General features: G+C 68.7%; 48 protein-coding genes and 1 pseudogene (1 of these 49 only partly in view). 13 read left to right on the top strand and 36 right to left on the bottom strand.

Annotated features, from left to right (window positions below; translation table 11 throughout):
- Positions 1-18: 18 nt before the first annotated feature.
- Positions 19-693 (bottom strand): FadR/GntR family transcriptional regulator, encoded by a 675-nt coding sequence (locus tag G1H10_RS23490; RefSeq protein ID WP_163742415.1) that lies wholly within the window; start codon positions 691-693, stop codon positions 19-21.
- Positions 694-1,142: 449 nt separating this feature from the next.
- Between G1H10_RS23490 and G1H10_RS23485 the strand changes: the two genes are divergently transcribed.
- The 4 genes from G1H10_RS23485 (at position 1,143) to G1H10_RS23470 (ending at position 6,494) form a co-directional block, all read left to right on the top strand.
- Positions 1,143-3,047 carry a sialidase family protein gene (locus tag G1H10_RS23485; protein WP_163742412.1) on the top strand — a complete coding sequence of 635 codons (1,905 nt, stop codon included), beginning with the start codon at positions 1,143-1,145 and terminating at the stop codon, positions 3,045-3,047.
- Positions 3,048-3,149: 102 nt separating this feature from the next.
- Positions 3,150-4,475: an ABC transporter substrate-binding protein gene (locus G1H10_RS23480; RefSeq protein ID WP_163742409.1), complete on the top strand. Its 1,326-nt coding sequence runs from the start codon at positions 3,150-3,152 to the stop codon at positions 4,473-4,475.
- A gap of 94 nt (positions 4,476-4,569) precedes the next feature.
- A complete protein-coding gene (locus G1H10_RS23475) occupies positions 4,570-5,520 on the top strand; it encodes a carbohydrate ABC transporter permease (RefSeq protein ID WP_163742405.1) in 951 nt (316 codons plus the stop codon).
- A 38-nt stretch (positions 5,521-5,558) separates the two neighbouring features.
- Positions 5,559-6,494: a carbohydrate ABC transporter permease gene (locus tag G1H10_RS23470; protein WP_163742402.1), complete on the top strand. Its 936-nt coding sequence runs from the start codon at positions 5,559-5,561 to the stop codon at positions 6,492-6,494.
- Positions 6,495-6,592: 98 nt separating this feature from the next.
- On the opposite strand, the gene G1H10_RS23465 is transcribed toward G1H10_RS23470, so the two are convergent.
- Positions 6,593-7,585: a type IV toxin-antitoxin system AbiEi family antitoxin domain-containing protein gene (locus tag G1H10_RS23465; RefSeq protein ID WP_216853594.1), complete on the bottom strand. Its 993-nt coding sequence runs from the start codon at positions 7,583-7,585 to the stop codon at positions 6,593-6,595.
- 233 nt (positions 7,586-7,818) lie between these two features.
- Here G1H10_RS23465 and G1H10_RS23460 point away from each other — a divergent pair, with 233 nt between their 5' ends.
- A complete protein-coding gene (locus G1H10_RS23460) occupies positions 7,819-8,304 on the top strand; it encodes an alkaline phosphatase D family protein (protein ID WP_216853593.1) in 486 nt (161 codons plus the stop codon).
- 91 nt (positions 8,305-8,395) lie between these two features.
- Positions 8,396-9,292: a galactose-binding domain-containing protein gene (locus G1H10_RS23455; RefSeq protein ID WP_163742400.1), complete on the top strand. Its 897-nt coding sequence runs from the start codon at positions 8,396-8,398 to the stop codon at positions 9,290-9,292.
- Between the two features lie 85 nt (positions 9,293-9,377).
- Here G1H10_RS23455 and G1H10_RS23450 read toward each other — a convergent pair whose 3' ends face one another.
- The 5 genes from G1H10_RS23450 to G1H10_RS23430 all read right to left on the bottom strand — a co-directional run bounded on the left by G1H10_RS23450 (position 9,378) and on the right by G1H10_RS23430 (position 13,923).
- Entirely contained in the window at positions 9,378-10,328 is a 951-nt protein-coding gene (locus tag G1H10_RS23450) for a sugar kinase (protein WP_163742398.1), read from the bottom strand.
- A 15-nt stretch (positions 10,329-10,343) separates the two neighbouring features.
- Positions 10,344-11,447, bottom strand: a complete 1,104-nt coding sequence (locus G1H10_RS23445) for a sugar kinase (RefSeq protein WP_163742395.1) — start codon at positions 11,445-11,447, stop codon at positions 10,344-10,346.
- An 81-nt stretch (positions 11,448-11,528) separates the two neighbouring features.
- On the bottom strand, positions 11,529-12,179 hold the full coding sequence (gene eda, locus G1H10_RS23440) for a bifunctional 4-hydroxy-2-oxoglutarate aldolase/2-dehydro-3-deoxy-phosphogluconate aldolase (protein WP_163742393.1): 651 nt from the start codon (positions 12,177-12,179) through the stop codon (positions 11,529-11,531).
- Between the two features lie 92 nt (positions 12,180-12,271).
- Positions 12,272-12,940 (bottom strand): bifunctional 4-hydroxy-2-oxoglutarate aldolase/2-dehydro-3-deoxy-phosphogluconate aldolase, encoded by a 669-nt coding sequence (locus G1H10_RS23435; RefSeq protein ID WP_163742390.1) that lies wholly within the window; start codon positions 12,938-12,940, stop codon positions 12,272-12,274.
- A gap of 5 nt (positions 12,941-12,945) precedes the next feature.
- The gene (locus G1H10_RS23430) at positions 12,946-13,923 is read right to left on the bottom strand and encodes an acetylxylan esterase (protein WP_163742387.1); all 978 of its coding nucleotides are present in this window, start codon (positions 13,921-13,923) and stop codon (positions 12,946-12,948) included.
- Between the two features lie 123 nt (positions 13,924-14,046).
- Between G1H10_RS23430 and G1H10_RS23425 the strand changes: the two genes are divergently transcribed.
- Positions 14,047-14,217 (top strand): hypothetical protein, encoded by a 171-nt coding sequence (locus G1H10_RS23425; protein ID WP_163742383.1) that lies wholly within the window; start codon positions 14,047-14,049, stop codon positions 14,215-14,217.
- Between the two features lie 75 nt (positions 14,218-14,292).
- Positions 14,293-17,349, top strand: a complete 3,057-nt coding sequence (locus tag G1H10_RS23420; protein WP_163742380.1) for an alpha-mannosidase — start codon at positions 14,293-14,295, stop codon at positions 17,347-17,349.
- Positions 17,350-17,403: 54 nt separating this feature from the next.
- Here the strand turns inward: G1H10_RS23420 and G1H10_RS23415 are convergent, their stop codons facing one another.
- Together G1H10_RS23415 and G1H10_RS23410 are read right to left on the bottom strand one after the other, a co-directional pair.
- A complete protein-coding gene (locus tag G1H10_RS23415) occupies positions 17,404-17,829 on the bottom strand; it encodes a hypothetical protein (RefSeq protein ID WP_163742378.1) in 426 nt (141 codons plus the stop codon).
- Between the two features lie 228 nt (positions 17,830-18,057).
- Positions 18,058-18,690, bottom strand: coding sequence for a DUF4937 domain-containing protein (locus tag G1H10_RS23410; RefSeq protein ID WP_163742375.1), 633 nt, complete (start codon positions 18,688-18,690; stop codon positions 18,058-18,060).
- Positions 18,691-18,839: 149 nt separating this feature from the next.
- On the opposite strand from G1H10_RS23410, the gene ybaK reads away from it, so the two are divergent.
- Positions 18,840-19,355: a Cys-tRNA(Pro) deacylase gene (ybaK, locus tag G1H10_RS23405; protein ID WP_163742506.1), complete on the top strand. Its 516-nt coding sequence runs from the start codon at positions 18,840-18,842 to the stop codon at positions 19,353-19,355.
- A gap of 71 nt (positions 19,356-19,426) precedes the next feature.
- Here ybaK and G1H10_RS23400 read toward each other — a convergent pair whose 3' ends face one another.
- Complete coding sequence (locus G1H10_RS23400; protein ID WP_163742373.1) at positions 19,427-20,284, bottom strand: class I SAM-dependent methyltransferase; 858 nt, start codon at positions 20,282-20,284, stop codon at positions 19,427-19,429.
- Positions 20,285-20,410: 126 nt separating this feature from the next.
- On the opposite strand from G1H10_RS23400, the gene G1H10_RS33295 reads away from it, so the two are divergent.
- Positions 20,411-20,956, top strand: coding sequence for an ABATE domain-containing protein (locus tag G1H10_RS33295; RefSeq protein WP_312856630.1), 546 nt, complete (start codon positions 20,411-20,413; stop codon positions 20,954-20,956).
- A gap of 32 nt (positions 20,957-20,988) precedes the next feature.
- On the opposite strand, the pseudogene G1H10_RS35130 reads toward G1H10_RS33295, so the two are convergent.
- Together G1H10_RS35130 and G1H10_RS23385 are read right to left on the bottom strand one after the other, a co-directional pair.
- A pseudogene (locus G1H10_RS35130) lies at positions 20,989-21,066 on the bottom strand (DUF2695 domain-containing protein); the annotation flags it as partial.
- A 219-nt stretch (positions 21,067-21,285) separates the two neighbouring features.
- Complete coding sequence (locus G1H10_RS23385; RefSeq protein WP_163742363.1) at positions 21,286-22,314, bottom strand: SDR family NAD(P)-dependent oxidoreductase; 1,029 nt, start codon at positions 22,312-22,314, stop codon at positions 21,286-21,288.
- A 291-nt stretch (positions 22,315-22,605) separates the two neighbouring features.
- Here G1H10_RS23385 and G1H10_RS23380 point away from each other — a divergent pair, with 291 nt between their 5' ends.
- Positions 22,606-23,583, top strand: coding sequence for an ion transporter (locus G1H10_RS23380; protein WP_163742360.1), 978 nt, complete (start codon positions 22,606-22,608; stop codon positions 23,581-23,583).
- Between the two features lie 147 nt (positions 23,584-23,730).
- On the opposite strand, the gene G1H10_RS23375 is transcribed toward G1H10_RS23380, so the two are convergent.
- The 3 genes from G1H10_RS23375 to dnaE are packed head-to-tail and all read right to left on the bottom strand — an operon-like array spanning position 23,731 to position 28,783.
- Positions 23,731-24,657, bottom strand: a complete 927-nt coding sequence (locus G1H10_RS23375) for an SMP-30/gluconolactonase/LRE family protein (protein ID WP_163742358.1) — start codon at positions 24,655-24,657, stop codon at positions 23,731-23,733.
- A 9-nt stretch (positions 24,658-24,666) separates the two neighbouring features.
- The gene (locus tag G1H10_RS23370) at positions 24,667-25,278 is read right to left on the bottom strand and encodes a LapA family protein (RefSeq protein WP_163742355.1); all 612 of its coding nucleotides are present in this window, start codon (positions 25,276-25,278) and stop codon (positions 24,667-24,669) included.
- A 37-nt stretch (positions 25,279-25,315) separates the two neighbouring features.
- A complete protein-coding gene (gene dnaE, locus G1H10_RS23365; protein WP_174264605.1) occupies positions 25,316-28,783 on the bottom strand; it encodes a DNA polymerase III subunit alpha in 3,468 nt (1,155 codons plus the stop codon).
- A 359-nt stretch (positions 28,784-29,142) separates the two neighbouring features.
- On the opposite strand from dnaE, the gene G1H10_RS23360 reads away from it, so the two are divergent.
- On the top strand, positions 29,143-30,525 hold the full coding sequence (locus G1H10_RS23360; protein ID WP_163742349.1) for a bifunctional phosphatase PAP2/diacylglycerol kinase family protein: 1,383 nt from the start codon (positions 29,143-29,145) through the stop codon (positions 30,523-30,525).
- Positions 30,526-30,657: 132 nt separating this feature from the next.
- Here G1H10_RS23360 and G1H10_RS23355 read toward each other — a convergent pair whose 3' ends face one another.
- The 4 genes from G1H10_RS23355 to G1H10_RS23340 all read right to left on the bottom strand — a co-directional run bounded on the left by G1H10_RS23355 (position 30,658) and on the right by G1H10_RS23340 (position 33,401).
- Positions 30,658-31,581: an RluA family pseudouridine synthase gene (locus G1H10_RS23355; protein ID WP_163742346.1), complete on the bottom strand. Its 924-nt coding sequence runs from the start codon at positions 31,579-31,581 to the stop codon at positions 30,658-30,660.
- Positions 31,578-32,351 carry a signal peptidase II gene (gene lspA, locus G1H10_RS23350; RefSeq protein ID WP_163742343.1) on the bottom strand — a complete coding sequence of 258 codons (774 nt, stop codon included), beginning with the start codon at positions 32,349-32,351 and terminating at the stop codon, positions 31,578-31,580. The genes G1H10_RS23355 and lspA overlap by 4 nt, the downstream gene beginning before the upstream one ends.
- Before the next feature lie 103 nt (positions 32,352-32,454).
- A complete protein-coding gene (locus G1H10_RS23345; RefSeq protein WP_163742340.1) occupies positions 32,455-32,904 on the bottom strand; it encodes a TraR/DksA family transcriptional regulator in 450 nt (149 codons plus the stop codon).
- A gap of 233 nt (positions 32,905-33,137) precedes the next feature.
- Positions 33,138-33,401, bottom strand: coding sequence for a DUF167 domain-containing protein (locus G1H10_RS23340; RefSeq protein WP_312856629.1), 264 nt, complete (start codon positions 33,399-33,401; stop codon positions 33,138-33,140).
- A 669-nt stretch (positions 33,402-34,070) separates the two neighbouring features.
- On the opposite strand from G1H10_RS23340, the gene ileS reads away from it, so the two are divergent.
- Positions 34,071-37,292 (top strand): isoleucine--tRNA ligase, encoded by a 3,222-nt coding sequence (gene ileS, locus G1H10_RS23335; RefSeq protein ID WP_163742334.1) that lies wholly within the window; start codon positions 34,071-34,073, stop codon positions 37,290-37,292.
- Between the two features lie 52 nt (positions 37,293-37,344).
- On the opposite strand, the gene G1H10_RS23330 is transcribed toward ileS, so the two are convergent.
- The 17 genes from G1H10_RS23330 to G1H10_RS23250 form a co-directional block, all read right to left on the bottom strand.
- On the bottom strand, positions 37,345-38,172 hold the full coding sequence (locus G1H10_RS23330; RefSeq protein ID WP_163742331.1) for a DUF8017 domain-containing protein: 828 nt from the start codon (positions 38,170-38,172) through the stop codon (positions 37,345-37,347).
- A gap of 264 nt (positions 38,173-38,436) precedes the next feature.
- Entirely contained in the window at positions 38,437-39,354 is a 918-nt protein-coding gene (locus G1H10_RS23325; RefSeq protein ID WP_163742328.1) for a DivIVA domain-containing protein, read from the bottom strand.
- 45 nt (positions 39,355-39,399) lie between these two features.
- Positions 39,400-39,687 (bottom strand): YggT family protein, encoded by a 288-nt coding sequence (locus G1H10_RS23320; RefSeq protein ID WP_163742326.1) that lies wholly within the window; start codon positions 39,685-39,687, stop codon positions 39,400-39,402.
- A gap of 97 nt (positions 39,688-39,784) precedes the next feature.
- A complete protein-coding gene (locus G1H10_RS23315) occupies positions 39,785-40,333 on the bottom strand; it encodes a cell division protein SepF (protein ID WP_163742323.1) in 549 nt (182 codons plus the stop codon).
- 186 nt (positions 40,334-40,519) lie between these two features.
- Positions 40,520-41,311: a peptidoglycan editing factor PgeF gene (gene pgeF, locus G1H10_RS23310; protein WP_163742502.1), complete on the bottom strand. Its 792-nt coding sequence runs from the start codon at positions 41,309-41,311 to the stop codon at positions 40,520-40,522.
- A 141-nt stretch (positions 41,312-41,452) separates the two neighbouring features.
- Complete coding sequence (ftsZ, locus tag G1H10_RS23305; RefSeq protein WP_163742320.1) at positions 41,453-42,730, bottom strand: cell division protein FtsZ; 1,278 nt, start codon at positions 42,728-42,730, stop codon at positions 41,453-41,455.
- A gap of 325 nt (positions 42,731-43,055) precedes the next feature.
- Complete coding sequence (locus G1H10_RS23300) at positions 43,056-43,508, bottom strand: DoxX family protein (RefSeq protein WP_163742317.1); 453 nt, start codon at positions 43,506-43,508, stop codon at positions 43,056-43,058.
- 222 nt (positions 43,509-43,730) lie between these two features.
- The gene (locus G1H10_RS23295; RefSeq protein ID WP_163742315.1) at positions 43,731-44,702 is read right to left on the bottom strand and encodes a PDDEXK-like endonuclease domain-containing protein; all 972 of its coding nucleotides are present in this window, start codon (positions 44,700-44,702) and stop codon (positions 43,731-43,733) included.
- Positions 44,703-45,407: 705 nt separating this feature from the next.
- A complete protein-coding gene (locus tag G1H10_RS23290; RefSeq protein ID WP_163742313.1) occupies positions 45,408-46,163 on the bottom strand; it encodes a cell division protein FtsQ/DivIB in 756 nt (251 codons plus the stop codon).
- Positions 46,160-47,518, bottom strand: coding sequence for a UDP-N-acetylmuramate--L-alanine ligase (gene murC, locus G1H10_RS23285; RefSeq protein ID WP_174264595.1), 1,359 nt, complete (start codon positions 47,516-47,518; stop codon positions 46,160-46,162). Before murC ends, G1H10_RS23290 begins: the two co-directional genes overlap by 4 nt.
- Before the next feature lie 81 nt (positions 47,519-47,599).
- On the bottom strand, positions 47,600-48,688 hold the full coding sequence (murG, locus tag G1H10_RS23280; RefSeq protein WP_163742308.1) for an undecaprenyldiphospho-muramoylpentapeptide beta-N-acetylglucosaminyltransferase: 1,089 nt from the start codon (positions 48,686-48,688) through the stop codon (positions 47,600-47,602).
- Positions 48,685-49,920 (bottom strand): putative lipid II flippase FtsW, encoded by a 1,236-nt coding sequence (gene ftsW / locus G1H10_RS23275; RefSeq protein WP_163742306.1) that lies wholly within the window; start codon positions 49,918-49,920, stop codon positions 48,685-48,687. Before ftsW ends, murG begins: the two co-directional genes overlap by 4 nt.
- The gene (gene murD / locus G1H10_RS23270) at positions 49,907-51,358 is read right to left on the bottom strand and encodes a UDP-N-acetylmuramoyl-L-alanine--D-glutamate ligase (protein WP_163742303.1); all 1,452 of its coding nucleotides are present in this window, start codon (positions 51,356-51,358) and stop codon (positions 49,907-49,909) included. Before murD ends, ftsW begins: the two co-directional genes overlap by 14 nt.
- 270 nt (positions 51,359-51,628) lie before the next feature.
- Positions 51,629-52,690, bottom strand: coding sequence for a phospho-N-acetylmuramoyl-pentapeptide-transferase (gene mraY / locus G1H10_RS23265; RefSeq protein ID WP_163742301.1), 1,062 nt, complete (start codon positions 52,688-52,690; stop codon positions 51,629-51,631).
- Positions 52,687-54,114 (bottom strand): UDP-N-acetylmuramoyl-tripeptide--D-alanyl-D-alanine ligase, encoded by a 1,428-nt coding sequence (locus G1H10_RS23260; RefSeq protein ID WP_163742298.1) that lies wholly within the window; start codon positions 54,112-54,114, stop codon positions 52,687-52,689. The genes mraY and G1H10_RS23260 overlap by 4 nt, the downstream gene beginning before the upstream one ends.
- Positions 54,115-54,288: 174 nt before the next feature.
- Complete coding sequence (locus G1H10_RS23255; protein ID WP_163742295.1) at positions 54,289-56,091, bottom strand: Mur ligase family protein; 1,803 nt, start codon at positions 56,089-56,091, stop codon at positions 54,289-54,291.
- A gap of 107 nt (positions 56,092-56,198) precedes the next feature.
- Positions 56,199-57,671: the 3' portion of a penicillin-binding transpeptidase domain-containing protein gene (locus tag G1H10_RS23250; protein WP_163742292.1), read on the bottom strand. 555 nt of this gene lie beyond the right edge of the window; 1,473 of the gene's 2,028 nt are visible here — the last part of the coding sequence; its start codon lies off the right edge, out of view — the gene reads right to left on this strand; the stop codon is at positions 56,199-56,201.

Below are 57,671 nucleotides of genomic sequence, written 5' to 3'. Positions count from 1 at the left end.
CGTCGGCCGTCTTCCGCGTCAGGACCGCACGGATCGCTCGTGTTTCTCCATCCGGTTGCGGATGTCAGTGAAATGCGCGCTCATCGCGGGGACCAGGCGTTCGCCGTTGCGCAGCGCCCGGACGATGTTGCGATGGACGTCCGCGACGTGCAGCGGCACCCCGAGTTCCTCGCCCCGAAGCCGATCGGAGAGCACCCAGAAGATCTCGATCAGGTGCGTGACGAGCTGGTTGCCGAGCGGCTCGAACAGCCGCAGATGGAACTCCTTGTCGATATCGCTGAGCGGTCCGCCGGTCTGCTCCGCCTCCTCCATCCGGTCGACCAGCCGGTCCAGGTCGTCCACGACGTCGGCACCCATCCGCTTCGCCACCGACTCGATGAGCCCCTCCTCCAGCGTCTCGCGGACCACCAGCACCTCGTGCAGCGACGCCCCGTGCACCGCCATCCCGTAGGGCAGCTGGTCGAGGATCGGCTGGAAGGAGAACTCGCTGACATACAGGCCCTTGCCACGCTTGGCCTCGATCACGCCGAGGGTCTGCAGGCTGCGTGTCGCCTCCCGCAGAGAGATGCGGCTGATGCCGAGTTCAGCCGCGAGCGCACCCTCGGACGGCAGCCCGTCGCCGGGCCGCAACCCGTTCTGGTCGATGTACTCACGCAACCGCTGCTGAGCTGCCAGAAACTTGGACTCCTCCACGGCCTCAAGCTAACTGATATCTTACAAGAAGGCAATACCGCTCTCTCGTCACAGCACGTCCCGCAACGCCGGACGTGACGGCCCGCCGCCGTGCACTTCCACGCCACGCGCCCGAGAGAAGTCCGCAATGCCATGCAACAAACGGCTATGAACTGCGTCGATCGCCAGACTGACGACGGCGCCACCGCACCGTCATAGCCTCCACCCGGTGACGCCAGGGCCTACACGCGGGCATTGTCCCCGTCGTGACAGGAAAGTCAAGTCTTGTCGACCTATAAGATATCAGTTAGCTTGTCGCCCAGACGTCAGAAGCTTCTCGAAGTCGCACTGGACCTCATCCAGCAATCACATCAGGTACGGGGATGGCCACAAGGCGCTGTGGCGGCGGACAGGACCGCGCTCGACCGGTCCACGTCCACACGTGACAGCGGCCGGAGAGGAGTCTGACCATGCCACGCCCACACGTCACACCCCGGATCTCGCGGCGCTCGTTTCTCGCCACCACCGCCGGCGCGTGCACATTCGGCAGCGACCTGATCCGCGCCGGGTCGGACACGTCCCGCGTGGCGTCGGCGCTGCGGACCACGTCGGTCTCCCCCGGATTCAGCGAGGAACAGAAGCTCTTCGAGGAGCAGACCCACGGCTACTCGTGTTTCCGCATTCCCGCCGTCGTCCGGACCAACGCCGGCACCCTGCTGGCCTTCGCCGAGGGCCGCGTGAACAACTGCGGCGACGCCGGTGACATCGACCTCGTGATGCGCCGCTCGACGGATGGCGGCCAGACCTGGGGACCGCTCCAGGTCCTGATCGACGGCAACGGTGACACCCGGGGCAACCCCGCACCTGTCGTCGATCGCGCCAGCGGACGGATCTCCCTGCTCAGCACCTACAACCCGGGCGACAACGAGAACATCCGGCTGCCCTACCTGCAGCACAGCGAGGACGACGGGGTGACATGGACCGACCCGGTCCAGATCACCGACCAGGTCAGCAAACCCGAGTGGGAATGGTGGTACGGCACCGGCCCGGTCCACGGCATCCAGCTCGAGCACGGCGCACACGCCGGGCGGCTGGTGGTTCCGTCCTACTACAGCACCGGACCCGGCCAGCCGGGCGGCGTCGTCCTCACCTACAGCGACGACGGCGGGCTCACCTGGCAGCGCGGCGCCATCGCCGAACACCCGGACACCACGCTGCGGCCCGGTGAGAACACCATCGCCGAACTCCCCGACGGCCGCATCATCGACCTCGCCCGCGAAGGCGGCTCGACGCCGGAGCCCGGCAACCGGGCCGTGGCGTTCAGCAGCGACGGCGGCGAGACCTTCGACGCGCCGTTCACCACCGAGCACGAACTCGCGATGCCGATGGTGCAGGGCGCGCTGCTCAGCCTCGACGGCCGGCTCCTCTTCTCCGCCCCCGCCCACCCGGCCGCCCGCGAGGTGATGTCCATCCGCGCGTCCGACGACCACGGCGACACCTGGCAGACCTGGGAGGAGGGCAAGGTCATCTGGTGGGGCCCGGCCGGATACTCGGACCTGGTCCGCATCGACGACCGGCTCACCGGGCTGCTGTATGAGGCGGGCGAGGGATGGGCCTACGAGTCGATCCGCTGGATCAGGTTCGACGACGAGTACCTCCGCTCCCCCAACGGCGAACCGCCCGGTATCCCGGAGCCGCCGGAGCCCGGGCCCACCACCGAGGACGCGTCGCGATTCGGGCACACGGCGTACGTGCGCGGCGGCGCCGTCGTCGGCGACGACGGCCGGCACGGCCGGGCGCTGGAGCTGGACGGAACCGACGACCGGATCGAGATCCCGTTCGCCGACACTCTCGACCTGGACAACCACGACTTCACCTGGTCGATCTGGTTCCGGTACACGGCACCGTCCGGCAACCACGCGCTGATCTGGGCCTACCGGATGGGCAGCAACACCACTCCGCAGGTGTGGCTGCGCGCCGAGCCGGGGAACAACCGGCTGCGGGCGCTGCTCGGCTCCGACCTCGACTGGGGTGCTTCGGTCACGGCCGCCGGCGCCCGCAACGACGGGTCCTGGCACCACGTCGCGCTACGGCGGGACGGTGGCCGGCTGTCGCTGTGCGTGGACGGTGCCGAAGCCGCGGCGCGCGACGTCTCCGAGCACGGGTCGGTCACCATCGGCAGGGAGTTCGGCGCGCACGGGATCCACGTCGGCCAGCGGGTGGACGGCGCCAACCGGTTCCGCGGCTCGATCGACGACGTGCGCATCTACACCCGTGCCCTCTCCGATGACGAAATCGCCCGGCTGGCGGCCGGCGACGCCGTCGGGCGCCACGGTCTCGCCCTGCACCTGCCGCTCGACCGCGTGCGCAGCTGACACACCGGGTGGGGCAGGCCGGTGTGCGGCTCCCGCGTCCCTGAGGACAGCGCCGAACCCACCCTCCTTCTTTCCTGTCAACGATGACGAGGAGTGACACAAGTGAGCAATCTATGGACACCGCGACGGATGAGCCGTCGCTCGTTCCTGGCCACCACCGCGGGCGCCGCCGCAGGTCTCGCCGTCGCCGGTTGCGGCGACGACAGCGAGAGCGGGGCGCAGGCGGACGGCAAGGTGCAGATCCGATTCGCCACCGACTGGACGTCCGGCATCCGCGGCGAAACCATGGAGGCCGCACTCGCCGAGTTCGAGGAGCAGAACCCGGACATCAGCGTCAAGCTGGAGCCCATCGGCGGCGACTACTTCGACAAGCTGCAGGTCCAGTTCTCCGGTGGCACGGTCGCCGACGTCATCCTGTTCGAAGGCGTGCTGGCGGCGGAGTACATCGAGGCCGGACTGATCGCCGACATGTCCGCCACGCTGCAGAAACTCAACGTCGACGAGTCGGTCTGGCGCCCGGACGTGCCCGAGATCTTCAAGCAGGACGGCAAACGCTACGCCGTGCCGTTCCAGCTGACACAGTCGGTCTGGTTCTACAACAAGACCCTGTTCGAGCAGAAGGACGTCCCGCCTCCGGACGCCAGCTGGACCTGGGACGACGTCCTGGAGGCCGCCAAACAGATCACCGAGCCGCCGGACATCTACGGGTTGACGACGGTCTCGGACATGATGAACGCCTGGGGAGCACTCGGCCTGGCCAACAGCGACCAGCACTGGGTCAGCGAGGATCTGACCGAGACGATGTTCGCCGATCCGGGGTGGGCGGAGGCGATCACCTGGGCCATCGAGCTCACGCAGCGCCACCAAGTGGCCCCGCCGCCGTCCACCAGCGAGGCGATGGAGCGCAGCGGCGTGACCAACCCGTTCGCCACCGGCGACTACGGCATGCGGCTGCACAACTCCGGGCAGGTCGGCGAGCATCTGCTCGACATCGGCGACCGGTTCGAGTGGGACCTGATGCCGACGCCGAAGGCACCGAGCGGCCGGATCAACGGGCTCTGGAACGACCAGGGCAACGTCGTCACCAGTCTCGCCGAGGAACGCGGCGTCCACGAGCAGGCGGTCAAGCTGGTGCTGCACCTCTCCGGAGAGAGCGTTCAGCGGCAGATCGCTGAGGATCGCGGCTCCACGCCGACGCTCCAGTCGATCCAGGAGAGCGACTCGTACCTGTCCGCGCCGCCGGAGAACATGCAGGTTGTGCTCGACAACCTCGAGCAATCGACGGGCCCGCTCTACTTCACGCAATTCCTCAACTGGATGCAGGAAGTGCGCAAGCAGTTCGAACGAGGCCTGAACGGAGACCTCAGCCCCGAGGACACCATCACCGCGATGGTGGACGGCGGCAACAAGATCCTGCAAAGCCGCTAGCTCGTCGTCGTCGCACGTCGGCACGTCGACGCACGTCGGCTCGTCGGCGGCCCGCGACGGCACGCATCTGGACAGACCCGAACGGAAGGCAATCATGGCTCTGGCGGTGGATACCGGTAGCGGCAGTGGCACCGGCACCGGCGGCCCACGGCGGGCACCGGTCAAGACACGACTGCGCAGGTGGACCGGCCTGCTCTACATCTCGCCGTGGATCGCGGGTCTGCTCATCTTCACCGCCTACCCGTTCGCGTACTCGTTCTATCTGAGCTTCACGGACTGGAAGGGCATCGGGGCGAAGAACTTCGTCGGCGTGGACAACTACACGTCGATGTTCACCGACGATCCGCTGTTCATGAAGAGCGTGTGGAACACGGCCTACTACACGATCATCAGCGTGCCCGGCGGGATGATCCTGGCGTTCTTCCTCGCGCTCCTGCTCAACCAGCGGGTACGGTTCATGCCGATCTTCCGGGTGGCGTTCTACCTGCCGTCGGTGACGATCGGCGTGGCCACCGCCGTGTTGTGGATTCACATCCTGGGCCCGGACGGCGCGTTCAACGACCTGCTGGGACTGTTCGGCATCCGGGGTCCGAACTGGTTCGCGTCCGAGACGTGGGCGATGCCAGGGCTGATCCTGATGAGCTTCTGGGGCATCGGGCAGAACATGATCATCTACCTCGCGGCGCTGCAGTCGGTCCCGCAGGACCTGTACGACGCGGCGGAGATCGACGGCGCCAACAGCGTGCAGCGGACCCGGCATGTCACGTTCCCGATGATCACGCCGGCGATCTTCCTCACGCTGATCCTGGGGATCATCAACAGCTTCCAGACCTTCACCGTCGCGCTGATCGTGACCAACGGCGGACCGAACGACGCCACCACCTTCGTGCTGCTGCACATCTACAACAACGCCTTCCGGTACTTCCAGCTCGGTTATGCGTCCGCGATGGCGTGGGTGCTGTTCCTGCTCATGCTCGTCTTCACGCTCATCCAGTTCGGGCTGGCCCGTCGCTGGGTGTTCTACCAGGGCGAAGTCACCCGGTAGCGGTCCGGGAACCACTACCCCGCGAAAGGCAACCGCCAATGGCACTTCTCACCAACCAGCGTTCCCGCCGACGCTCCGGCGCGCGTCGCCGATCGGCCCGGCACGATGCCGCCACCGCGGAGCGAGGATCCGGCCGGCCACGCAGGCGGCTGGGGCGGCTCGTCGTCTGGGTGCTGCTCGTCGGGCTGAGCCTGCTGTATGCGTACCCGTTCTTCTGGATGGTCATGACGTCGCTGACCCTGCGGGAGAACATCTTCGCCCAGCAGATCGTCCCGGACCCGGTGGCGTGGGTGAACTATGCGGAGCTGTTCGAGAACTCGCTGATCTGGGACTGGTTGCTGAACTCCGTCATCATCACCGGGACGCAGGTGGTGGTCGGCACCTTCGTCAGCATCCTGATCGCGTACGGGTTCGCACGGTTCGAGTTCCCGGGCCGGCGGGTGCTGTTCATCGTGCTGCTGGCGACGATGATGCTGCCGATCCACATCACGATCGTTCCGCTGTTCGTGATGTTCCGGGACTGGGGCTGGCTGGACACGCTGCTGCCGTTCGTCGTGCCGCCGTTCCTGGGCGAGGCCGCGTTCAGTGGCGGCGCGTTCGGCATCTTCCTGCTCCGGCAGTTCATGATGACGCTGCCGCGGGAGCTCGACGAGGCGGCGAAGCTGGACGGCGCCGGCTCCTGGCGGACGTTGTGGCTGATCCTGGTGCCGCTGTGCAAGCCGGCGATCGCGACCGTCGCCGTCTTCGCGTTCCTGGGCACGTGGAACGACTTCTTCGCGCCGTTCATCCTGTTGACATCGCCGGAGAAGCTCACGATGGCGGTCGGCATGCAGTTCTACAAGACCGACGAGGCGTCCGAGGTGCATCTGCTGATGGGGATGGGTGTGCTGAACATCCTCCCGATCGTGCTGGTGTTCTTCGTCGCGCAGAAGTACTTCGTGCGCGGCATCGCCCTCACCGGCCTGAAAGGCTAACCCCGCCTCACGCCACCTCCCCCCGGCCCCTTCCCGGCCCCGCCCCTTCCCATGATCATGAACACTAACCGTTCACATAGCACGGGTAGTGTTCATGATCATCGGGACCGGGACCGGGACCGGGACGGGGACGGGGTGGGGAGCGGGCAGTCGGGGGAACACGGCGTGGGCGTCCCTCGCCAGCCCTGCCGGCGCAAGAGGTCCACGACCTCCGCTGCGACGTCGCACGGAGTGCCGAACGTCTCGGCATGGCCGTAGCGCAGCGTCCACAACCCGTGCGTGGTGGAGCGGTTGTCGCGACGGCGGTCGCGAAACTGGCCGTCTCCGTCATGGCCCACCCGACCGTCCAGCTCAACGACCACGCCGAACTCCTCGTACAGGACGTCGATCCAGATCACCCGGGTGAACGACCTGCGGCATTGCCGGCTGCCCCGGGGCAGGCCGTGCGCCCGCTCCACCGACCACAGGTACTTCAGCTCCAGCGGGGACTGCGCTCCCTCGGCCACATCCAGCAGCATCGCCTCGAGCATCGGCCGCCATTTGATCTTCTTCCGCCGGCCCAGGGCATCGGCCAGGTGCAGCGGCGTCGTCAGCCGGTTCTGACACGCCTGCGTGACGTAACCGGCGACGGCTCGCGGGCTGTGCGACACGTCGACGAGGTCGAGGACGGTGTCGTCGATCCGCGTGCGCGGCGGATCCTTCGAAGGGTGGCGGGTATCGGGCAGTCGATGCGCGTAGTGCACCACCACGCCGTCGATCTTGCCCCGCACGCGGCGGGTGGCCTCGACCGTCACGTGGATCCGGTCGTCGACGTCGGACAGCAGCCCGTCGAGTTCGGCGGCGGTCTGATGGCTGGCCACCGCACCGTCGCCGGCCCGAAGCAGCGCCGCCCAAATCTGCGCGGCGCGAGTCAGCGGACCGCTGAACACGGCGTACACACCGCGATGGATCCGCTGCCATCGGCCCGCGCGCACCCGGGCCCGTGCCAGCTCCTCCCCGACGCCGTGATCGACGAGCTGCCGCCGCGAGACGAGGCCCATTTGGCGCGCGATCACATCGACAAGCGCGGCGGGCAGTTGGTGATCGTCCACGTACGCGATCCTGATCGATCCCGACCCTCCGGGGGAACCACCCGGCCGCGAATGTGGATAACTCCCCGCCCTGCCCCATGATCATGAACACTTTCCGTGCTATGCGAACGGAAAGTGCTCATGATCATGGGGACGTTTTCCGACTCTTCATTCTTTCGCCCTGTTGATGTTGGTCGTGACTGGTTGCCTATGCCCATGACTCGTCGCCACGCTCACCGCATCTCTCCGTCAGGGTGCTGGCCCACCAGACCGCCATCGCGCAACTCGACGTCCGCGAGGGCTCAGAGACCGTGGTCCCGATGGACACCTGGGACGGCTACACGGCCTCGCGGGAGCGGATTCTGGACGCTGCGCGTGAACGAGGCGTACGCAACCTCGTGAGCATCGCAGGCGACCTGCACCGCAGCGTGGCCTCTGAGCTGCGGCCCGACTACGACGACGATGCTTCGCCGAACGTGGGCACGGAGTTCGTCGGCACGTCCATCTCCTCCGGCCGGGACGGCATGGACCACGACGAGACCGGACGCATACTCCTCGCCGAGAACCCGCACATCAAGTATCACAACTTCCAACGCGGCTACGTTCGTTGCGAGGTCACGCCGCAGCAATGGACCGCGGACTATCGGGTGGCGGACAAGGTCACCGAGCCAGACGGGACGGTCAGCACGCGTGCACGGCTCGTCGTCGAGGACGGCGACCCCACCATCCACACGACCTGAGACCTCGACGATTCCTCAGCCCGCCAACACCTCCCCACCCCCAACACCGCCCGCCCAACTGCCCCTGCACATACTCCTCGGAGGTTGACGTATGCACACCCCTCGTCGCACACCTGTGGTCGCCCTCTCCCTCGTTGCACTGGGCGTACTGGTTGCGGGCGCGGCGACCGGCGCTCCCGCACAACCAGGGTCCGAGGCGGGTCGGAGCGCGCACCAGCCGGTCGAGATCTCGGCCACGCCCAGCCGGCTGGAGATCGTCGGGCTGCCGTGCCTGCCCGGTTCGCTCGATGTCGGTATGACGAACACCGGCGACGACGATCTCTACGCGGACACGACGCTGGATGCCACGACACCGGTCGAGCTCGACCGGCACGTGTTCTCATCGTGGTTGCCGGCCGACGACCCCGATGTGACCGTCACCGCCGAGGTCAACGTGACCACACCACGTGACACCGAGCCTGGCAGGTACAGCATCAACCTCGCCGCGGGCCGATCCCGGCTCACCGTTCCGGTTCGGGTGTTGCCGCTGCCGCCTAAGGGACCCGGCGACAACCTCGCGCTCGGCGAGAGCTCCACGGCTTCGTCGACCCACGGGACCTTTCCCGGCACGTGCGGGGCGGTGGACGGCGTGACCGACTCCGACCTGTGGCCCAGCCGAGAGACCGGCTGGAATGACGGCACGTCCAGGCGCTTCCCGGACACCTACCAGGTGACGCTGGGCGAGCCGGCCGACGTCGGCGAGGTGAAGTTGTACACACTCGACTCCGAACGCTACCCGGCGTCAGCCTACGGGTTGCGCGACTGGGACGTGGAGCTCCTGGTGGACGGTACGTGGCACATGGTCGACGAGGTCCGCGGCAACGTCGACGGCGTCGCGACGTCGACCTTCGAGCCCCAGCTCGCCGAAGCCGTTCGCATCGTCGCCCACGACGCCAACGACCACGCGTACTCACGCATCATCGAGCTCGAGGTCTACAGCTCCCCGTGATCATGAACACTTTCCGTGCTATGCGAACGGAAAGTGTTCATGATCATGGGGAGGCGGCCGGGGCCGGGCGGGCGTCGGGGTGGTGTCAGCGGTGGACGGCGTCGGAGGCGCTCAGCGACTCGAGGTCGGCGCGGGTCGGCAGGCCCTCCCAGTCGCCGAGGGTGGTGCACGCGAACGCGCCGGCGGTGACGGCCGTCCGCAGCCGCTCGTCGGCGGTGGCGCCGGCCATCCACTCGGCCAGAAAACCGGCGACGAACGCGTCCCCGGCCCCGACCGTGTCTACCACCGGCACCGCGACCGCCGGAGTCTTGCGGACCTCGCCGTCGATCACCGAATACGCGCCCTCGGCACCGAGCTTCAGCACCACCTGCGCCGGCCCCATCGCGGCCAGCGCCTCGGCCAGGTCCTGCACCGGGCCGTCGGGCACCACCAGTGACGCCTCTTCCGGCCCGGCGAACACCACGTCGGCCCGGCGCACCAGATGGTCGAGTGCGGCACCGGCGTCCTCGCGGCTCCACAAGCTGGAGCGATAGTTCAGATCGAGCGAGACGAGTGTGTCGTTCTCCCGAGCCATGTCGACCGCCTGCAACACCGCCGACGACGGTCCCGGCCCGAGCGCGGGCGTGACGCCGGTGACATGCAGCACGTCCGCGGCCGCGATGGTGTCCCGGTCGACGTCGAACGCGGTCATCGCCGACGCGGCGCTGCCGGATCGGTAGTAACGGACGTTCGTGCGCAGGGCGTTCGGCCGCTCCTTGACCATCAACCCGGTCGGTCGCGTCGGGTCCACCCGGACGGCTACCTCGACGCGCTCGGCCCGGAGTTCACGTTGGATCAGCTCGCCGAAACCGTCCTCGCCGAGCCGGCTGATCCAGGTCACCCGGGCACCTAGCCGGCTCGCGCCGATCGCCACGTTCGACTCGGCGCCGGCGTGGGACAGCCGCATCTCCTTGTTGTTCGACAGCGGCCCGGCCTGCGCGGCGGAGAACACGGCCATGGTCTCGCCGAGGGTCACCAGGTGTCCGGTTGTGGTCATCGCATCATCTTCGCATCATCGGTCGACGCGCGCGCTGCCACCACCGGCGAGCTTGAGCACCTCCGCCTTGGTCACCATCGTGGTGTCGCCCGGTGTGGTCATCGCCAGCGCGCCGTGCGCGGCGCCGTATTCGACGGCCGTCTGCAGCGGTTGCCCGTCCAGCAGGCCGTAGATCAGGCCGGACGCGAACGAGTCGCCGCCGCCCACCCGGTCCAGGATCTCCAGCCGCTCCCGGTGCGTCGCCTGGACCACGCCGGTCTCCCGGGACCAGGCCAGCGCGCCCCAGTCGTTGATGCTGGCCGAACGCACCGTGCGCAGCGTGGTGCCGATGACCTTGAAGTTCGGGTACTCGGCCGCGGCCTTCTCGATCATCGCCGCGAAGTTGGCGGCCTCCAGCTCGGAGAGGTTCTCGTCGACGCCCTCGACCTCGAACCCGAGGCAGGCGGTGAAGTCCTCCTCGTTGCCGATCATCACGTCGATGTGCTTGGCGATCTCGCGGTTGACCTCGCGCGCCTTGTCCTGCCCGCCGATCGCCTTCCAGAGGCTCGGCCGGTAGTTCAGGTCGTAGGAGACGACGGTGCCGTGCCGTTTCGCCGCGGTGACGGCCTCGATCACCGTCTCGGCCGTGGTCTCGCTGAGCGCGGCGAATATGCCGCCGGTGTGCAGCCAGCGCGCGCCGAGCTCGCCGAAGATGTGGTCCCAGTCGACGTCGCCGGGTTTCATCGCCGCTGCCGCGGTGTGGCCGCGGTCCGACACGCCGACGGCGCCGCGCACGCCGAAACCGCGCTCGGTGAAGTTCAGCCCGTTGCGCACGCCGCGCCCGATCCCGTCGTACGGCACCCACTGGATGAACTGGGTGTCCAGGCCGCCGGTGAGGATGCAGTCCTCGACCAGGCGCCCGACCTCGTTGTCGGCGAGCGCGGTCACCACGGCACCCCGCAGCCCGAACGCCCGGCGCAGGCCGCGGGTGACGTTGTACTCGCCGCCACCCTCCCAGACCCGGAAGTTCCTGGTGGTGCGGATTCGGCCCTCGCCGGGATCCATGCGCAGCATCACCTCGCCGAGGGACACGGCGTCGTAGCGGCACTCGTCGGCGGGCCGGATCGCGAGGTCTGTCATGGAGTCGACTCCTTCATGTCGAGGTCGGACACCCATGATCATGAACACTAACCGTTCGCATAGCACGGTTAGTGTTCATGATCACGGGGAGGGGGAAGGGGACGGGGAGGGGGTGGTGGCGAGTGCGACGGCGTCGGCGGTCAGTTCGGCGATGGCGCCGAAGTCGCCGTCCTTGATGCGGTCACGCGGAACCATCCACGATCCGCCGACCGCCGCGACGGCCGGGATGGCCAGGTACTCCGCAAGGTTCTTCGCGTTCACGCCGCCGGTGGGCACGAACTGCACGTCGCCGAAGGGCGCGGCGAGCGCCTTGACCGCCGCCGCACCTCCGGACGTTCCGGCCGGGAAGAACTTCACCGTGGTGATGCCGAGCTCGAGCGCGGCCTGGATCTCGGTGGCGGTGACGGCACCGGGCAGGGCCAGCACGCCGTGCTCGTGGCAGCGCTCGACCACCGCGCGGCTCAGCCCCGGCGAGACCACGTACGACGCGCCGGCGGCCACCGCCTTGTCGACCTGCTCCGGCGTGAGCACCGTGCCCGCGCCGATCAGCATGTCGCCGCGGTCCGCCATCGCGCGGATGGCCTCCTCGGCGGCCGACGTCCGGAACGTGACCTCGGCTACCGGGAGGCCACCCTCGACGAGGGCACCGGCCAGCTGGTCGGCGTAGGCCGCGTCGTCAAGGACGACGACCGGGACGAGACGTCGAGCGCTCAGGGCCGAAAGAACATCCATCAGTCAGGTCCGTTCAGATAGCTCAAATGTCGTTACCACTACCTGAACACACTAACATCCGGCCCGCCTCCATCTCGCGGACGGCCGGGCGCTCAGGCGGTCGCGGCCCGGGCGGCTCGTACCTCCTCCAGCGCGCGACGCGCCCGGCCGGCCAGCTGCTCCAGATCACCACCGGTCGCGGCATCACCCTGCAGTGGGCTGCCCAGGCCGACACCGATCGCTCCGGCCCGGATCCAGTCGCCGATGGTGTCCAGCCCCACTCCCCCGGTCGGCATCAGCGGGATGTCCGGAAACGGCCCGGCGAGGTACGTGAAGTACGACGTGCCGAGCGTCGCGGCCGGGAAGACCTTCACCGCACTTGCGCCCGCGCGCCACGCCGCCAGGATCTCGGTGGGGCTGAACGCACCCGGATACGACGGGATACCCGCCTCGGCTGCCGCGCGCACCACGTCCAGCTCCGCCGACGGCGACACCACGAACCCGGCCCCGGCGTCCACCACGGCCCGCACGTCGTCGGCCGTGGTCACCGTCCCGGCCCCGACGTCGACCGTGTCCGGCAGCTCGGCCCGGACCGCGGCGATGGCGCCCAGCGCGCCCGGCGAGGTCAGGGTGATCTCCAGGCAGGTCACGCCGGCGTCCACCAAGGTGCGGGCGATGTCGGAGAACCGGTCGGCCGCGCTCGCCCGAAGGATGGCCATCACCCCGGTGTCCCGCAGTTGCGCGCTCGGCGCCACTCGCTGCGACTCATGCACCGCGCTCATCTGGCTCATCCCTCGTTCTTGAACAGGTCGCGCAGCCAGCGCAGCTGCTCGCGGGTCTGGAAGGTCTGGCCGCCCTCGTGCTTGTTATAGGTCCAGACCCGGATCTCCTTCGGGCCGGCGTAGTGGTTGTACGACGCGAACACGGTCGACGGCGGGCACGTCATGTCCATCATCGCGACGCTGTACAGTGCGGGCGCAGTGCCTCGCGGGGCCAGGTTCGTGCCGTCGAAATAGGACAGCGTGCGGAAGACCTGCTCTTCGTGGTCGCGGTGGATGGCGAGGTACTTGACGATCTCTCCGTACGGCATCGTGTCCACGATCTCGGTGGCGCGGCGGAAACCGGTGAGGAACGGCACATCGATCATGGCGCCTGCCAGCCCCGGCACCAGCGCCGCCACCGCCTGAGTGATCCCGCCGCCCTGGCTACCACCGGCGACGACGATCCGCTCCTCGTCCACCAGCGGATGTCCGGCCGCCGCCTCGACGGCACGCACCGCGTCCGTGTACACCCGGCGGTAGTAGTAGTCATCCGGATCGAGCACGCCGCGGGTCATGAACCCGGGCGTCTGCGCGTTCGCGCCGCCCACCGGATCCGGCGTGTCACCGGGGGTGCCGGCCGACCCCTGGCCGCGGGTGTCCATGACGAACGTCGCGTAACCGGCGGCGGCAGTGGCCAGCCAGTCGTGCGGGAAGCCCCGGCCGCCGTTGTAGCCGATGTAATGGACGACGGTCGGCAACGGCTCCGTCGTACCGGCCGGCACCAGGAACCAGCCGGCGATCCGGTGCCCGCCCCAGCCCGAGTACCGCACGTCGAACACGTCCAACAGGCTCAGCGCGGCGTCGTACGGGGTGAACTCGGCGTCCAACGGGTGTTCGCGGGCCTCGGCGAGCGTCCGCTGCCAGAACGCGTCGAAGTCGGGCTGCTCGTCCCGCTCGGGCCGGTACTCACGCAGCTCAGAGAGAGGTTTGTCGAACAGGGGCACGGTCGGACTCCTTCGTTCGCGCGACGTCGTGAGACGACACGCAGCTTAACCGGCCGTCGTCGGCGCCGGCCCACGTGCATCCACGATCCGGCGGATGCCGGGTTCTGTGCTCCAACCGGGCTGGTGCTCGCCACCGCCATTGATGGCACCACCGCAATGACGATGATCGCCGACCGGATCGCGGGCGAGCACCCGTACGGCGCGCCCCGGCACGAGGTGCTGCCGGTCGACATCCGCACCCGCGACGCTTCGCGTGCACACCTACGTCCCGTCACCACCGTGACGCAGAGATGACAGACTCGTATCCGAGTCGGACTCCGACCACCCCCACGCGATAGGCCGCTGGACCATGGAAGGACCTGGGAACGTATGCATGACGACCGCAAGCTGATCGAGGACCGGCTGGATCGAGTGCTGCGGGAGCGGATCCGCCCCGCGATGTATCCGCAGGTCGTCCCGCTGTCGGTGCAGGCTTGGCATGCGCCGGGCGAGCCGGTGGCGCCGTCTGTCGGACTGACCGCCGACTACACGCCGGCGGCGGTGGGCGATCCGTGGGGGCCGGCCTGGGGCACCACGTGGTTCCACTTCACCGGAGAGGTTCCGCAGGACTGGTCCGGTCGTGCCGTCGAGGCCGTCATCGACCTCGGCTTCAACTCAGGCGGACCCGGTTTCACCGCGGAGGGCCTGATCTACACGCGCGACGGTGCGGCGGTGAAGGGTCTGCACCCGCGCAGCCGTTGGATGCGCATCGGTGACGCGGTGCGCGGCGGCGAGCCGGTCGACTTCTACGTCGAGGCCGCCGCCAACCCCGTCATCCGTGGACCGGTGACGATGCTGGGCGACAAGTCCACCGCCGGCGACGAGCCGCTGTACCGGCTCGCGCAGGCGGATCTCGCCGTCTTCGACGCGACCGTCTGGGAGCTCGTGCAGGACCTCGAGGTGCTGTCGCAGCTGATGCACGAGCTGCCCGTGGACCAGCCCCGTCGCTGGGAGATCCTGCACGCCATCAGCCGCGCGCTGGATGCGATCGATCTGCAGGACGTCAACGGTACCGCGTCCGCCGCGCGCGAGGTGCTCGCTCCGGCGCTGGCCGCACCGGCGGCGGCGTCGGCGCACCAAGTGTCCGCGGTCGGGCACGCACACATCGACTCGGCGTGGCTGTGGCCGCTGCGCGAGACCGTGCGCAAGGTCGCCCGGACCGCGTCGAACACGGTGAACCTGATGCAGGATCACCCGGAGTACGTGTTCGCGATGTCCCAGGCGCAGCAGCTGGCGTGGATCAAGGAACACCGCGGCGAGGTCTTCGACCGGGTGAAGGAGAAGATCGCCGACGGCCAGTTCATCCCGGTCGGCGGGATGTGGGTCGAGGCCGACACGAACATGCCCGGATCGGAGGCGATGGCGCGGCAGTTCGTCTACGGCAAGCGGTTCTTCGCCGAGGAGTTCGGGATCGAGACCGAGGAGGTGTGGCTGCCGGATTCGTTCGGCTACTCCGCCGCGCTCCCCCAGCTGGTCCGGCTGTCCCGGTCGCGGTGGTTCCTGACCCAGAAGATCTCCTGGTCACAGTCGAACACGTTCCCGCACCACTCATTCTGGTGGGAGGGGATCGACGGGACACGGGTCTTCACCCACTTCCCGCCGGTGGACACCTACAACAGCGAGTTCTCCGGCGCGGAGATGGCGCACCTCGTGCGCAACTTCCGGGACAAGGGCGCGGCACGGCGCTCGCTGGTCCCGTTCGGATACGGCGACGGCGGCGGCGGTGCGACGCGGGAGATGCTGGCCCGCGCCGCCCGGCTGCGCGACCTCGAAGGGTCGCCGCAGGTGACCATCGAACCGCCGGCGCAGTTCTTCGCCAAGGCGGAGGCCGAGTACGCGAACGCACCGGTCTGGCTGGGTGAGCTCTATCTGGAGTACCACCGCGGCACCTACACCTCGCAGGCGAAGACCAAGCAGGGCAACCGGCGTAGCGAGCACCTGCTGCGCGAAGCCGAACTGTGGGCGGCGACCGCGGCCGTGCGCACCGGCTTCGCGTATCCGCACGAGCAGCTGGACCGGCTCTGGAAGACGGTGCTGCTGCACCAGTTCCACGACATCCTGCCTGGATCCTCCATCGCCTGGGTGCACAAGGAGGCCGCGACCACCTACGCCGCGGTCGCCGACGAGCTGACGAGCATCATCGCCGACGCCCAGCAGGCACTGGCCGGCGACGGCGACCGGCAGATCGTGTTCAACGCGGCACCGCATGCCCGTTCCGGCGTCCCGGCCGGCGGCGCGCGGGTCGCCGCCGACAGTGACGGCGGGGTCAGCGCCGAGTCGGCAGGCGGCGGCTTCGTCCTGGACAACGGGCTGCTCCGCGTCGTCGTCGACAGTCGCGGCCTGGTGACGTCCGTCGTCGAACACGAGACGCAGCGAGAGGCGATCGCCGCGGGGCACGCGGCGAACCTGCTCCAGCTCCACCCGGATCTGCCGATCCAGTACGACGCGTGGGACATCGAGTCGTACTACCGCAACACCGTCACCGATCTGACCGCCGTCGACGACGTGTCCCTGGAGGGCGACGACGAGGCGGCGACCGTCCGCATCACACGCAGCTTCGGCCGATCGACACTGGTCCAGAAGATCACGCTCCGCCCCGGCAGCCGGACCGTCGACTTCAGCATCGACGTGGACTGGCATGAGACCGAGACCCTGCTCAAGGCCGCCTTCCCGCTCGACGTGCGGGCCGACGTCTCGTCGTCGGAGATCCAGTTCGGACACGTCAAGCGGCCCACCCATACGAACACCTCCTGGGAGGCGGCCAAGTTCGAGATCTGCGCGCACCGCTATCTGCATGTGGCTGAACCGGGCTGGGGCGCCGCCGTGGTCAACGACTCGACGTACGGGCACGACGTCACACGCGACGTGCGCGACGACGGCGGGACGACGACGACCGTGCGGCTGTCGCTGCTGCGCGCGCCGCGGTTCCCGGACCCGGACACCGACCAGGGCCAGCACACGCTCGGCTACAGCCTGGTGCCAGGCGCGGAGATCTCGGACGCGGTCCGCGAGGGATACCGGATCAACCTGCCCGAACGGGTGATCACGGGCGCGCGGGACGTCCACCCGCTGATCAGCGTCGACAACGACGACGTCGTGGTGGAGGCGGTCAAGCTCGCCGACGACGGGTCCGGCGACGTCGTTGTGCGGCTGTACGAGTCGGCGGGCGGACGCGCCGTGGCACGACTCACCGCCGGCTTCCCGGCCGTCACGGCCACCACCACCGACCTGCTCGAACGGCCGGACAACGGCGGCGAACTGGATCTCGAGCCTGCGGCGCAGGCCGAAGACGACGCCGACGCCGACGCCGATCGTGTCACGACGGAACTGCACCTACGTCCGTTCCAGATCCTCACCCTTCGCTTGGCCCGGGCAAGGGCAGAGTAACGGCGTCTGATGGTTGACCGGCCGGCCCGAACGCCCACGCCGGCCGGTCAACCATCAACTACGGAAGTCGGCTGTGTCTATGTAGGCGATCAAGGCATCCGGTGGCCGCGGGAACCCCAGCACGACCCAATCGCCGCCGCCCCGGACGGCCACCTGCCACACGGTGTTGCCGTCTCGTGTCCGCAGCGCCGTGCGTCGCGCCTCCGCGCTGTCCGGCCTGTCGCAGATGAGATCGATCGCGTCACAGATGGCGTTCCATGGCTGAGAACGCGCCGGATCGCTCTCCTCCCCGTCAAGCGTTGTGGCCGCTGCCGATGAGTAGAGGGGTTCCAGGGACATGACTCGCTGTCGGCGAGGGCGACCCCGACGCACGCCAGTGCCATCCGGATCGGCAAGGAACCGATCTACGCCGTCCACGGTCTCTCCGCTCATCAGCAGGTCAGCCTGAGCTTTGGTCATGGCCTCGGCGGGTTGCAGCACGATGATTCCTCCGGGTTCCTCGTGTGCGAGGTAACGGTTGTGGCGGGCAAGTCGCCCCAGTGACACGCGCTGCGCGAGTCGATCTCCAGCAGCATCTCCGTCATCGTCATACCGTCACCACATCGCGTGAAAGCGCACGTTACCCACAGCACACCTTTACCTACAAGGTGACATGTGGGCACTACCCACCCGGCTCGGTTTGCGGCGGCGTGCCGGCGTCCCGGCAGTTCAGCGGTTCAATGGTTCAGCGGTTCGAAATGTCCAGTCCGGCACGACCTCGATCACGTCGCCCGTGATCGACGCAAGATCGTCGGCCGCGCCGGACCGCACGCGGAGATCGGGAAAGACCCGCTCCACGTACCTCTGGTGGTCGGCGAGAGTGTGCCACAACGTCAGCACCAGGAATTCGGTGGGCGAGCTCCGGGAGAAGCCGCCACCCAGCATGCCGGGGACGCTTTCCATCCCCGGGTTCCACACCCGCTGCTGCACGTCGACGAAATGCTCGGTCCGCTCGGCGCGCACGAAACAGTGTGCCAACCTGACCGCACCGGCCGCGGTGAGCTGAGTCGGCAACGGGCTGGCGATGTCGAGAACGTGGTAGAACAGATCCGTCTGGACGTCACCGTAAGTGCCGCGCTGGGCGGCGGCGAGCTCATCGTGCGCGCCGGCCATGAACTCGTCATATCGCTGCTGGTCTGTCCAGCAGGCGAGGATATGTGCCCGGTTCTCGCGCGTCCGGCTCCACCCGCCGATCTGGCCGAGGAGACCGATCCGTCCTGCGTGCATACCGCCCCAGGCCCGCTGCCCGAGGTCGAAGCCGACGGAATCGTGCACCTCACAGCTGAACCATTTCACCAACACGTCGACACTCTACGGTGAGCCGAAAGCTCCACGGCGATCCGGGAAGCTCTACGGTGACCCTTCGGGCCGGTCCGCTGCCGAGGAGATGCCTGAACGCACGCGTCGTCGCACGCGGCACGCTTCCGCGGTCCGCCGGGCACGTGGCAGTGATGGTGGAGAATGTCGGCGTGAGCAAGAAGAAGCGATCCGGCAAGGGCACACCCGCGACCGTCATGCTCGATCAGGCCGGGGTCCCCTACACGGTGCACCCGTACGAGCACAACCCGGACGCCGAGTCTTACGGCCTGGAGGCGGCCGAGGTCCTCGGTGTCGCACCGGAGCGCGTGTTCAAGACACTCATGGCCGACGTCGATGGTGAGCTGACCGTCGGCATCGTGCCGGTCTCCGGCACGCTCGACCTCAAAGCGCTCGCCGCGGCGGTCGGTGGCAAACGCGCAGGCATGGCAGACGTGGCCACCGCCGAGCGCGTGACCGGTTACGTCGTCGGCGGAATCAGTCCGCTCGGCCAGCGCAAACGGTCACGGACGGTGCTCGACGACAGCGCCCTCAGCTTCGACACGGTCTACATCTCCGGCGGACGGCGCGGCCTGGACATCGAACTCGCGCCCGACGACCTGGTCAAGCTCACCGACGCCATAACCGCCCCGATCGGCCGGCCGGCCTGAGGGAATTGTGCCGGGGATCGCTGGGGCGTTCACAACAGCGATCCCCGGCAATCATCGTGGCCTCTCGCGAGTCACCGCAGCGCGACGAGGACGTGGTCGTCTCCGACCTGCCAGATCGGGGCAGCAGTCGCGTATCCGGCAGCGGTGAGCATGGCGATGTGGTCCGCTACGGTCAGGCCGTTACCGTCGTGAGTCTGACTGTCCTTGGCGTCCTCGTCTGTGCTCGCCGTCGGATCGTCAGCACTCGTGGTCGCGCGATCGCCGCTGGCAGGCGCACCATTTCGGGCCGCCAACCGCTCGGCACGCTGCCGGACGAGGCCGGCCATCGCGGGGTCAGCGCCGATCGCGTCCCACCACGCATGCCAGTCCTCGTTGTCCAGAACGCCGACGCGTTCGGCTCGGCGATCGCGGACCACCGTCGCCAGCGACTGCAGCCGCTTGTCATCCAAGCCGAGATGGTCGCCGTTGGCGTACACGCCGCCGGGCACCGTAAGGGATGCCAGATCCCGGTACAACTCGGCCAGCGACTCCGTCGGTAGCCAGTGCAGCGCCGTCGTCGACACAGCGGCGTGGATGGTGGCCGGCACGCTCGACCGCCACGACCCTTCGGCCAGATCGGCATCGACCCACTCGATGGCATCGCCATAGTGCGCCCGGCCGAGCCCGAGGAGTAGTGGATCAGCGTCGATGCCGATGATCCGCGCCGCCGGAAGCCGCTCGCGCAGCCGGGCGGAAAGCGACCCTGGTCCACATCCGAGATCGACGATGACCGGCTCGTCGACATCGCGCACCGCGGCCTGAACCACATCGGCGATGACGGCGAACCGCTCTTCGCGATCGGCGATGTAGTGCTCCTGTTGGACGTCCCATCGCCGCATCCACGCGTGCGCCACATCGGCCGACACAGTCGGCGTCACCACGCTGTCCATCGCGTTCTCCGTTACTGTCGATACTCTGTTAGGTAGTGACGACCATAGTGGCGAGAGGATGACCGGTCCTCACCCCGGGCCCACGCGTCAGGCCGCGAATACAGCGGACGGCGCACCGCCGAGGAGGTGTCGGAGCTGTTGCGGCCGCGCCGGAACGGACCGCGCCCCGTCGTTGCGGAACCGGACGTCGAGCAGCTGCGCGAGTACGCGATGCGCCTCTACCGCGTCTTCGCCGACGTCGATGCCGGACGGCTCGACGAAGCCTGCGAACGGACCAACACGCTGCTGCGCGAGACACACGCGGCCCCGGTCCTAGCCCGGCACGACGGCGAGCCATGGCACCTGCACTTCCACGCGATGGACGCCAGCTGGGCCCGCAGCTGGGCCGCGTCGATGGCTACCGCACTCGCCGTCGTCCTCGGCAATCCGATGTGCGATCGGCTCGGCATCTGCACAGCCTCGGCATGCGACCGTGTCTTCGTTTCACGCCGGAGCTGTGCGGTGCCTCATCTGCCCGACGGCAGGCGGACACACCGCAGAGCACGACGTCAGGGCGGGCCCAGCGCGCAGGGCTTCGTACACCCCCGGCGCGATACGCCGGCACACGGCTGGAGCTTCGTCGTCTGCGGGTACCGCGGATACACGTTGAAAATGACCTCGCAGTCGCAGTGACCGCCACGGTATGCCAGCTTCCTCGCCAGCGCCTGAGCACGCGGTGCCCGCAGATCCCTCCAATACTTCGCCCAGCGCAGAGTTCCGTCGCACCCGAACTCATGAAGCATCCGAAGGACGTAACAGCGCAGACATTCCCGCTCACCCGGCTCGGTCAAGGCGCGGGACAAGTCCGCCAGCTCTGCCTCGATATCAGTAACGATGGAGTCGTTCATGCGTTACTCCTTCTGCTTGTCTCCGGTAGTACATCTGTTCTACCTGACAGCGCCGACAGAGTCGGCTTCGTCCTGCTTGACCCGTGATCGTCCCAGGTGAACGACGCATCGTCGTCAGATCGGCTCGCCGGTCGAGATCCGCCCGGCCTGCCGCGCGGTGATGTGTCCCGCGTCCCGCAGCCAGCTGACGGCATCGAGGAAGGTCTCACCTAGCAGCCTGGGCTCGATACCGAATTCCTCCCGGGCACGCGAGTCATCGATCCGCGTGTCGTACCACGTGACCAGCACGCCCTCGTACTCGGCCGGCACGTGAAACGGCAGTATCCGCTGCACGGAGGACGCCAGCCAGGTCGGCGCCAGCAGCGCCGCCGCCGGCAACAGGACGTGCGGCAACCGACGCCCGGTCACGGTCCGCAGCATGTCGAACATGCGCCGGCCATCCACATGGTGTCCGGGCACGGCGTACCGGCGCGGCCCACGGCCGGGTACGACGACGGCCGAGAGGACGCGCGCCACGTCTCGCACGTCGCAGACGTGATAACCACCGCGAGGATACAGCGGGTACAGACCCCGCAGAACGTCGCGAAGGCGGCGCATCTGATCACTCAGGTGCGGATCCGACGGCCCGAGCACACCGCCGGGCTGGACGAGCACCACCGGCAGCCCGGATGCCTGCAGATCCCGCGCGATCCGGTCACCGGCCACCTTCGAACGCGTGTAGACGCCGCGCGCACTCGACAACGGCGCGTCCGGCCCCACGGTCGCGTGCCAGCTGAGCACCGTCAGCGTGCTCGACACGTGGACGATCGGGTCACAGCCCCGCTCGGCCGCCGCTCGCAGCACCACCTCGGTCCCGCGTACCTTGACGTCTTTGGTCGCCCGATACGCCCGGGCGTCCAAGTCATAGACGTTCGCCGCGTTCACGACGGCGTCACAGCCGGCGACGGCGCGCTCCACCGACGCGCGATCGGTGACGTCTCCCACCACATGACCGACCGCGCCGTTCACTCCGAGAGGTTCGAGCGCCGGCGCGATGCGGTCCGGTGATCGAACCAGCAGCCTGACGTCATACCCCTGTTCGACGAGAGCCGCCACAGCATGCGAACCAACGAATCCGGTCCCACCAGTGACCAGTATGCGCATTGTGCCCCCCGAGACAATGCCGATGTGCGGCGATGATACGCCCACGTCAGCAGGTATGGGAAGGCGCACGATGTCGCAGGCGACGGACGTGAGGCTCTACGGACGAGGCGAGGCTCGCGTCGACGACGGGTCAGGACACGGCCGCGATCCGAAGTCTGCCCAGGACAGAGCCGCCGCCCAGCGTGTGCCGGCAATCGGGAGGCGGCACGTGAAGATTGTGCGACATGCAACAATATGCGCGCTGATGTCCGCTTGTAGGCGCTGACCGCCGCCGCACGTGAGGAAACGTCCATGACCGATCGGGCGACCGATGTACTCGACCGCCCACCGAGCCGCCCGTCTCCGCAGCGCACGCTCCGCGACCGTGCCGTCGTCGTGGCCGAATCCGCCGCCTTTCAGCGGGCGATCATCTCTCTGATCATCGTCAACGCCGTGCTCTTGGGCGTCGAGACCTACGAGTCCGTCACCGATCGCTGGGGCTTCATCCTCACGCCCGTCAACCGCGGCATCGTCGGGATCTTCGTGGTCGAGATCGTGCTGCGCATCTATGCCCATCGGACGGCCTTCTTCCGCTCCGCCTGGGGATGGTTCGACCTGCTCGTCGTCCTCGTCGCGCTCGTGCCCGCGTCCGGCAACGCGGCCGTCCTCCGGGTGCTGCGCGTCTTGCGCGTGCTTCGCCTGCTGTCGACCGTGCGGTCGATGCGCCGGGTGATCGGGGCGCTGATCGCCGCCATCCCCGGCATCTCGTCCATCGCCGCGCTGCTCGGCATTCTCTACTATGTCGGCATCGTCATGTCCACGAACATGTTCGGCGATCTCGCGCCCGAGCACTTCGGCAATCTGGGCCAATCGGCCACGTCGATGTTCCGGATCATGATCGGCGACGGCGGCCTCGGTGACATCGTCGAACCGATCGGGCGCCAGGAACCGGCCGCGTGGCTGTTCTTCCTCGGCTTCGTGGTGGTGGCGACGTTCGTCGTACTCAACCTGTTCATCGCGGTGACGGTGGAGGCCCTGGACCGGCAGAAAGACCAGGACGACGAGCAACCCGGTGGAGCCCCGCCAGAACGCTCCGGTCCAACCGAGGTCACCCTTCGACCGGACTCCACAGCACCTCGGTTCAGCTCACCGCCGGACCGTGAGGACCAGCTGCTCGAGGCGATCCGTAGCCTGCAGCGCCAAGTCGCATCCCTCGAGCACCGCCTGACTCGAAGCACCACCACCCCTGACCCATCTGATGATCACGGCGCGCCCGGGCCACCGAGTTAGCCGGGTGCCTGTGGATGGCACGCTCAAGGACGGCATTTGCGTCCGTTTTGTGTCGCTTTGTGGAGGCGTTCAACGTGCCACGCCCGGCGGCGCGGACCGTCTCCGGGTTGCGCGACTCCCCTGCATGGCGCGGCCGACGGTTGGTGATTATGGCCGTTGGGCGCCGGCGCGGTTCAGGTAGATCGCATAGAGCGACGTGGTCGCGGTGATGAACAGCCGGTTGCGCTTCGCGCCGCCGAACGTACAGTTCGACACGGTCTCCGGCACCAGGATCTTGCCCAGCAGGGTGCCGTCGGGGGCGAGGCAATGCACGCCGTCTCCGGCGCTACACCACAGATAGTCCTCGTCGTCGACGGCGAGCCCGTCCGGATTGCCGGGGGCGACCTCGGCGACGACCCGTCCGGCGGCCAGCTCGCGCCCGTCGCGCACGTCATACGCCCGGATGTGCCGGGGCCCCTGCGGATCGTGCGAGCGTCCGCTGTCCGTCACATACAGCACCGACTCGTCCACCGAGAACGCCAACCCGTTCGGCTTGACCATGTCGTCCACCACCACGTCCAGCGCGCCGGTCGCCGGATCCAGCCGGTAGACGCAGCAGCCGTCGAGCTCGGACGGCGCCTTGTGCCCCTCGTAATCGCTGAGGATGCCGTACGGCGGGTCGGTGAACCACACGCTGCCATCGGACTTGACCACCACGTCGTTGGGCGAGTTCAGCCGTCGTCCCCCGATCCGCTCCGCCAGCACCGTGATGCTGCCGTCCAGCTCGGTCCGGGTCACCGACCGGGTGCCGTGCTGGCAGCTGACCAGCCGCCCTTCCCGGTCACGGGTGTGCCCGTTGGCGTACTCCGACGGCTGCCGGTAGACGGTGGTGACGCCGCCGTCTCCCGGGCCGCCGACGTCGACCCAGCGCAGCATGCGATCGTTCGGGATGTCGCTGAACAGCAGCTGACGTGCGTCGGCGAAGTAGACCGGCCCCTCCGCCCAGCGCGCTCCCGTCCACAGCCGCTCCAGCGACGCGTTTCCCAGAACGAACTGTGAGAACAACGCGTCGACGACCTCGACCCCGTCCGCCACTTGTACTCCCTACTGCCGGGCCGAACCGCCGTTCCACACCCACGGCGTCCGATCATCGCGGAACAACGACATGATGGTCACCACCACGACCGCCACCACCGGCCAGGCGAACAGGGCCGCGGGCGCTTCCAATCTCAGCGGAATGGCCACCTCGGTGCCCGGCGGTCCGCTTGCCGCCGACGGGCCGAGCACGCTCCCGGCCGCCAACGCCAGCAGGGATCCGCCCAGTCCGCCCACGGCCAACGCCACCAGCACGGTCACCGGCCGCCGCCGGTGCCGCACACCGAAGAACGAGCCCAGGACTAGGCCGATCAGGACGCCCAGGCCGAAGAAGATCGCAATCTGATCGAACAGCTGACGCGCCTGCTCGATCGGGGCCACGACGTTTCCGCCCTCCACCACCTGCCCGATCAGATCCGGCGCGAGCAGATACCACACGGCGCCCATGGTCACGCCGAGGACAAGGCAGGTGACGCCGATCTCGATGCTCACCCGCGCCGGGCTCGGCGCCGGGCGACGGCCGCGCGTCCTGGCCGTAGCGGACGGAGCGGCCGTCAGCTCGGCGTGTGCATCGGCCGGAGCACCGGACCAGGATGGATCCCCGCTCACGACGCCGGCCACGGATCGATGGTTAGTTCCTCTTCGCTCATCTGCACTATCAGACCACACACGTCGGGCCGAGCAGCGCCTTGAGGTCTCCCATCAGGGCCGACGACGGCGTCACGCGCAGCCCGTCGGCGAGCCGCATGACCGTGACCTTCTCCGAGCCTGTGAGCTTCAGGTGCACCTCGGTCGCACCGGGATGGGTCACCAGCACGTCCTTCAGCCGCTCCACGACCGGCGGCGTGCACCGGGCGACCGGCATCGTGACCACGAGCGGGCCGGTGGGCGCTTCGGAGATGTCCGGCATGGTCAGCTCGCTGGCCATGAACTGCGGCGACTCGTCCCGCCAGTCGAGTCTCCCCTTCACCAGCACGATCTCGTCCTCCACCAGCTGTGTCGCGTACAGCTGGTAGGTGGCCGGGAAGAACAGGCACTCGATGGCGCCTTCCAGATCCTCGACGGTGGCGATCGCCCAGGTATCGCCGCGCTTGGTGACCTTGCGCTGGATCCCCGTGATCAACCCGCCGATGGTGAGGCTGGTCCCGCTCGGCACCTCGTTCTCGTCGGTCAACGCCGAGATCGGCCGGTCCACCGAGGCGGTCAGGACGTGCTCCAGCCCCAGCAGCGGGTGGTCGGAGACATACAGGCCGAGCATCTCGCGCTCATAGCCGAGCTTGATCTTCTTGTCCCACTCGGCCAGCTCGGGCACGCTGATCTCCAGGCCCGCGCTCTCCTCGCTGCCGGCGCCGCCGAACAGGTCGAACTGACCGATCGCCTCGTTGCGTTTGACGGTGATGACCGCGTCGACGGTGTCGTCGACGATGGCCGCGAGCGCCCGTCGTGCGTATCCCATGGAGTCGAACGCGCCGGCCTTGACCAGGGATTCCACCACCCGCTTGTTGCACACGGGGACCGGAACCTTGTTCATGAAGTCGGCGAAGCTCTCGTACCGGCCCTCGCTCTTGCGGGCGGACACGATCCCGTCGACGACGTTGCCGCCGACGTTGCGGATGGCGGCCAGGCCGAACCTGATATCGGTGCCGACCGGGGTGAAGTCACCCTCGGACTCGTTCACATCCGGCGGGAACACCTTGATCCCCATCCGCCGGCATTCGGACAGGTACAGCGCGGTCTTGTCCTTGTCACCGCGGACCGACGTCAGCAGCGCGGCCATGTACTCGGCCGGATAGTTCGCCTTGAGGAAGGCCGTCCAGTACGCGATGACGCCGTACGCGGCACTGTGCGCCTTGTTGAACGCGTAGTCGGAGAACGGGACCAGGATGTCCCACAGCGTCTTGATGGCCGCCTCGGAGAACCCGTTCGCCTTCATCCCCTCGGAGAAGCCGACGAACTCGGCGTCGAGGACCTCGCGCTTCTTCTTGCCCATGGCGCGCCGGAGCAGATCCGCTTTACCGAGCGTGTACCCGGCCAGCTTCTGCGCGATCGCCATGACCTGCTCCTGATAGACGATCAGGCCGTAGGTCGTGCCCAGGATGTCTTCGAGCGGCTCGGCCAGCTCCGGATGGATCGGGGTGATCTCCTGCTGGCCGGTCTTGCGCAGCGCATAGTTGATATGTGAGTTCGCACCCATCGGCCCCGGCCGGTACAGGGCGATGACGGCGGAGATGTCCTCGAAGGTGTCGGGCCGCATCATCCGCAGCAGCGCCCGCATCGGGCCGCCGTCGAGCTGGAACACACCCAACGTGTCACCGCGCGCCAGCAGCTCGTAGGCTGCCGGGTCGTCGAGCTCCAGCTCGTCGAGGTCGATCGGGTCCTTGCCGTTGCGCACGATGTTCTTCAGCGCATCGTCGAGGATGGTGAGGTTCCGCAGCCCCAGGAAGTCCATCTTGACCAGGCCGAGCGTCTCGCAGGTCGGGTAGTCGAACTGCGTGATGATCGCGCCGTCCTGCTCGCGCTTCATGATGGGGATGGTGTCCAGCAGCCGCTCCGAGGACATGATCACCCCGGCGGCGTGCACGCCCCACTGGCGCTTCAGGTTCTCCAGGCCCTTCGCCGTGTCCACGACGTTGCGGACGTCGGCGTCGGACTCGTAGAGCTGGCGGAACTCGCCGGCCTCGTTGTAACGCGGATGCTCCGGGTCGAAGATCCCGGACAGCGGGATGTCCTTGCCCATGACCGCCGGCGGCATCGCCTTGGTGATCCGCTCCCCCATCGAGAACGGGAACCCCAGCACCCGGGAGGCGTCCTTGACCGCCTGCTTGGCCTTGATGGTGCCGTAGGTGACGATCTGCGCCACGTACTCGCTGCCGTACTTCTCGGTGACGTAGCGGATGGTGTCGCCGCGGCCACGCTCGTCGAAGTCGACGTCGAAGTCGGGCATGGAGGCGCGTTCTGGGTTGAGGAACCGCTCGAAGAACAGCCCGTGCTTGAGCGGATCGAGGTCGGTGATGCCCATCGCGTACGCGGTCATCGAGCCGGCGCCTGATCCACGGCCCGGCCCCACCCGGACCCCGTTGCGCTTCGACCAGTTGATGAAGTCGGCGACGATCAGGTAGTAGCCGGCGTATCCCTTGCCGGTCACCACCTCGGTCTCGTACTCGGCCTGCTTGCGCACGTCGTCCGGAATACCTTCCGGGTAGCGACGATGCAGGCCGCGCTCCACCTCCTTGACGAACCAGGAGGTCTCGTCCTCGCCCTCGGGCACCGGGAAATGCGGCATGAACCGGCCGGCCTGCTCGACGAAGCTGATCTCGCAGCGCTCGGCGATCTCGAGGGTGTTGTCGCAGGCGTCCGGCAGCTCGGACCACAGCTCCCGCATCTCCTGCGGGGTCTTGAGATAGAACTGGTCGGCGTCGAACTTGAACCGCTTCGGATCGGCCAGCGTCGAGCCGGACTGCACGCACAGCAGCACCTCGTGCGCCTTGCTGTCTGCCTTGTGCGTGTAGTGCAGGTCGTTGGTAGCCAGCAGCGGCAGGGAGAGATCCTTGGCCAGACGGAGCAGATCCTCGCGGACCCGGTTCTCGATGGACAGCCCATGGTCCATGAGCTCGACGTAGAAGTTCTCCTTGCCGAAGATGTCGCGGAACTCCGCCGCGGACGCCCGAGCGTCGTCGTACTTGCCGAGCCGCAGCAGCGTCTGCACCTCACCGCTGGGACAGCCCGTGGTGGCGATCAGTCCGGTGGCGTAACGCTCCAGCAGCTCCCGGTCCATCCGGGGCTTGAAGTAGAAGCCTTCGATGGATGCCAGCGACGCGAGCCGGAACAGATTGTGCATCCCGGTGTTGTTCTCCGCGAGCAGCGTCATGTGCGTGTACGCACCACTACCGGAGACGTCGTCGCCGCCGCCGTCGCCCCACCGCACACGTGTCTTGTCGAACCGGCTGGTCTTCGGCGTCAGGTAGCCCTCCATGCCGACGATGGGCTTGACGCCGTGCTTCTTCGCCTTGCTGTAGAACTCGTAGGCGCCGAACACGTTGCCGTGGTCGGTGGTGGCGACGGCAGGCATACCCTGCTGGGCGGCCTCGCTGAACAGATCGTCCAGGCGCGCGGCGCCGTCGAGCATCGAGTACTCGGTGTGCACGTGAAGGTGGACGAAGCTCCCGTCGGATCCAGCACTCGACACGACTAAACCAGACCTCCTAGAGCAGCGTCGCAGGTGAACTCACCCGGTCCCCCAGCGCAACCAGAACGACCACGTCAGCCCGGCCCGATGAGGGAACAGACCTCACTCTATGTGCCGCCCCTGACAACATGTCGGCGCCCCGCCGAGCGACCCCCGATCCATCTCCCCCCACCCATCTTCCGGTCCTAAATGATCATGTGAAGTGGGTCTTCTCGTGCCGTACCATGCCTGCAGACATGGGGGTGCACGAGAAACCCACTTCACATGATCATTTAGGGCAGGCGGTTAGCGTGGTGGCGGTGGATATCGACTCGGGGTTGCGGCGGCTGAGCCAGTCGGCCAACAAAGGGCGGCTCTGGCTGGGGATCGCCGCCGCAGGCGCGTTCATGTCCAAGCCGACGCGGCGCGCCGTCTTCCGCGGATTGGGCGCCCTCGCGGTCAGCAGCGCCGCCGTCAACGTCGCACTCAAGCCGCTGTTCCAGCGCGAGCGACCGGTGCTCGAACGCACCGCCGTCGTCCGGCAGCTGACCCACCAGCCATGGACGGCTTCCTTCCCGAGCGGGCACGCCGCATCGGCGGCGGCGTTCGCCACCGGCGTCGCTCTGGAGCGGCCACGGCTCGCCATCGTCATCGGTCCGCTCGCCGCCGCGGTCGCCTACTCGCGTGTCCACGTCGGAGTGCACCACCCGAGCGACGTCCTCGCCGGCGCCGCGCTCGGCGCCGGCATCGCGGTCGCCAGCCAGCGGTGGTGGCCGGTCCGCCCGCAGGCGCCCGCCCGGATCCGGCACCGCGTCGACGCTCCCGCGCTGCCCGAGGGCCACGGATTGGTGATCGCGGTCAACCCGGCGTCCGGCATGAACTCAGACCCCGTGGGCCAGGTTCGAAGACTCCTACCGGCCGCCACCATCGTCGAACTCGATCCCGATTCGGATCTCACCGAGCAACTGTCGAGTACGGTCGCCCGGACCGACACCAGGGCCGTCGGCGCAGCCGGCGGGGACGGGACGGTGGCCTCCGTCGCCGCTTTCGCCCGCGACCGAGGTCTCCCGCTAGCCGTGTTCCCCACCGGAACGCTCAACCACTTCGCGCGAGACGTCGGGATCGACACGCTGGACGATGCTCGCCGGGCCGTGGAGTCCGGCGAGGCCGTCGCCGTCGACGTCGCCCGGGCCAACGGCGTGACGTTCCTCAACACCGCGAGCATCGGCGGCTACCCCGAGATGGTGCAGCGGCGCCAGCAGTTGGAGGGTCGGTTCGGCAAATGGCTGGCGATGGCCATCGCCACCGGACAGGTCCTGCGCAGCCACCGGCCGGTACGGCTGCACTTGAACGGCGTCCCCACCGAGGTCTGGATGCTCTTCGTCGGCAACGGCCGCTACCTGCCGCGCGGCACCTTCCCGGCTTGGCGACCGCGGCTCGACGACGGCGAGCTGGACGTCCAGTACCTCAAGGTCGGCCCGTTCTCCCGGACCCGGGCCACCGCGGCCATCCTCGCCGGGACCGCACCGCACAGCCGCGTGCACCGGGCGACGACGGCGACGTCGCTCACCGTGATCGCGGAATCCGGATCGTTCGAGATCGCCTGCGACGGCGAAACCGTCGGCTCATACGACCGCTGCGAGTTCCGGAAGCTCGTGGGACCTCTCATCGTCTACCGCCCATACGACGTCGAAAGCACATGAACCCCACCATCTCGCACGGCCTAAATGATCATGTGAAGTGGGTTTTCTCGTGCACCAACAGGTCTGCAGGCATGGTAGTGCTGGAGAAAACCCACTTCACATGATCATTTAGGGCCGGGGGGTGGGTGAGCTTCAGGAGGCGAGGTGGTCCAGCGCGGACTGCAGGTCTTCCGGATACGGTGTCTCGAACTCGACCCACTCCCCGGTGCCGGGATGCTCGAACCCGAGGCGCGTCGCGTGCAGCCACTGCCGCGTCAGGCCGAGCCGCGTCGCCAGCGTCGGGTCCGCGCCGTAGGTCAAGTCGCCGACGCACGGATGGCGCAGCGCACTCATGTGCACCCGGATCTGGTGCGTGCGCCCGGTCTCCAGATGGATCTCCAGCAGGCTGGCCGCGGGAAACGCCTCCAGCGTCTCGTAGTGCGTGACACTCGGCTTGCCGTCGGCGGTCACCGCCCACTTGTAATCGTGGTGCGGATGCCGGCCGATCGGCGCGTCCACGGTGCCGCGCGACGGGTCTGGATGTCCTTGCACCAGCGCGTGGTACACCTTGTCGACCGTACGCTCGCGGAACTGCCGCTTCAGCGAGGTGTACGCGGGCTCGGACTTGGCCACCACCATCAGCCCGCTGGTGCCGACATCGAGCCGGTGGACGACGCCCTGCCGCTCGGCCGCGCCGCTGGTGGAGACCCGGAACCCGGCGCCCGCGAGTCCGCCGACGACGGTCGGCCCGGTCCATCCCGGGCTCGGGTGTGCCGCCACGCCCACGGGCTTGTCCACCACCACGACGTCGTCATCGTCGTGGACGACCCGCATCCCCGCCACCTCTTCAGGGACCACCTCGACCGGTGCCGCCGGTGCCGGCATCTCGATCTCGAGCCAGCCTCCCGCACGCACCCGCGCCGATTTGGGTTCCGCGACGCCGTCGACCAGGACCAGACCGCTCTCCACGAGATCGGCGGCCTTGCTACGAGAGAAGCCGAGCAGACGGGCGATGGCCGCGTCGAGCCGCTCCCCCTCCAGTCCGTCCGGCACGGGCAGCACGCGCCGGTCGCTCACCGTTGTCCTGTCCCGGTCTCGTTGTCGGTGTCCGGACCGGCCTCAGCGCTGGTGTCCGGACCGTCGTCGGCGTTCGTGTTCGATCCGTCGTCGGCGTTCGCGTCCGATCCGTCGTCGGCGTTCGCCTCCGGACCGTCGTCCGCGCTCGCGTCCGGGCCGTCATCTGTTTCCGGACCGCCGACGACGTCCGGCGCGCCCTCGTCGTCGCCCTCGGCCGCTCCGTGCGACGACACGGCCACGCCACGGAAGCTCAGCAGCGCGATCAGCACCGCCGAGCAGGTGATCGACGAGTCGGCGATGTTGAAAACCGGCCAGTTCGGCAGCTCGATGAAATCGACCACATGGCCACGCATCGGACCCGGCTCGCGGAACACGCGGTCGCTCAGCGTTCCCAGAGCTCCACCGAGCATACCGCCCAGGGCGACCGCCCAGGCCACGCTGGTCACCTTCCGGCTGACCCAGATGATCACCGCGACCACCGCCGCCGCGATCACCGTCAGCACCACGGTCATATCCGTGAACATGCTGAATGCGGCGCCCGGATTCCGGATCAACCGGAACTGGAGGATGTCACCGATCACCTCGATGACGCGGCCGTCCTTCAGCGCCTCGACCGCCCAGACCTTGGTGATCTGGTCCAGTGTCAGGATCACCGCGGCGACCGTGAGCAACAGCGTCGTCCGGCGACGCGCATCGCCGCCCGCTCGCGTCGCGCTCAACGCGCCGTCCGCTGTGCCGCTGCTCTCGCTCGGGTCAACGGTCACACTCACCGTCTCTCCCGTCTCGTGGTCCGCCGCGCATCACACAACGGTGGGTGCCAGGCACCCACCGTTCTCATCTGCCGTCGTGACGCGCTGATCGTGTGGTCGCGATTCAGCGACGCTCCTGCCGTTGTTTGCATGCTACACACAGTGTCGCACGCGGGAACGCCAGGAGCCGAGCCTTCCCGATGGGGTTACCGCAACTCTCACACACGCCGTACGTGCCGTCATTGATGCGCGACAGCGCCCGCTCGGTCTGGTTGAGCATCTCCCGGTGGCTCGCCGCGAGCGACAGCTCATGCTCCCGCTCGAACGTCTTGGAACCGGCGTCCACCTGGTCCTCGCCGCCATCCGTGGTGCTCCGGCGCAGCAGGTCCGCGATCTCGTGCTCGGAGTCCGCGATCTCCTCGCGCAGTCTCATCGACTCACCGCGCAGAGTCTCTCGGACCTCCTCGAGTTCCTCTGTCGTCCAGGGGTCCTCGTCAGCACCCACGACAAGTGCCGCTGCCTGTTCGTCCGGCATGTTCGCCGTCACATCTGTGCTGTCTGTGCGTTCGGTCATAACCTCCGCACCCCCTGTTCTGCTGCGTTGCCCGCCCACTCTTATTCGTCCGGGTCAGCTGAGGATAGATCTTCCTACGCCGACGTTCAACGAGCGACCTTCTTTCTCAGCGTTTCCACAGCCTGGAAGGAACGCTTCCGAGGCTTCTCCGGCGGCCCGATCGATCAATAGTATGGACGGAACGAAATTGGTCTCATGGTCCCGCCTGCCACCGAATCACACCATTTAACCAGCTAGTTTGCCTCATCCCGGGCGAACAAGCCAGCCAATGCGGCGGCGGCGCTCTCCGGCACGTCCATGATCTTCGTCCGGCTGGTCTCACCAGCGACGAGACGTACATCACGTCGGGTGCATCCGAGGGCATCGGCCAATGCGGCGACGGCGGCCCGGGTCGCTTTGCCGTCGACGGCTCGTTCTCGCACAGCGATCACCAGAGCGTCGCCGTAACGACCCCCTACTCGTGGAGATTTCGACCCCGGTTTCACTCGTACCGTCACGCGCACACCTCAAGCTTCCCACGTGCCGCGCGCTCGAACGTCGACGAAGTCGCGCGACACTCGTCTCAGCAAACCCGGGCAACCCGGTATCCGTTTCGGACGATCTTGCGCATCACCGAAATGCCACCGTGGCACCCGTATTGACCATATGGCCAACCAGCGGTCATACACCTGCTGACCAGGCCGGCCGCAGGCAACGGTCCACCGGTTCACACCCGCCGCGGATGCCGGGGTTCCTCAAGCTGTGGCTCCAGACGGCGACCGGTGGCCAGGGACTGCCCCCGAGCGTTTCGGGGCAGCAGTACCCAGCCCGGCACCGAGCATGCGCCCGGCGGCGGAGGAGATCTGCCGGCCGGAGGGAAATGGGCGTGATCCACCGTGCGCGCAGAAGTACACTGGTCGCTGCGAGCAGGCGTTGAAGGGGACCAGTAGCCCGCGTCGACGGCTAGGAGCGAGCCGGGGATGGTGCGAGCCCGGTAGTGCGAGCGTGGCGTGAACATCACCCCCGAGCCGCCGGAAGAACGGTGTCGCCGCACATTGACGGCACCCAGTAGAACCGGCCGCACGCAATGAAGAGGGTCGCGCCCGTCGGTGCGGCCAAGGAGGGTGGTACCGCGGGGTCGTGCCTCGTCCCTCTGTCGACAACGACGACGGAGGACGCACCAGACGATGAGCGACACATATCGAGCGGTACCGGCGCAGGTCGACCTGCCGGCCATGGAACACGAGGTCCTCGCCTTCTGGCGAGATAACGACGTCTTCGCCCGAGTCGTCAAGGCCAGCGAGGGCAAGCCGCCGTGGACCTTCTACGAGGGTCCGCCGACGGCGAACGGCACCCCCGGCACGCACCACATCGAGGCCCGCGTCTTCAAGGACGTCTTCCCCCGTTACCGGACCATGAAGGGCTACCACGTCGCCCGCAAGGCCGGGTGGGACTGCCACGGGCTGCCGGTCGAGATCGCCGTGGAGAAGGAACTCGGGCTGAAGTCGAAGGGCGACATCGAGGCATACGGCGTCGCGGAGTTCAACGACCGGTGCCGCGCGTCGGTCCAGCGTCACGTCGACGCATTCGAGGAGATGACCGAACGGATGGGCTACTGGGTGGACATGTCCCAGGCCTACTGGACCATGGATCCGTCCTACGTGCAGAGCGTGTGGTGGTCGCTGAAGCAGATCTTCGACGCCGGGCTGCTGGTGGAGGACCATCGCGTCGCCCCGTACTGCCCGCGCTGCGGCACCGGGCTGTCCTCGCACGAACTCGCCCAGGGATATGAGACCGTCGCGGACCCGTCGGTGTACGTCCGCCTTCCCCTCACCTCCGGGCCGCTGAGCGACGCCGAGTCGCCCGCGTCGCTGCTGATCTGGACGACGACGCCGTGGACGCTGGTGTCCAACACCGCCGTCGCCGTGCACCCCGAGGTCACCTACGTCGCCGCCACCGACGGGTCGGAGACGCTCGTCGTCGCCGAGCCGTTGTTCTCCACGGTGCTCGGCGAGGGCTGGACGGTCACCCAGCGATTCCAGGGCAGCGAGATGGAACACTGGAGCTATCAGCGTCCCTTCGAACTGGTCGAGCTGGCGCCGGACGACGCGGCCGGCACCGCGCCGAACATCGTCGTCGTCGACGACTACGTCACCACCGAGGACGGCACCGGACTGGTCCACCAGGCTCCCGCGTTCGGCGCCGACGACCTGCGCGTCTGCAAGCGGTACGGGCTGCCCGTGGTCAACCCGATCGAGCCCGACGGCACGTTCCGGGCCGATCTGCCGCTCGTCGGCGGCGAGTTCTTCAAGCACGCCGACGCCAAGCTCAGCCGCGACCTGGAAGAGCGCGGCCGGATGTACCGGCACACGCAGTACGAGCACGAGTACCCGCACTGCTGGCGCTGCCACACGCCGCTGATGTACTACGCCCAGCCGTCCTGGTACATCCGCACCACCCAGTTCAACGACGCGCTGCTGCGGGAGAACGAGAAGACCAACTGGTACCCGGAGACCATCAAGTGGGGCCGCTACGGCGAATGGTTGCGCGGCAACATCGACTGGTCGCTCTCCCGCAACCGGTTCTGGGGTACGCCGCTGCCGATCTGGCGCAACGACGAGGACCCGTCCCGGCTGGTCTGCGTGGGCTCGCTTGCGGAGCTGTCCGAGTTGGCCGGGCGGGACCTCTCAGAGCTGGATCCGCACCGGCCGTTCGTCGACGACGTGACGTTCACCCTGCCGGACGTTCCCGGCACCTTCCGGCGAGTGCCGTACGTCATCGACGCCTGGTACGACTCCGGATCGATGCCGTTCGCGCAGTGGGGGTACCCGTACGCGCCCGGCAGCGAGGAGGCGTTCGGCAAGGCGTACCCGGCGCAGTTCATCTGCGAGGCGATCGACCAGACGCGTGGCTGGTTCTACACGCTGATGGCGGTGGGTACCGCGGTGTTCGACCGCTCGTCGTATGAGAACGTGCTCTGCCTCGGCCACATCCTGGCCGAGGACGGTCGCAAGATGTCCAAGCACCTCGGCAACATCCTGGAGCCGATCCCGCTGATGGACGAGCACGGCGCCGACGCGGTGCGCTGGTTCATGGCGGCGAACGGTTCGCCATGGCAGTCGCGCGGCATCGGGCCGAACGTGCTCGGCGAGATCATCCGCAAGGTGCTGCTGACGTACTGGAACACGGCCTCGTTCCTGTCCCTGTACGGCCGCACCTCGGGCTGGACGCCGGCCGCCGGGGCGCCGGCGCCGGCCGAGCGGCACGTACTGGACCGGTGGGCGCTGAGCGAGCTGAACCGGCTCGTCGGGGACGTCGACGCCGCGCTGGAGAACTTCGACACCCAGCGCGCCGGCACGCTGCTGCACACGTTCATCGACGACCTGTCCAACTGGTACGTGCGACGCTCCCGGCGACGGTTCTGGGACGGCGACCCGGCCGCGCTGGCGACGCTGCACGAGTGCGTCGAGACGCTGACCCGGCTGCTGGCGCCGATGGTGCCGTTCATCACCGAACGGGTGTGGCGGGACCTGGTGGTGCCGGTCGACTCCTCCGCGCCCGAGTCGGTGCACATGGCGAGCTGGCCCGCCGCCGACGCCGCGCTCGTCGACGATCGGCTCGCCGACGAGGTGGCGCTGACGCGGCGCCTGGTGGAGCTGGGCCGCGCGGCGCGGGCGGAGTCGAAGGTGCGCACCCGGCAGCCGCTGGCGCGGGCGTTGGTCGGCGCGTGGGGCTGGGAGTCCCTCCGGTCCGAGCTGCGGGCCGAGATCGCCGAGGAGCTCAACGTACAGCAGGTGCTGTCGCTGGCCGAGGCCGGTGAAGCGGCCGGCGCGGGCGATGCGACCGACGCCGCCGCCGAGGCGTTGCTCGACGTCACCGCCAAGGCCAACTTCCGCTCGCTGGGCAAGCGGTTCGCCAAGGACACGCCGAAGGTGGCTCAGGCGGTCGCCGGCGCCGACGCTGCGGCGCTGGCGGCGTCGCTGCGGGCGTCCGGGACGGCGACGGTCGCCGTGCCCGAGGTGGGCGACGTCGAGCTCACCCCGGACGATGTGGTCATCACCGAGACACCGCGGGAAGGCTGGGCGGTGGCGCGCGAGGGCGAGACCGTCGCCCTGGACCTGACGCTCACCGATGAGCTGGTCCGTGCCGGCCTGGTGCGAGAGGCGATCAGGCTGGTGCAGGAGGCCCGCAAGACGAGCGGATTCGACGTCGCCGATCGCATCGAGCTCGCCTGGTCGACCACGCCCGAGGCGACGCAGCTCGCCGAGGCGCTGCGGGAACACGAGGCCCTGCTCGCCGACGAGGTCCTCGCCGTGCGGGTCTCCAGCGACCTGGAGAGCCTGGCCGGCCAGCCGGACCACGCGGACGCCGACCTCGGCCTCACCTTCCGCCTCCGCCAGGTCTCATAACTCTCATGATCATGAACAGTTTCCGTGCTATGTGAACGGAAACTGTTCATGATCATGGCTGCTCGTGGCTACGACGGACGTATCGACGAGAAGATAGGTCCAGATCCGACGCCTCCGGGGCCAGCGCTCCGGAGGCGTCGGCGTAGATGATGAGGTTGTACACGTCGTCGCCGTCCGGGGAGTCGAAGCTGGCCACGCGCACCAGGGCATCCTCGGGGTGGCACTCGTGCGGGACGGGCGTGACCTCGGCCTCGACGTAGTGCCCGGACAGGCCGTTGGCCTCGAACGGCTCGGGGCCGCTGAGCTGACACTCCGGCTTGTCGTCGCCGTCCCCGTACGCCGCCTCGGCCCACATCACGGCGACTCCTTGCGCGGCGGCCTCGGTGTCGAAGCCGGCCTCGCCCATCCCGTTGGTACCGGCCTTGGCGGGCGCGAGTGTGCAGTCGCCGCCGCGCTCTCCGTAGGAGGCGACGCTGCTCATCCCCACGGTCGGGCGATAGCCGAACGGAGCGTCCGGATCCTCCTCCTCGAAGCCGGTGATCACGCCCGGCGATTCGACGGTCCAGTGTCCCGGAACGTCGTAGGCGAGCGGCCGTCGCTCGGCCACCACCTCCTGCACACGCCCGTGGCCCGACCGCTCCGCTGAGTCGCCCGTATCAGCGTCGGCATCGGCCTCGTCGTCGGCGGCGGCGCCGTCAGCGTCCGCATCCGCGTCCGCATCGGCTCGCGCATCAGAGCCGTCCTGGCCGGCGTTGTCGGTGCTCGCCGCCTCCGGCCCGGCCGACGACCCGGACTCCTCCGCGTCGTCGCCGGAACCGCCGCATGCCGCCAGTGCTCCCGCCACCACCAGCGAAGCCGCTGCAGCACTGAACCTCTTCATCATCACACTCCGTGAACGCTATTTGATCCATGGTGAAATCCGAATACCGCCACGAAGCATGAACCGTGCCACTACACCTGCACTTACATCATTCGCTTCTACGAAGGCGAAGACACGCACCCCGCACGGGCGCATCGGACACCCCGCGCATCCGGCACCGGCGCACCCGGCACCGGCGCATGAGGCACGGCGCGCCAAACGCGGGCCGAGCGGCTTTCGCCGTTCGACCCGCGTCTGTCACGCCTGACCCCGTAGGGCCTGAGCTCAGCCTTGGTCGTCGTCGAGCAAGCTGGCGACCGAGCGCAACGAACCGCCCGTGGAGGAGGCGTTCTCGTTCCCACTCGGGCCCTGCTGCTGACCCTGGGCCTGTCCTTGGCCCTGGCCACCGCCCTGGCCCTGCCCCGTGTTGTTCGAGGGCCCGGGACGTTGCGGCTGCTGGTGCTGAGGCTGCTGCTGCGTCTGCTGCTGTTGCTGCATGTGCGCGGCGATCTCGGCCTCGGCCCGCTCGGTGTCGCTCGACGCACCCATTTCGAGCTTGCGCAGCTCGCTTTCCAGGTACGACTTGAGCCGGCTTCGGTACTCACGCTCGAACGCGCGCAACCCTTCCAGCTGGCGCTCGAGGTCGGCCCGCTCGGTCTCCAGCTTGCCGAACACCTGCGCCCGGCGCTTCTGGATCTCCTGGTCGATCGACTCGGCGCGCTGGCGCGCATCCTGCTCCAGCTTCGCAGCCTTGGCCTTGGTCTCGGCGTCGAGCTTTTCGGAACGGCTGCGTGCCTCGCTCATCAGCCGGTCGGCCTCGGTCTTGGCGTCGGCGACCAACTCGTCCGCGGTCTTCTGCGCCAGCGCGAGCACCTTGGCGGCAGCATCACTGGGCTGCCCACCTCCACCGGCCGCTCCCGGCCCCTGCGCGGCCGCAGGGGCCGGCGTAGGTGCGGAGGAGGGTGGTGCTTTGGGAGCTTCGGGCTGCCGCGGCGGCTGGGCTGGCTCGGCCGTACCCACGGCCCCAGCCCCGCGAGTCACCGCAGCCAGCTTGTCGCGAAGCTCATCGTTCTCGCGCTGTAACCGCGCGAGTTCGGCCTCAACTTCGTCCAGGAACTCGTCGACCTCCTGCATGTCGTAACCCTCGCGCAGGCGGACGGTCGTGAACTCCTTGTTCTGGACGGCCTCAGGCGTCAGTGGCATAGCGTCACCTCGAATGTGTGCAGCGTCGACAGTCACCGTACCGCGTCACCCCAGTGATGCCACAATCGTGATGGCAATTCGAACCAGAATGATCAGCACGATGAACGCTAAATCAAGCGCGATCGACCCGATACGGAGCGGCGGGATGACCCGCCTGATCGCTCGCAGCGGCGGATCGGTCACGGTGTATACGGCCTCCAACACGACCAACAGCGGCCCTTTGGGCTGCCATTCGCGTGCGAAGACCTGGATCCAGTCGACCACCAGACGTACAAGCAGGGCGATGAAGAAAAGCCACAGGGCTATCAACAGGGGCTGCGTAATGACCGACACAGCTACCGAACCTACCTGACACCTGGGTCGACTGCCGCAACGGGCACCGATCCATTGATCGCGATGGACTCATATCTGATGTGATGAACAAAACAGTTCAGCTCTGGTTGAAGAACGCGCCATCGGCGATGCGCGCCTTATCCTCGGCTGTGACCTGCACGTCCGCGGGTGTCAGCAGGAAGACCTTGGCCGTGATCCGGTCGATGCTGCCTCGCAGTCCGAAGATCAGTCCGGCTGCGAAGTCGACCAGTCGCTTGGCGTCGACGTCGTCCATCTCCGACAGGTTCATGATCACAGGTATGCCGTCGCGGAAGTGCTCACCCAGCACCCGTGCCTCGTTGTACGTGCGCGGGTGAAGTGTGGTGATGCGCGCCTCCCGAGTTGCGGTCGCGCGGCGTTGCCCCGCTGCCGGCCGTCGGTCGGCCAACGACGACACCGTGGCCGTGTGCTCACGGGGGTGTTCTCGGTCACGCTCACGCCGTTCCGGCAACCGCTCCGGCTCCGGTGGCTCGTGCGCGTCCACGAGTTCGTCCTCGTAGTCACCTTCGTACGGTTCGTCGTACTCGTCGTCATACTCATCGTCGTAGCGGTCCCGATCCTCCACGAGGCCGAGGTAGACCGCAACCTTGCGCATTGCGCTGGCCATGCTCCAAGACCCTCCGCACTAGTGGTGGCCGGTCACTACCTTTCGTACCACTGACACTAGCTTGGCCAAACGCCTCGAACGAGCATTACCGGGCACGACACGCACGGTGTGTCGCCAGAGATATGGGACACCATCTGGTGCAAATGTGGCTGGTGTGATAATTGGGGCCACAGTGACTCAACGCCCTCACTCGTGCGTCCACACCAGGCCCGCGAAGCGGCCCGTCGTCCGGTCTCGACGGTAGGAGAAGAACGCCGGATCCTCCAGCGTGCACCGCCAGCCGTCCCCCGGGTCGGCGGCCGCATCACGCACCGACACCCGCTGGGCACGCACGTCCAGCGCCCGCAGCTGGGCCAGCACGCCCGCCGGGACGTCGACGGCGGGGGTGCCCTGGCGCGTCGTCGCCCACGCGGCCGGAACGGCGGCGGCGACCTCGTCTCGCATCGTCTCCGGCACCTCGTAACAGGCACCGCACACAGAAGGGCCGATCAGCGCATCGAGCCTGTCCGCGCCCAACTCCCGCATCGCCGCGACGACGGCGGGCACCACGCCCGCCGCCAGGCCCGGCCTACCGGCATGCGCGACGCCGACGACGCCCCGCTCAGCGTCGGCGAGCAGCACCGGGACACAGTCGGCCACCATCACCGCCAGCGCCACTCCGGGCTGTGTGGTGACCATCGCGTCCACCGGCGGAGCCTCCTCCGGGCGCCATGGCCGCGCACCGTCCACAACCGCTACGTCGGCGCCGTGCACCTGGTTCATGTACACGACACGGTCAGCGGGCAGCCCGATGCTCTCGGCCAGCCGCGACCGGTTGGATTCCACCGCGTGCGCATCGTCTCCGACGTGCCGGGCCAGATTGAGCTCGTCGAACGGCGGCCGGCTCACCCCACCGGCGCGGTCGGTGAAGGCGAACGAGGCGCGGCCATGAGAACTCAAGTGAGCAAGCACAGCCCTATCCTCTCCCCGGCCGGCCATCGGCACGATCGGGGGACCCGCCAGGATGGCGTCGAACTCCGGCACGGCTCGGCCGACCGGGGTTCCACCGCTCAGCACGATCCCGGGATCCACAGAACGACGACGCCCTCGGCCCGGCTCAGCAGGGAGGGTTCGGCACGCTCACTTGAGGAAGTCGGGCACGTCCAGATCGTCGTCGGGCGGCACGATCCGGCGCTGCTCACGCTGCCGCGATGGCTCCGGCTGCTCGGTAGCGCGAGGCCGGTTGTTCTCCCGGTCCGCACCGGCGCCCGGCGAAGCCGACGAGGCGCTGCCGACGCCGGCGCTTCCCGAGGAGTGATCGGTACCGGACGAGGCCGGAGCCGCCCGGTCTGTTCGGGCCTCACGGCCTGCCTGCTCCTCCTCCGGGGGCGGCGGCGCGTGCGACGCGCCACCCGAGCCGTCGCCCTGCCCGTCCGCCCGGCGGACCGTGCCGAGTTCACGCCGGGGCGGGAACCCGCCTTCGAAGCCGGCGGCGATCACGGTCACCCTGACCTCGTCGCCGAGCGCGTCGTCGATCACCGCGCCGAAGATGATGTTCGCCTCGTCATGGGCCGCCTGCGACACCAGGTTCGCCGCTTCGTTGATCTCGAACAGCCCGAGGTCGGAACCTCCGGAGACGGAGAGCAACACGCCATGCGCGCCGTCTATCGACGCCTCGAGCAGTGGCGACGAGATCGCCATCTCGGCGGCGGCGACCGCACGGTCCTCACCGCGCGCGGACCCGATGCCCATCAGGGCGGATCCCGCGTTGCTCATCACCGACTTCACGTCGGCGAAGTCCAGGTTGATCAGCCCCGGCGTGGTGATCAGGTCCGTGATGCCCTGCACACCGGAGAGCAGCACCTGATCGGCGCTCTTGAACGCGTCCAGCACGCTGACCTGGCGGTCACTGATGGACAGCAGGCGGTCGTTCGGGATCACGATGAGGGTGTCGACTTCTTCACGCAGGGCTTCGATGCCCGCCTCGGCCTGCAGCGCCCTGCGCCGGCCCTCGAACATGAACGGCCGGGTCACGACTCCTATGGTCAGCGCACCGAGCGACCGTGCGATCCGGGCGACGACGGGCGCGCCGCCGGTACCGGTTCCACCCCCCTCGCCGGCAGTGACGAACACCATATCGGCGCCCTTGAGGACCTCTTCGATCTCCTCGGCGTGATCCTCGGCGGCCTTGCTTCCCACATCGGGATTGGCGCCCGCGCCCAGGCCGCGGGTCAACTCCCGGCCGACATCGAGCTTGACGTCGGCGTCGCTCATCAGCAGGGCCTGAGCGTCGGTGTTGATAGCGATGAACTCGACACCCTTGAGGCCGACCTCAATCATGCGGTTGACCGCGTTGACACCGCCGCCACCAATACCGACGACCTTGATCACCGCGAGATAGTTCTGCGGAGCAGTCACGTCCAGTCGCCTCTCAATCGAGTCCCGTTCTAAACCCTCACCCTCAAGTTGAGGTTTATAGTTATGTCAACCTGAGCGCTTTAAACGACGCTAAGCGGACCAACGCCGCACGGCGCACCGACACGCCGAAGAAGTCCATGATCGACATCTTACGGAACTCACAGCATCACCCGAGCCACGCCACGTGGCGCCCGTCGGTCGGCCCCTCGCCGCCCCTCGCGAGCCCACGCACGCAGCCGATCGGCAGCCGCCGCTGGACCTACCGCCCGCACCCGGGCAGCCCTGGCGGACCGACACTCCGGCGGCGCCGGTCCGCCTCACCGGCCTACCGGGATGACGCGCCCGCCGTGGCTCGCTTCGTGAGTCCGAGCCGTGGCGCGATGACGTGATCGAGACTGAGCCGGCCACCACCGAGTCCGGCGAAGATCAGGCTCGCGGCCCCGAGCGCCAGCACCAGCTCCGCCCCGCCCTGATCGATGAACATGCCGTTGCCCGCATGCGCGAAGATGTAGGCCCCGACCATGTCGACCACCAGCAACAGCCCGGCCAGCGGCGTCACCAGTCCGAGCATGAGCGCCGCTCCCCCGACCAGCTCGACCAGCGCCGCGAACCACGCCGACGCGGTCGCGAGCGGGACGTCCATCTGCTCGAATCCGGCGGCGACGTTGTCGACGCCGACGTCGGAGAGCTTCTGCCACCCGTGCGCGACGAACACGGCGCCCACCCCCACGCGGGCGAGCAGCAGTGCGACATCTCGGACAATAGGCGAGCGGAACACAGAATCACTCCGTACTTGAACGTTCAACTATCTTCTACGACAGCTTAGTTGACATGTCCCCCAACGCAAGTCCCCAGCTGCGCGACGTCTCGGAGCAGTCCATGGCCCTCGCAGAGGTCCCGCCCGGAAGGTCGGACCCCGAATGCCAAACCCGGAACGGCATGCCCGAGTGCCGAGCCGTTGGAAAGTCAGGCCTCCACCATCCGAGGTCCGCCAACGATGTCATGCTGCCGGTGTACGTGAGCGGAGTACCTCGTCGTATATCCCGTGGATGTGGCGCACGGTCGTCTTCGGGTGCCTGCGGACGTCGTCGGTGGTGAACCGCTCGATCCTCCATCCTCGACGGGCTAGCGACCGATCCCGCTGACGGTCGTACGAACGCGCCTGCTGGGATGAATGAAACCTGGCCCCGTCGATCTCGATGCCGATCTTGTTCTCCTCGTCCGCGAAGTCGAGCCGGGCGATCAGGATGCCCTCGTCCCGGATTTCAAACTGTCGCTCGAACGAGAACCCGGCGCCACGGAAGAGATCGTCCGCCTCATGCTCGAGGCCGGATTCGAAGGCTGGATCGAACTCTTCCACCGCATGGTGCAACATGGCCAGGCCGGCTCTGCCGCCGAAGTTCTCGGCCGCCGAGAGCACCTCGTCGACACCGACCAACCCGCGCCCGAACACGTCATACAGAACACGCATGAAGAGCGGCGCGGACAGCATTCCCGCTAGGTCGACGATCGTGCGTGCCACATTCAGGACGGGCTGGTCATGGACGGTATCGGTGAATCCGGTGATCCGCCGGGAGCGAATCACTACCAGACCGGGCCGGCGAGGACGCTGGATATGTGCCGGTACGGTGAGCCACGTCCGGTCCGACGGCACGAGCGGGTCGATGCCGTGCAGCCGAGCGGCCGACGCGTGGCTGAACCAGGCATCGTCGCCCGCGTAGAGTCGCCCGGCCACCGCCGTTGCGGCACGCGTCTCCGGCGCGCCACCGATCCGGTACACCTTCGGGTGCACAACAGTCCATATCCCACTGGCCAGCCGGGCCGTGATCTGATGCCTGGTGAGCCCGCACTCGAGCGCCTGCAGTCGGGTGACGTTCCCATACTGCGCGGCGGCGAGCTTGGTCACGACACCGTCAGGCGTTTTCGGCTCAGCATCCGCTCCGCCCTCACGGGCGCTGTACGACGAGACCATGCCTCCATCTCGCCACGAACTCTCCTCATCCGCCAGCCCGAACGTCCGATTGTGGATAACCCTCCCCGTGTCGCCTCTCCATCCACAAGCCCTCTTCCCACGACAGACAACACAGTCGGCCGCCGCCCCGCCCTTTTACCCACGACAGACCACACGGTCGGGCGACGACCGGCGCAGATGCACACGACGGGTCGCACGACATGGTTGTGTACCTCGCCGTGTGATATTTGACCGATCGATGCCGGGTCGTGTGAGCCGTCGTGTGACGCCTGACCGCTATCAGCCGTGTGTGAACAACTGTGCGCACGGTCGTGGTAACTCTGACCGCTGTCAGCAGCCCGAACGCACACGACACGGTGCACGATGGCACGCTGCGGCCCAAATCCGCACAGCTGTTCACACGGCCCCGACGGCCTGGACGATTGACCACGTCCGCCGTGCCTCGCGGTCTTCCCTGCCGTGGGCAATGGCGCATACCCGGTCGTGCGTATGGTCGTGTGAGACCTTGGTGGGCCGAGCGCGTGCGGAGCACCGACCTGAACCGCACAAGTGCGCTCGCCGATGGACCAAAGGGACGCCGGAGGAGGAGAAGGCGGCCGCCGGTAGACATAGGGGACGACGGCGAGGTGGTCGGCCGTCAGGGGACGACGGCGGAGAAGGCGGCCGCCGGTAGACATAGGGGACGACGGCGGGGTGGGCGGGGCGTCAGGGGACGACGGCGGGGTGGTCGGGCGCCGCGACGTCGTACATCTCGGGCGGCTCGGACTCGTCGTCCTCCTGCCGCTGCTGCATCAACGCCAGCAGCACGCGCGCCTTGTCCTCGGGCCGCTCCGCAGTCCCCCATCGCACCGTCGAGCCATCGGCCAGGTGCAGCCGGACGTCGGCAGCCGACCGCGCCTCGACGCTGTCGACCAGTTCCTCGACGGACCGCGGCAGCTGGGTCAATACGGCGACGCCCGTCTCCCGCGCCAGCGTGGCCGCGTCCTCGGTCGGCGCGTCCAGCTCCGGCACACCATCCGGGCGGGAGTCCGCACGCCCGAAGAGCACGCCGGAGGCGTCCACGCTCCACCACGTCCCACCGTCGCGGATCGCGGCAAGCGCCTCACGCGGTTCGACGTCGATGGTCAGGGTCTGCGGCCACGATCGCCGGACCTCCACGTCGCCGACGTCGGGCAACGCCCGCACCCGTTCAGCGACCGCAGCCGTGTCCACGTCGATCAACGGCACCCCCACCGGCACCTCAGCCGTCTCCTCGACCTCGACAGCGACGTCGTCCGGCACGCCCTGCACCGACACGTTCTGCACCGACAGCACCGACGACCACCGAACCAGCCACACACCGGCCACGACCGCGCCGATCACCAGCAGGATCAGTACGCTGCGCAGCACCCCGCGCAGCCGCCGCCGACGCGCACGCGCCGCGAAGCGCTCAGCACTCGCAGACCGCGTGGCGGTGCTCACACCCGCTCCACGCTCGCACGTTCTCCGGCGCGCCGCTCGCTCAGCAGCTCCAGCACCTCGGGCCCGACCATGGTGACGTCGCCCGCGCCCATGGTCAGCAACACGTCGCCCGGCCGCACCCAGGATGCCGCCAGCGCCGGCACGGCGGACCAGGACTGTTCGAAGGCTACCTGGGTGGGCGGCAGGTCCACCGCGGACGCCACCAGGGCGCCGGTCACTCCGGGCTCCGGGTCTTCGCGCGCCGCGTACACGTCCATCACCAGTACCTCGTCCGCCCCGGCCAGCGCCTTGCCGAACTCCTCGGCGAAGATCCGGGTGCGGCTGAACAGGTGCGGCTGGAAGATCGCCACCACCCTGCCGTCGCCGACGACGGAACGCGCCGCCGCCAGGTCCGCGGCGACCTCCGTCGGATGGTGGGCGTAGCAGTCGTAGACGCGCACGCCACCCGCGATGCCCTTCAGTTCGAACCGCCGCCGCGTCCCGGTGAACCCGGCCAAGCCCTCCCGCAGCTCACCGCTGGGCAGCCCGAGTCCGATGCCCGCCGTGAAGGCGCCGGCCGCGTTCAGCGCGTTGTGCCGGCCCGGAACCCGCAGGTCCACCCGGCCCTGCCGGCGTCCCCGCGCGACCAGCTCGAACGACGCCCCGTAATCGGACAGGTCGAAGTCGGACAGCCGCACCATGGCGTCTGGCGATTCGCCGTAGGTGTGCACCGTGACGCCGCGCGCGACGGCCCGCTCCCCCAGGGCTCGCGCGCCCGGGTCGTCGGCACAGACCACAAGAAAGCCGTGGATCCGGTTGATGAACTCGTCGAACGCCGCGACGTATGCCTCTTCGGTGCCGTAGTTGTCCAGGTGGTCGGCCTCCACGTTGGTGACGATCGCCACCTCCGGGTCGTAGGCCAGGAACGACGCGTCGCTCTCGTCGGCTTCGGCGACGAAGAACTCGCCGCTCCCGTTGTGCGCGTTCGCCCCGGACTCGTTCAGGTTTCCGCCGATCGCGAACGACGGGTCGGCGCCGCAGTGCTGCAACGCCACGGTCATCATCGACGTCGTCGTGGTCTTGCCGTGGGTGCCGGCGACCGCGATGGCCCGCCGTCCCACCATCACCGACGCCAGCGCCGACGCACGCGGCAGCACCCGCAGGCCGCGCTGACGCGCCGCCACCACCTCGGGGTTGGTCTCCCGGATCGCGGTCGAGACGACGACGGTGTCCGCGTCGCCGACGTTGGCACCGTCATGGCCCACGTATACCCGGGCACCCAGCGCCCGCAGGCCGGTCAGCACGCCGGAGTCCTTGGCGTCGCTCCCGGACACGGAGATGCCGCGGGCCAGCAGGATACGGGCGATCCCGCTCATGCCCGCTCCCCCGATGCCCACAAAATGGACCGGACCGAGCTTTTCGGCGGGAACAGCGCTCTCTGGTGGCGCAACGATCACTTACCGGCCTCCGGCATCCTGAGTCTCCACGGCCCGGTGGACCATCTGCACAAGGCGGTCGTCAGCATCACGGCGGCCCAGCCTAGCCGCAGCCTCCCCCATGCCGGCCAGCCGCTCCCGGTCCGTCAGCAGCGGAAGCGCGTTCGCGGTGAGCCAGTCTCCGGTGAGCTCGGCGTCCGCCACCAGCAGCCCCCCGCCGGCGGAGACCGTGGGTTCGGCGTTGAGCCGCTGCTCGCCGTTGCCGTGCGGCAGCGGCACGTACACCGCGGGCAGCCCCACCGCCGCGACCTCGGCACACGTGATCGCGCCGGAGCGGCACAACGCCAGGTCGGCGGCCGCGTAGGCCAGATCCATCCGGTCGATGTACGGCACCGGCACGTAGCCGGGGCGGGCCACCGCGGAGTCGATGTTGCCGGCGCCGACGGCGTGCAGCACCTGCGCCCCGGCGCCGGTCAGCGCGTCGATGGCCTCGGTGACGGCGCCGTTGAGCCGCCGCGCCCCCTGGCTCCCGCCGAACACGAGCAGCGTCGGCGCCTGGTCGTCCAGCCCGAAGAACGCCCGGCCCTCGGCTCGGGTCGCCGCCCGGTCCAGCGTCGCCACCGACCGGCGCAGCGGGATGCCGATGTGCTGTCCGTGCGGCAGCGGCACGTCGGTGTTGGCCAGCGCCACATGCTGGGTGAACCGTGCCCCGATCCGGTTGGCCAGCCCCGGCTTCGCGTTCGCCTCATGCACGACGGTCGGCAGTCCCAGCCGCCGGGCCGCGAGATACGCCGGCAGCGCCACGTATCCGCCGAAACCGACCAGGACGTCCGCCTGCCACTCGCGCAGCACGGCCGCCGTCTGCCGGACGGCGCCGCGCACCCGGGCGGGCAGCCGGATCAGCTCCGGAGTGAGCTTCCGCGGCAACGGGACCGGCGGGATCAGCGCCAGCTCGTAGCCGCGCTCGGGCACCAGCCGGGTCTCCAGGCCCCGCTCCGTGCCGAGCAACACGACGTCGGTTTCCGGGTCTGCGCGCAGCAGCGCGTCCGCGGTGGCCAGCGCGGGCTCGATGTGCCCGGCGGTGCCACCACCGGCGAGGACTACCCTCACGTGGTCCTACCCTCCCGGCGTTCAAGCCGCTGCTCGCGCCGGGCCGCCAACGCTTCCTTGGCTCCGGGCTCATGCTTGGCCAACGACAGCAGCACGCCCACCGCGGCCACCGTGACCACGATCGACGCTCCACCGTAGGAGACCAGCGGGAGCGGGACACCGACCACAGGGAACACCGCCAACACCATGCCGAGATTGACTACGGTCTGCACCATGAACCAGCCGGTGATACCGGCCGCGGCCAACCGGACGAACGTGTCCGTGGTCCGCATCGCGATGCGCAGGCCAGCATAGCCCAAAGCCAGAAAGAGCACGATCACCATCAGGGTGCCCGGCAGCCCGAGTTCCTCGCCGAGGATGGCGAAGATGAAGTCGGTGTGCTGTTCCGGGAGTGTGCCCCACTTCTGCGTGCTGGCTCCGAGCCCGGTGCCCCACCATCCGCCGTTGGCGAACGCGAAGATCGAGTTGGCCGCCTGGTAGCCGGTGTTGGTGTAGTCCGCGAACGGGTCCAGGAAGTTGCCCATCCGCTCGATGCGGTGCGGCGCGGTGAAGATGAAGTACACGCCGACGACGCCGACCACACCCATCATCAGGCCGAACAGCCAGGTCGGCACCCCGATCACCCACAACATGGTGAGCAGGATGAGCACCATGATCGCGGCGGTGCCCATGTCGTTCTGCCCCAGGGTCAGCGCGATGACGAAGCCGGCCACCGGCGCCACCGGGATCAGCAGTTGCTTCCAGTGCCGGATCAGCTTGCCCTTGTTGGCGAAGACGTGGGCCACCCAGATGATCAACGCCAGCTTCGCGGCCTCGGACGGCTGCAGCAGGAACGGACCGCCGAAGTCGAGCCAGTTCCGGCTGCCGCCGCGCACCACGCCGAATCCGGGTACGAACGTCAGCGCCAGCAGCCCAGTCGCGCCGATCACCATCAGCAATGACAGCGCCCGCAGCACGCGCAACGGCATCCGGGAGATCACCCACGCGATCGGCAGCGCCACCGTCACCCACAGCAGCTGGCGCAGGAAGTAGTGTGCCGGGTGCCCGAACTGCTGGGTGGACATGTACGTGGTGGACGAGAAGACCATGACCAGCCCGAGCAGCAGGAGCAGGCCCGCGGCGCCTAAGACCAAGTAGTACGACGCGAGTGGGCGGCGCAGAAACCGCGCGAGCGCGTCCCGCGCCCCGCCCGGGCCGCGCCTGCCGACCGACGATGCGTCAACGGCCGTCATGGCGGCGCACCGCAGCCGCGAACGCCTCGCCGCGGCTGACGTAGTTGGCGAACATATCCATCGACGCGCAGGCCGGCGCCAGCAGCACCGTGTCTCCCGGCTGGGCCAGCCGGGCCGCTTCCGCCACCGCACGATCCATGGCCATATTGTCCGTGTCCGCCACCTCGATGACCGGGACATCCGGCGCGTGTCGCGCGAGAGCTTCGCTGATCAGGCTCCGATCCGCGCCGATCAGCACCGCGCCGCGCAGCCGGTCTTTCGCTCCAGCGACGAGCTCGTCGAACGACGCACCCTTGGCCAGACCGCCCGCGATCCACACCACGGACGTGTAGGCGGCCAGCGACGCGGCTGCCGCGTGCGGATTCGTCGCCTTCGAGTCGTCGACGAAGTCCACCCCGCCGACGGTCGCCACGGTGGAGATCCGGTGCTCGTCCGGCGTGAACGCGCGCAGCCCGTCCCGGACCGCCACCGGCGGCACGCCTATGGACCTGGCCAGCGCCGCCGCGGCCAGCGCGTTGGCGACGTTGTGCGGCGCCGCCGGGCGCACGTCGTCGACCGAGGCGAGCTCCGCCGCGGATGTCTGCCGCTCGGCGATGAAGGCCCGGTCGACCAGCAGATCATCGACGACGCCGAGCATGCCCACGCCCGGTATGCCCAGGGTGAACCCGATCGCCCGCGCGCCCTCGACCACGTCCGCCTCCCGGACCAGCCGTTCGGTCTCCGCATCCGCCACGTTGTACACGCACGCGGTCTGCACGCCCTGGTAGATCCGGCCCTTGTCGGCCGCGTACGCCGCGAGCGAGCCGTGCCAGTCCAGGTGGTCCGGCGCCACGTTCAGCACGGCCGCCGACCGCACGGCCAGACTGTTCGTCCAATGCAGCTGGAAGCTGGACAGCTCCACCGCCAGCACGTCGTGCCCTCCGGGATCCATCACCGCCGACACGATCGGGTCGCCCACATTGCCGGCCGCCCCGACGCGCAGGCCGGATGCCCGCAACATCTCGGCCAGCATCTTCACCGTCGTCGTCTTGCCGTTGGTGCCGGTCAGTGCCAGCCACGGCGTCGCCGGATCGCGCAGCCGCCACGCCAGCTCCACCTCGCCCCAGATCGGCACGCCGGCCTGCTCCGCCGCCACCAGCAGCGGCGCCGTCGGCCGCCATCCCGGCGACACCACCACCAAGTCAGCCCCGTCCGGTAGCTCGGCCGTCGCCCCCGCCCCGAGCCGCACGGTAGCCCCGAGGATCTCGAGAATGGTCCCCTTCTCCCGCGGTGTCTCCCCATCCGCCTCATCGACGACGGTCACCTGCGCACCCAGCTGCACCAACGCATCCGCCGCCGCGAACCCGGACACCCCGATCCCGGCGACCACGACCGACAGTTCGCCCCACGGGCTCTCCCGGTCCGCGTGCTCCAACCATTCCCGGCTGTTCACGCCCATGTCGGTCGCCCCCTTTCCACGGAGTCGACGCGACCAACCATGGGGCGGAAGGCCTCCGTACTCAAGCCGAGACCAGCCGAGCGAGGGAGGGAGATCTCCATCCATGGTGTGGTGGGCATCGCGAGGCTCGCGTACGCGACGTACGAGATCGACGGCGACTCTCGGTGCGAGCCGAGCGCTGGGCAAGGAGGGAGATCTCCCTCCCTCGCTCGGCTGGTCCCCACCAGCCTCAGGACGCCTTCCACCTTCATCATCCCCGCGCCGACCCCCTCATACGGTGGCGACCCACTCCGCGTAGAACAGCCCCACTCCCGCCATGACGAACATCCCGGCCACGATCCAGAACCGGATCACGATCGTCACCTCGGCCCAGCCCTTGAGCTCGAAATGATGCTGTAGCGGCGCCATCCGGAACAGCCGTTTGCCGCCGGAGAGCTTGAACCAGCCCACCTGCAGGATCACCGACAGCGTGATGACGGCGAACAACCCGCCGAGCACCACCAGCAGCAGCTCGGTGCGGCTGGTGATGGCCAGCCCGGCCAGCGCCCCGCCGAGCGCCAGCGAGCCGGTGTCGCCCATGAAGATCTTGGCCGGCGACGCGTTCCACCACAGGAACCCGAAACACGCGCCCATCAGTGCCGCCGAGATCACCGCTAGGTCGTGCGGGTCACGGATCTCATAGCAGCCCGGCCCGGGCGTCACCGCACAGCTCTGGTTGAACTGCCAGACGCTGATCAGCGTGTACGCGCCGAACACCATCACCGACGCGCCGGTCGCCAGCCCGTCCAGCCCGTCGGTCAGGTTCACCGCGTTCGACGAGCCGGAGACCATCAGCAACGCCCAGATGACGAACGCCGCCGCCGGCAGCTCCCACGAACTGTCCCGCAGGAACGAGATGGCCGTGGACGCCGGGGTGTACCCCTGGTCGTTCTCGAAATTGATCGCCATGATGCCGAACGCGACGGCGACGGAGACCTGCCCGGTCATCTTCGCGCCGCTGCGCAACCCCAGGCTGCGCTGCTTGGAGATCTTGATGTAGTCGTCGAGGAAGCCGACCAGGCCGAGCCCCACCAGCAGGAACAGCACCAGCAGCCCGGACGCGCTCGGCGCCGTCGGCCGCACCAGATGCGCGAGGATGTACCCGATCAGCACGGCGATGATGATCACCGCACCGCCCATCGTGGGCGTGCCTCGCTTGGTGTGGTGCGTCGTCGGGCCGTCGTCGCGGATCAGCTGCCCGTAGCCGCGTTTGGCCAGGATGCGGATGGCGAGCGGCGTGCCCAGGATCGAGACGACCACGGCGGCGAAGCCGGCCGTGAGGATCGAGATCACTCGGTGTCCTCCCCCGCATCAGCGGCGACCAGACTGTCCCCCAGGTACCGCAGCCCGGCGTCGCGGGACGATTTCACCAGCACGACGTCGTCCGTGCCGAGCTCCTTGGCGAGAAGCTCCTCGGCAGCGGCCCGGTCCGGAACCCAGACCGTCTCCCCGGCCCAGGAGCCCTCCAGGCTGGCGCCCTGGTACATCGGACGGGCGCCCTCGCCGACGACGACGAGCCGGTTGATGTTCAGCCGCACCGCGAGCCGCCCGATAGCGTCGTGTTCGGCGGCCGAGGCGTCTCCCAGTTCCAGCATCTCGCCGAGCACGGCCCAGGTCCGCCGGCCGCCGGCCATCGAGACCAGCGTCTTCAGCGCGGCCCGGACCGATTCGGGATTGGCGTTGTACGCGTCGTTGACGACGGTGACGCCGTCCGGCCGCTCGGTCACCTCCATCCGCCACCGCGACAGCGGCCGCGCCTCGGTGAGCTGTGCGCCGATCTGCTCGGGCGACATCCCCAGGGTGTGCGCGACCCCGGCGACGGACAGCGCGTTGGACACCTGATGCTCGCCGACGAAGGCGAGCCGCACCGGGGCCGTCCCGGCCGGCGTCACCAGCGTGAACGACGCGCATCCGCGCTCGTCCAGGCGGAGATCCTCGGCGCGGACGTCCGCGTGCACCGACTCCCCGACCATCAGCACCTCGGCCTCGGTCTGCTCGGCCATCCGCCGCACCATCGGATCGTCGCCGTTCAGCACGGCGGTGCCGTCCGGACCCAGCGCCCGCACCAGCTCGCTCTTGGCGCGTGCGATGGCGTCCCGCCCGCCGAACTCGCCGACGTGGGCGGAGCCGACGTTGAGCACGACGCCGATCTGCGGAGGGGTGATGCCGCACAGGTACTCGATGTGTCCGACGCCGCGAGCCCCCATCTCGGCGACGAGCGTCCGGGTAGCCTCGGTCACGCGCAGCGCGGTCAGCGGCACGCCGACCTCGGTGTTGTAGGAGCCGGGCGGCGCCACCACCGGGCCCAGCGGCGCCAGCACCTGGGAGAGCAGGTCTTTCGTCGTCGTCTTGCCGGACGAACCGGTCACACCGACGACGGTCAGCGACGGCAGCCGGTCCAGGACGGCGCGCGCGAGCAGGCCCATGGCACGTTCGGAGTCCTCGACCACGATCTGTGGCACGGCCGCGCCGTCCACCGGCCGTTCCACGATCGCCGCGACCGCCCCGGCTTCCGCGGCGGCGACGACGAAATCGTGTCCGTCCTGATGTTCGCCCACCCGCGCGACGAAGAGGCCCCCGGGTTCGATCTCCCGCGAATCCACGACGACGGAGGCGGTCACGTCCTGCGACGCTGCCGCGTCGGCGCTCGACGCGGCGTCCGGTTCGATCCGACCGCCGACGGCCGCCGTCACGTCAGCCAACGTCAGCCGGATCACATCGCCTCCAGTTCGCTACGCGTCTCCATGAGACCTCTCGCTGCAGCATGGCGCGCGCTCACGCCTGATCGGACATCCTCCGCAGCCGCTTTGCAATGCACACCTATACGCAACGGCACGTGGCTGTGTTGCGTGGGTGTGTGCATTGCAAAGCGCGGGCAACGACCGCTTCGCCTAGGCATCGCGTCGCGCCTCCACCCAGTTGTCCAGCTCCTCGCGGAGCACCTCACGATCGTCGAATGGCTCCACCGTGCCTGCGATCTCCTGCCCTTGCTCGTGTCCCTTACCGAGCACGATCACCGTGTCGGTCCCTCCCCGCGCCTGTTCCAGCGCCGCTGTGATCGCCGCACGCCGCCCAGCGACCTCTATCACCTCGGCACGTTCCTGGTCGCGCACGCTCTGTGTCCCTGCCAGCACCGCGGCCCGGATCGCGGCCGGATCCTCCGACCGTGGGTTGTCGTCCGTGATCACCACCACGTCCGCCTCCGCGGCCGCCGCCGCGCCCATCAGCGGACGCTTGTCCCGATCACGGTCTCCGCCCGCACCGATCACGGCGATCAGCCGCCCCGAGGCCGGCCGGTCGCGCCGCAACGCCCGCAGGACATTCTGGATGGCATCCGGCGTATGTGCGTAATCGACCAGAGCTATGGGGGCGTCCGCGGCTGTGGGGGCGTCCGCGGCTGTAGGGGCGTCAGCGGCTGCGGGGGCGTCCGTCGAATCCGCCTGCGGCCAGACGCGTTCCATCCGGCCGGGCACCTGAGAACACTGGGCCACGCCGCCGGCCGCGATATGCGGATCGATCTCCGCCTCCGCGAGCATCGTCACCGCCAACGCCGCGTTCGCCACGTTGAATTCGCCCGGCAACGGCACCTGCAGCGGGATCCGCCGGCCATCCGCCGCGACCAGGACGGTCTCCGGGCGCAGCGCCGCGCCCGGTCCATCGTCGGGCTTGCCTGGAGTATTACCCGCATCGACCGGGGTGACGCCACCGTCGTCGCCAGGGACGTCGGCGTCATCGCCCCCCACCGCGAGCGCGCCGTCCGCGCGTGCATAGTGGTTCGTCCCGGTCACGTCCGCGGACTGTTCGGTCTCGGCCGCCGCCGCCCAATCGGCCGGGCCTGCGCCGGTCACCGTTGCGACGGTCACGTGCGGGATCTCCACACGGGCGGCGAGGCGTCGGCCCCACTCGTCGTTGACGCAGATCACCGACCGTCTGGCGTACCGCGGCGTGAACAGCCGCGCCTTGGTGGCGAAGTAGTCCTCCAGGTCGGCGTGGAAGTCCAGATGGTCCTGCGAGAGGTTGGTGAACCCGGCGACGTCGAACCGGATGGCGTCCGCCCGCCCGTATGCCAGCGCGTGGCTGGACACCTCCATCACGCAGGCCTGCATCCCGCGCTCCCGCATCACGGCCAGGAGGGCCTGCACCTCGGTGGCCTCCGGGGTGGTCCGCACGCTGCGCACCACCTCGTCACCGATCCGGGTCTCCACCGTGCCGATCAACCCGGTCCGGATGCCGGCGTGGCGCAGACCGGCCGCCAGCAGGTAGGCGGTCGTCGTCTTCCCGTTGGTGCCGGTCACACCCAGCATCAGCAGGTCCTTGGACGGCCGGCCGTAGATCTCCGCGGACACCTCGCCCAGCCACTGCCGCGGATGATCCACCACGATCACCGGCACCTGGCCGAGCCAGCCGCCGCTCGTCTGCCGCCGCATGCCCGCCAGGCCGGCCCCGGCGTCGTCGGTGAGCACCGCCGCGGCCCCGGAACGTACCGCGTCGTCCAGGAACCGGGCGCCGTGCGTCACCTCGCCAGGCAGCGCGACGTAAAGGTCGCCCTCCCGCACCTGGCGCGAGTCATGGGTGACCCCGGTGACGGTGATGTCGTCCTGTTCCGGCACGGCTCCAAGCGGCAGCACATCGCGCAGCGCGGCCAATCTGAACGGCGCGAGCTGCTGAGGACGGGGACCAGACCAATCAGGCACGGCAGCAAAATCTACTCGCCGTCGGTTCGTGCCGTCGCATTCCCACCCCGGGTCGGCTCGTCACGCGCGCGCACAAACGCCCCCCGACCATGCCAGACACGATCCTCTCACTCCTCCACGCCGTCGGCGAAGAGCGGAAGCTCCGGCGCCGGCTCCTCCGACGGCGCCACGCCGTCCCGCTCCAAGGCGAACTGCAGGATATCCGCGAACGCCGGACCCGCCAGCCCACTACCCGAGTTCCCGTTGCGCGGGTTCATCAGCGACACCGCGACAACGTACTGCGGATCGTCCGCCGGTGCGAATCCCATGAATGACGCGTTGTACTGCGAATAGCAGCCGCATTCCGGATCCACACGCTGCGCGGTTCCGGTCTTGCCGGCCACGCGGTAACCGTCCAGCGCGACCTTCTGACCGGTTCCGCCCTCGCCCATGACGGCTTCCATCATCGCGGTCACCTCGGCCGCCGTCTCCTCGCTCACCACGCGGTCGGGTTCGCGCGGATCGGTCGGCGTCCGTTCGCCGTCGGCGGAGACCGTCGCCGAGACGAGCGTCGGATCGATCCGCACACCGCCGTTGGCGATGGTCGCGTATGCCGAGGCCATCTGGACGGTGTTCACCGAGACCCCTTGACCGAACGAGATGTTGTCCTGGGTCAGCTGGGACCATTCATCCAGCGACGGCAGGCGCCCGGACGTCTCCGACGGCAGGCCGATCCCGGTGGCCTCGCCGATGCCGAACCGCTCCAGGTACCCGCGGAACGTCTCGCCGTCGAGCTCCTCCGCGACCTGCAGCGTGCCGACGTTGCTGGACTTGGCGAGGATGCCGGCCAGCGTCATCTCCTGTTCCGGGTGGCCGTAGTGGTCCCGGATGGTGTGCCCGCTGCGCCGGATGTTGTCGGCGACCGGCAGCGTGGTGGACGCGTCGGCCACGCCCTCCTCGAGGATCGCGGCCATGGTCAGCGGCTTGAACACCGAGCCCGGCTCGTAGGCCTCCTCCACGGCTCGGCTCCCGCGGTCCGGCCCGTCGGTCTTCTCCGGGTGGTTCGGATCCAGCGATGGGGCGCTGGCGATCGCGGCGATCTCGTTCGCCTCGCCGGTGAGCTCCAGGACCACCGCCGTGCCTCCGTCGGCGTTCGCGTTGTCCACCGCCTCGGCCAGCACCTCCTCCGCGTACCACTGCAGGTCCCGATCGATCGTCAGCTCCAGGCTCTCGCCCGGCACGGGCTCCTCGCGCGCCATCGCGTCGGTCGGGATGCGCTCGCCGCTGGGACTCTCCCGGTACGCGATCCGGCCGTCCTGCCCGGCCAGCGTGTTCTCCTGGGAGAGCTCCAGGCCACCCAACGGGGTCCCGTCGGAGCTGAGGAAGCCGACCACGTTCCCCGCCACCGGGCCCGCCGGGTAGGCACGCGCGTCGGCGTTCTCGGCGTCGAGGCCGGACAGGCCCATGTCCTGGATCTCGCGCCAGGTCGACCCTCCGACGTCCTTGGCGACGTAGACGAACCGATCCTCGCCGGTGAGCCGTTCCTGCAACGCTTCCGCGTCCTGATCCAGCACCGTCTCCAGCTGGAGCGCGTACGCGGC

Source organism: Phytoactinopolyspora halotolerans (assembly GCF_010550675.1).
Taxonomy (GTDB): domain Bacteria; phylum Actinomycetota; class Actinomycetes; order Jiangellales; family Jiangellaceae; genus Phytoactinopolyspora; species Phytoactinopolyspora halotolerans.
Note: the sequence above shows the minus strand (reverse complement) of the source record. Positions and strands in the feature narration are given on the sequence as shown.

Coding starts and splice junctions, on each gene's coding strand:
- G1H10_RS23485 (WP_163742412.1), top strand. CDS start 1,143: ATGCCACGCCCACACGTCACACCCCGGATCTCGCGGCGCTCGTTTCTC.
- G1H10_RS23475 (WP_163742405.1), top strand. CDS start 4,570: ATGGCTCTGGCGGTGGATACCGGTAGCGGCAGTGGCACCGGCACCGGC.
- G1H10_RS23470 (WP_163742402.1), top strand. CDS start 5,559: ATGGCACTTCTCACCAACCAGCGTTCCCGCCGACGCTCCGGCGCGCGT.
- G1H10_RS23455 (WP_163742400.1), top strand. CDS start 8,396: ATGCACACCCCTCGTCGCACACCTGTGGTCGCCCTCTCCCTCGTTGCA.
- G1H10_RS23450 (WP_163742398.1), bottom strand. CDS start 10,328: ATGACCACAACCGGACACCTGGTGACCCTCGGCGAGACCATGGCCGTG.
- G1H10_RS23445 (WP_163742395.1), bottom strand. CDS start 11,447: ATGACAGACCTCGCGATCCGGCCCGCCGACGAGTGCCGCTACGACGCC.
- eda (WP_163742393.1), bottom strand. CDS start 12,179: ATGGATGTTCTTTCGGCCCTGAGCGCTCGACGTCTCGTCCCGGTCGTC.
- G1H10_RS23435 (WP_163742390.1), bottom strand. CDS start 12,940: ATGAGCGCGGTGCATGAGTCGCAGCGAGTGGCGCCGAGCGCGCAACTG.
- G1H10_RS23420 (WP_163742380.1), top strand. CDS start 14,293: ATGCATGACGACCGCAAGCTGATCGAGGACCGGCTGGATCGAGTGCTG.
- ybaK (WP_163742506.1), top strand. CDS start 18,840: ATGGTGGAGAATGTCGGCGTGAGCAAGAAGAAGCGATCCGGCAAGGGC.
- G1H10_RS23400 (WP_163742373.1), bottom strand. CDS start 20,284: ATGGACAGCGTGGTGACGCCGACTGTGTCGGCCGATGTGGCGCACGCG.
- G1H10_RS23385 (WP_163742363.1), bottom strand. CDS start 22,314: ATGCGCATACTGGTCACTGGTGGGACCGGATTCGTTGGTTCGCATGCT.
- G1H10_RS23380 (WP_163742360.1), top strand. CDS start 22,606: ATGACCGATCGGGCGACCGATGTACTCGACCGCCCACCGAGCCGCCCG.
- dnaE (WP_174264605.1), bottom strand. CDS start 28,783: ATGCTCGACGGCGCCGCGCGCCTGGACGATCTGTTCAGCGAGGCCGCC.
- G1H10_RS23345 (WP_163742340.1), bottom strand. CDS start 32,904: ATGACCGAACGCACAGACAGCACAGATGTGACGGCGAACATGCCGGAC.
- ileS (WP_163742334.1), top strand. CDS start 34,071: ATGAGCGACACATATCGAGCGGTACCGGCGCAGGTCGACCTGCCGGCC.
- G1H10_RS23330 (WP_163742331.1), bottom strand. CDS start 38,172: ATGAAGAGGTTCAGTGCTGCAGCGGCTTCGCTGGTGGTGGCGGGAGCA.
- G1H10_RS23325 (WP_163742328.1), bottom strand. CDS start 39,354: ATGCCACTGACGCCTGAGGCCGTCCAGAACAAGGAGTTCACGACCGTC.
- G1H10_RS23315 (WP_163742323.1), bottom strand. CDS start 40,333: ATGGCCAGCGCAATGCGCAAGGTTGCGGTCTACCTCGGCCTCGTGGAG.
- pgeF (WP_163742502.1), bottom strand. CDS start 41,311: ATGGCCGGCCGGGGAGAGGATAGGGCTGTGCTTGCTCACTTGAGTTCT.
- G1H10_RS23295 (WP_163742315.1), bottom strand. CDS start 44,702: ATGGTCTCGTCGTACAGCGCCCGTGAGGGCGGAGCGGATGCTGAGCCG.
- murC (WP_174264595.1), bottom strand. CDS start 47,518: ATGAGCGGGATCGCCCGTATCCTGCTGGCCCGCGGCATCTCCGTGTCC.
- ftsW (WP_163742306.1), bottom strand. CDS start 49,920: ATGACGGCCGTTGACGCATCGTCGGTCGGCAGGCGCGGCCCGGGCGGG.
- murD (WP_163742303.1), bottom strand. CDS start 51,358: ATGGGCGTGAACAGCCGGGAATGGTTGGAGCACGCGGACCGGGAGAGC.